Below are 57671 nucleotides of genomic sequence, written 5' to 3'. Positions count from 1 at the left end.
TGCAGTTTGTCGGCTTGCTGCATCATCCACTCGGTGGCGTCGGCACAGACAAAGGCGGCGTTTGTAATATGGTTGCGGCGGGCGTTGGCGGCGGCGTCCCTGGCGGCGGCAGGGTTGCGCTCGACGCCGATGACCTGCGCGGCCTTGGCGGCGGCGCACAGGCCGATGGTGCCGATGCCGCAGTAGGCGTCAATAACGGTCTCCTTGCCGGTCAGGGCGGCCAGTTCCAGCGCGGTGCGGTACAGCACTTCGGTCTGAACGGGGTTGACCTGATAAAAGCTGCGGGAGGAAATCGCAAATTGCAGCCCGCACAGGGTGTCTGCCACAAAATCGCGTCCGAACAACGTTTTTTCGCGGTTGCCCAGCACGGCGCTGGTCTGCGTGGGGTTGATATTCTGCACAATACCCACGACCCAAGGCGCTGCCTTGCGCAGGGCGCTGCAGAAATTGCGGCTGCCCGGCAGCTCGGGGCGGGCGGTCACAATCGTCACCAGCACCTTGCCCTCGCGCGAGGCACGCAGCACCGCATGGCGCACAAGGCCGGTGCCGCGGTCCTCGTCATAGGCAGTCCAGCGGCAAGCGCGGGCGGCGTCCAGTATGGCGGCCAGCGTCTGGTTCAACGCCTTGTTTTGCAAAAGGCAGTTGCAGCCCGGCAGCACGCGGTGGCTGCCCTCGGCATACAGGCCAAGCACCAATTTTCCGCGCTGCATCGCAAAGGTGGCGATGGCCTTGTTGCGGTAATGCCACGGCTCCCGCATGGCGCGCAGCGGCTCGACGGGGACATAATGCCCCAGCAGCGTACTGACGCGCGCCTGCTTTTTGGCAGTCTGTTCGGGGTAAGGCAGGGCAAGCAGGGGGCAGCCGCCGCACTTTTTATCATAGTTTTCGCAGGTGTTGGGCATAAGCGATTCTCCTTGTCATAGAATGGAAAGACGTGGTATAATGCAGATACAAACGGAGGTGTTTGTCATGAATGTTTTGCTGATCAACGGCAGCCCGCACAAGCAGGGCTGCACCTATACCGCACTCAGCGAGGTCGCCGCCGCGCTGAACGAATGCGGCGTAGAGACAACGATTTTTCACATCGGCGCGGCCCCTGTGGGCGGCTGTGTGGGCTGCGGCGGCTGTGCCAAGGCAGGGCAGTGCGTGTTTGGCGGGCCGGTGGCAGAGGTCTTGCCGCTGGTGCAAAAGGCCGATGCAGTCGTTTTCGGCGCACCGGTACACTATGCCACGGCGGCGGGCAGTATGCTGGGCTTTATGCATCGTCTGGCATATAGCGCGGGGCGGTATCTGCACCATAAACCGGCAGCCGTTGTGACCAGTGCGCGCCGCGCGGGCACGACCGATGCGCTGAACGCCATGGAAAAGGTGCCTCAATTTCTGGAAATGCCGCTGGTCAGCTCCACCTACTGGCCGATGGTGCACGGCTCCGACGCCGGGCAGGTTCGCCTGGATGAGGAAGGCTGCCAGACCATGCGCAACCTGGGACGCAACATGGCGTGGCTGCTGCACTGCATCGAGGCAGGCAGGGCGGCGGGTATTGAACCGCCCACAGCTGAAACCGGAAAACGCACCAACTTTATCCGCTGAAACGGCAGGGAGCAAGTGCTCCCTGCCGCTTTTTCGGTTATTCCTCAGGGGAGACAGCCTCCACCACCGTGTCGGCGGCGGGCAGCTCGGCGGAGGCGTGGCCGGTGGGGTAGACGCCCTGCAAAAGCGCCACGATGGGCTGATAATCGCTGGTGCGTGCGGCGGCGGTCACATACACCGTCTCGCCGCAGGCGTAGTCCAGCTGCGCAAAAATCGCCTGGTAACTGCCGCAGTCATAGCGAACGGCCTTGGCGTCGGCGTCGGGCACGGCCAGCTCCATGTCGTATTTTACGGTGCCTGTGGTTTCCTCCAGCTCCTGGCCGGATTGCGCCAGAAAATCCGTGTAATCGTCACATTTTTGCAAAAGAACTACCGTATAGCTCAGCTTGTTGCCCGCCACCATCGACAGTGTGTCCGCTTGGGCCAGCGTGGGGGTGCTCCATGTGTTTTGGTCAAATACGACGCTGACACCGTTGGCACCGTCGCAGCGGGCGTAGTCGGCTTCCTCACTTTGCACAAAATCATCACCGCCGTACAAGTACAGCATGGTGTCCTTAAAAGAGCAGCCCGCCAACCCCAGTGCCAGCACGGCGGCTGAAAGAACAGCAAAAAATTTACGTTTCATAGTCCTATTTCCTTTACAACAGCATGACGGGGTAGAAACCGAGCATGGATACGAACACAACAAACAGTTCGCTGCCCAGCAGGGCAAATATGGCACCGAAGGCAAGCCCTGCCAGCACGTCGCTTATGTAGTGTACCCCGCACAAAACACGGGATACGGCAATGATAACGGCCAGCACCGCCAGCACCACAGCGGCAGGGGGCAGAACATACCACACGGCCACCGCAATGGCTGCCACCGAAAAGCAGTGCCGGCTTGGCATGCTGCAGCCCGGCTGATTTTTGGGAAACAGCGGTTTTTCGCCATATTTTGTGTAGGGGCGCGGGCGGTTGATACCTTTGCGCAGTGCGGTGCCTACCAAAAAAGCGGCGGCGGGCACAAGGGCGGCGGGCAGCAGCTGCGTCCACATGGTGTGGTACGCCATCCAAGCCAGCAACCCCAGGTAGATCCCGTACACCGACCACACGGCAGCCTTGCTGACCCAAAACAGCACATTTTTTGCGGCACTGTGGCTGCGGAACCAACGCAGCATCGCGCGGTAATTCTGCTCAGACATACAAGCTCCTTATGGTTTCCGGATACCTTATAAAAGAATTGATTTTATAGTATCATTTTTGGGCGGGAAAGTCAATTTGCCCGCATCATTCGGTGGGAAAATCCGCTGCGTCAGGCACAGCGGCGGTTTCCTGCACGGGTTCGTCGCGCGCGGCGTCTGCCATTGTCTCGGCGGTGGTCACCAGCCCCGAAACCTCACCGCCCGGCTTTTGCAGCAGGTAGGCACCCACGGGCTTTGCCTTGTACACCAGCAGCACGCAGTAGGTGTCGTGACCCTCAGTCGAAAGCTGCGGGCAGAGCAGCGTCCATTTCTCCACGGTTTTGCCCTTGCAGTCTGCCAGTGTCAGGCCACTTTCCTGCACAACGCCGTCAAAGGCGGCAAAGCTGTCGTCCCATTTGCGGGGAATTTTGACCTTATCCACCGCGGCTGAGGATAGATCCGTGTCAAAGCCGCGGCCTGTAAAATAGTCCGCGATATCCTGTGTGGTCGCTATCTCGGTATGGGTGGCGGCGGCTGTCGGGACACTCTGCCCCGAAAACCGCACCGCCGCTGCCACGGTGCCGCACAGGCACGCCGCACACAGTGCCAGCGCCCCCGTCTGCCGCAAGCCGGGCTTGGTAACGGTAAACAAAAACATACGCGCAGCCCCTTTCCAACGATGTCCTTGTACATCGTATGCAAAAAGTCTGCGCGTATGCGTTATTTATATTGCGGCTTGGGGGCGTACCACTGGAAGATCACGGCGTCGTTGTCGGCCTCCAGCTTTTGGGTGTCGTGCTCAGGCAAAGCTGTCCACATGACAGACATGGCGCCCAGCCTGATGCACAGGGACACCGCCCAGTTACGCGGGGCAGGGCACCAGGCGATAAAATCCGGCCGCGCCATAAAGTTGCCGAACAGGTGCGAAAGCGCATAGGCCGCCAACGGGCGGGCACCGCTTTCGCGGTTGGCCTTGTAGCTGTCGGCCAGCTGACCGCGCAAAACGCCGGGTGCCATGCGGCGTACCAGCGCCACCACGCGGGGGTCAAAACTCTCCAGGCAGTAAGGGCCGGGGTAGTCCTGCAGCGTGTCCAGCGTGGCCCGCACCAGCTCGGTCAGGTACGCCTTGGAATACTCGGTTCGGCTTTTGATCTCCACGATCAACGGGGTGGCGGGGTTGGCATCGGCCACGGTCTTCAGCATATCGGAAAACAGCGGGGGATGCTCCTCACTGCCCGCCAGCGGCAAAGCGGAAAATTCCGCCCACGGCATATCGTGCACAAAGCCCTTGGCGGGGGTCATGCGGTCTAACGTGTCATCGTGGAAAACCACCAGCTTTTTGTCGCTGGTAAACTGTACATCCAGCTCGATGCCGTAGCCGTTTTTGGCGGCAGCGGCAAAGGCGGGCAGGCTGTTTTCGGGCGGGCGCTGGTCCTTGCCGAAGTACCCGCGGTGGGCGTAGTTGCGGCCGTAAAAGGGCTTGCGCAGTGCGGCGCGCCTGGCACCGGGCAAAACGCAGAACAGCACCACGGCGGCAAGCAGGAGCAAAATCAATACAACTGTCATAAAAAATCACCTTCCGCGCCTATTGTACCGCGATGTCTGTCGATTTGCAACCGATTTCCGGGCGAAAAAGTCATTTTGTGGCAAAAGATTTTGTCCTTTTTGTTGCGCACAGGCGCGTGCTTTGCTATAATAAAAGTACCGCGCGGCATTTCCGCCGGGAAGTATAGGGAGGGTTTTGTATGAAAGCTGTAATTACTGTTATCGGACGCGACACGGTGGGTGTTGTTGCCAAGGTCAGCGCCGTATGCGCCGAACTGAACATCAACATCGAGGATGTGTCCCAATCCATCATGCAGGACATGTTCTGCATGATCATGCTGGTCAACCTGAACCGCTGCGCCGTCGACAGCGCCGCCATGCGCGAGCGCTTTGCCGCCTTGGGCAAGGAGATGCAGATGCAGGTCACTGTGACCCGTCAGGAAGTCTTTGACGCCATGCACACGGTATAACAGGGGGGGCAGGGTAATGAGAATCATCAACAGCGGCGATATAATGGAAACCATCGAGATGCTGACCGAGGAAAACCTCGACGTCCGCACCGTTACCATGGGCATCAGCCTGTTGGACTGCATCGACCCCGATGCCGAGAAGGCCTGCGAGAAGATCTACAACAAAATCGTGCGCCTGGCGGGCAACCTGGTGTCCGTTGTGGACGGCATCAGCTCCGAGTACGGTATTCCCATCGTCAACAAGCGCATCAGCGTAACGCCCATTGCCATGCTGCTGGGCGCTGCCCCCGATGCCGATCCCGTGCTGTACGCCAAAACGCTGGACCGCGCTGCCAAGGCCGTGGGCGTCAACTTTATCGGCGGCTTCGGTGCGCTGGTACACAAGGGCTTTTCTGCCGGTGACCGCCGCCTGATCGAGGCGATCCCCCGCGCTTTGGCCGAAACCGACATCGTCTGTTCCAGCGTCAACATCGGCTCGACCAAGTCGGGCATCAACATGGACGCCGTCAAGCTGATGGGCGAGGTCGTGCGCGAGACCGCCGAGCTGACCAAGGACAATATGTGCATGGGCGATGCCAAGCTGGTCGTGTTCTGCAACGCGCCGGAGGATAACCCCTTTATGGCGGGTGCCTTCCACGGCGCGGGCGAGCCGGACTGCGAGATCCACGTCGGTGTTTCCGGCCCCGGTGCCGTGCGCGCCGCGCTGGCCAAGCTGCCCAAGGACGCCCCCATGGACGAGGTGGCCGAGCTTGTCAAGCGCACCGCCTTCAAGATCACCCGTCTGGGTCAGCTGGTCGCCAACCTGGCCAGCGAGCGCCTGGGTGTGCCCGCGGGCATCATTGACCTGTCGCTGGCACCTACCCCCGCCATCGGTGACAGTGTCGCCAACATTCTGGAAGAAATGGGCCTGGAAAGCTGCGGCTGCTGCGGCACCACCGCCTGCCTGGCTCTTTTGAACGATGCCGTCAAGAAGGGCGGCGTCATGGCCTCCAACCATGTGGGCGGCCTGTCCGGCGCATTTATCCCCGTGTCGGAGGATGACGGCATGATCAACGCCGCCAACTGCGGCAGCCTGACGCTGGAAAAGCTGGAAGCCATGACCGCTGTCTGCTCGGTCGGCATCGACATGGTGGTTATCCCCGGCGATACCCCGGCGGAGGTCATCAGCGGCCTGATCGCCGACGAGGCCGCCATCGGCATGGTCAACAGCAAGACCACGGCGGTGCGTGTTATCCCCGCCATCGGCCACAAGGCCGGTGACGTGCTGGACTTCGGCGGTCTTTTGGGTCACGCGCCCATCATGCCCATCAGCCAATACAGCCCGGCGGTCATGATCCACCGCGGCGGCCGTATCCCCGCCCCCATGCAGGCACTGAAAAACTAAGGATGGTTCTTTGCCATGTCGGTTTTGCTTCCGGTTTTGCTTTTGAACCTTGCGGCGCTGCTGCTGCAGGAATTTTTGCATACAAGCTCGATGCACTGCTACTTTACGGCGCTGTGCACGGCGCTGGCCGTTCTGTACGCTGCCGGCGTGTGCGGGGTTATGCCCGCCGCCGCTGCGGGGCTGTGGGTGCTGACGGCTGCGGGTGCTGCGGTCTATCTGGTGCGGCATCTGCGCAAAAAGGATCTGGCGGCCCGCCTGCGGGACTATGCCGACCCCTTTGCCCTGCTGTATAACGGGGCGGCGGCGGTATTTGCCGTGATTTTTACGCTGCAAAAGCCGCTGTGCTATTACTGGGACGAGTATTCGTTCTGGAGCGTATCCGCCAAATATGTCAAGTATTACGGGCAGTATTATAACCGTCAGCCGGATCTGACCTTCTCCACACTGCCGCCTATGAACAGCGTCCTGGGGTACTTTTTTATGTATTTCAGCCGCGATTTTGCGGACTATAAGCTGCTGTTGGCCTATGCGTTCCTGATGCTGGTGGTCTTTGCCATGACGGCCGCCTGGCTGCACAAAAAGACCCAAAACCTGCCGCTGGCGGTGGGTGCCTTTGCGGTGCTGGTGTTCTCCCCGTTTTGGGAGGCATACCATACCGCTGCCGAGGATTACAGTTCGCTGTCCTACGCCTACGGCACGACAATGGTGGATTTTCTTATCGCGGTGGTGTTTTTGGGGTGTGCTGTCTCCTACCTGGAAAGCGGGCGCGCCCTGCTCACCCTGCCGCCGCTTGTCTATCTGACGCTGATGAAAAACACCAGCGTGTTCTTTGCCTTGCAGGCGGCTGCGCTTATCACGTTTTTTGCCGTCTTTGCGTCGAGGCCAAATCGACGGAGAAAGTCCTTGTCGGTCGTGCTGACCCTTGTGCTGACGATGGCCGTTGTGGGGACGTCTTATCTTTCGTGGTTTTGGTGTCTGGCCAAGACAACGCCCGAATCTACCGTGTCCGCCTTCACCCTGACCGAACCGGAAGGGGAGAGAGAAATTATGCGCGCCCCCGCCGCCGAGGCGGCGCCCGACGCACAGCCGGAAACGGAAATAGCGGAAACGCCGCCGCAGGAGCAGGCCGAAGAACCTGCCGAACTGCAGCAGGACGAAGAACAGGCCGACGGAGACTTCCTGTCGATTTTTGTGGCGTCCCGCCGTTCGCAGCGGCATAAGCAGGTGCTGGAAACCATGCGGCAGGAATTTGCCACAGCCAAAATCACCGCTTTTGTACCGGACAGATTTTTGGTAGTGCTGCTGTTGGCGCTGGGGCTTCTGTGCGCAGCCCTGTGCAAAAAGCATCGCCTGCCGTTGGCACTGCTGGCGGTGGCCCTTGCTGCCGGTGCACTTGTGTACAACCTTACCATCAGCTATTTTATCGCGGATTTCAACGATGGCATGGTGGAATATCCCCGCTACATGACCAGCTATTACTGGTTGTGGCTGTATATGGTGTTCCTTGTGGCCGTGCCGATTCTGCATGCCATGCGCCCTGCGGCGGCACAGCTGGCCATGGCGGCACTGGCCTGCTTTGGCCTGTCCACGGTGCTGAACACGGGGCTTTCCCACACGGTGTTTGCGGCCCCGCAAAACGCCTACGCGCAGGAACTGGCAGCGGAAGAAATCATCGAAAAATACCGCGATTTCCTGACAAAGGACACCCGTGTCTATGTGCCGCTTCGCGACCAGGACACCTGGAGCTACTTTTTATATAAGCAGCGGCTGCTGCCGGCGCTGGCCGATGTGGACACCCTGAATTCAGGGTTGGATTTTACCGTTTCTTTCCGTGACCATATCGACCCCGACAGCGAGCGCACCTATTATAATGTGGCAGACCTTACCACCTTTACCGAGGTTATGCGCACCTACTTTGACTATGTTCTGATCGTCGACCCCGACCCTGAATTTGTGCAGACCTACAGCAGTCTGTTTGCAGGGGGCGTCCGCGGCGGTGTGCTGTACAAAATTACGGGGGAAGATATCCCTTTGCAGGAGGTGGATGTCCATGACTGAGCGCCTGCAAGCCTTCCGCCGTTATGCTCACGCCCATTTTGCGCGCTTGCTGGCGGCGGCCTATCTGCTTACGGCGGTGTCCGTCGTGGTACTGCACCTTGTCTACGGAGCCTGCATTGCGCTGAGCGGCCGGTTTTCCGCCAAGGATTTGACCGTGTCGGATTTTGAGGCGGTCGGGGCGATGCCTGCCGGCTACCAAACGGTGCTGACCACGACCGATGACGACCAGCTGATTTATGACGGCCCTGTGCGGGAATTGGATATCATTTTTATCTCCTCACAGGATCCCGGCGAGATGGTGGCATTTTACACCCACAAGCCAAACGGAGAGTTTGGCACCGACCGCATGGTCTACGCCCAAAAATACGGCGATGGCTACCGCTTTGTTTTCCCGGATTCCACCTGCCGTATTCGGCTGGATCTCGGTGTGTATCCGGGCGTGTGGTTTGACTTTTTGGAAATCAGGATCAACCCGGACGGCTGGCAGAATTTGTTCCGCTTTGGCACGAAGGATTTGTTTTACGGCCTTGTCTGCCCGCCTGTCGTGCTGTTTTTGGCGCTGGCCCTGTGCGACGCGGCGGCAGATTGGCCCCGCCGCAGAAAATAACGGCAAAGTCCCCTCCCACGGAGGGGGCATTTTGGCTGCCGAAAAAAGTTGCGCCGCGAAGCAAAAAACTGCTTGACGAAACCCGTCGGGAGTGTTAAAGTAATATCGGTAGGGTATGTCCCTGCCCAATTTTATAAGAAAAGTGTGGTGGTTGTCATGGATACACCCAGTAGTCCCAGTCCTGTGTACCGATGTATCTTGAATAAGGCAGCCGTCATATTTTGGTTGGGAAAAGCAGACTATGCGCTAAGTTAGGCGTATGGGTCCGCTGTGCGTTGCATTTTCCCAAAAGTAAAGTGTTCGGCTGCCGCCTGAAAAGGAGGCGGCTTTTTTATGTCCGATACTGCAATTCTGACCCTGAAAACCATGCTGGCCAACTTGGACGATGCAAAAAAGTACCAGAGCCTGCGGGATGTCATGGAAAACCTGCCCGCGCCCGATTTGGCTGCGGTGTTTGAGGATCTCCCGCCCGAAAAGCTCCCCGTGCTGTTTCGCCTGTGTCCCAAGGACCTGGCAGCGGAAATTTTTGCCGAGCTTACCCCCGAGACCCAGCAGACCCTGATCGACTGCCTGACCGATAAAGAACTGAAGGTCGTGGTCAATGATCTGTTTGTTGATGATGCGACGGATCTGGTGGAGGAAATGCCCGCCAATGTCGTCAAGCGTATTTTGGCGCAGGCTGACCCGGCGACCCGCCGCATGATCAACGAACTGCTCAAATACCCCGAGGATTCCGCCGGCGGTGTCATGACCACCGAGTTTATGGAGCTGCGCGCCGGTATGACGGTGACGCAGGCCATCGAATCCATCCGCAAAAACGGCTTTGACAAGGAAACCATCAACAACTGCTACGTTACCGACCGTGACCGCACGCTGATCGGCGTGGTCTCGCTGCGCGCGCTGATACTCTGCCGCGAGCCGGACGCCGAGCATATCGCTGACCTGATGGACGAAAACGTCATCAGCGTCAGCACCACCACCGACCAGGAGGATGTCTCCCAGCTGTTTGAAAAATACGGCTTTCTGGCAATTCCCGTTGTGGACAACGAAAAGCGCCTGGTCGGCATCGTGACCATCGACGACGCTATCTCCATCCTGCAGGACGAGGCCAGCGAAGACATCGCCAAGATGAACGCTATCGGCCCCACCGACAAGCCCTACTTCAAGCAGTCCATGTGGGATCTGTACAAGAGCCGCGCCCCGTGGCTGCTGTTCCTGATGGTGTCGTCCTCCTTCTCCAGCATGGTCATCCGCGGGTACGAGGATGCGCTGGCCGCCGTCACCGTGCTGACCGCCTATATCCCGCTGCTGACCGACACCGGCGGCAACGCGGGCAGCCAGAGTACCTCCACCATCATCCGTGGTATGGCGCTGGGTGATATTGAGCCGAAGGACCTGCCGCGCATTTTGTGGCGCGAGAGCCGCGCCGCTATTCTGTGCGGCGGCACGCTGGCGATTCTGAACTTCCTCAAGCTGATCGCGCTGGACGGCATTGCGGCCCCCGTGGCGGCCGTCGTCTGCCTGACGCTGATCTGCACGGTGCTGCTGTCCCAGATCATCGGCGGCTTTTTGCCCGTTGTGGCGGAAAAATTCCACCTTGACCCTGCCGTTATGGCGTCGCCCCTGATTACCACCATCGTGGATACCACTACGCTGCTGATCTACTTCAACATCGCAAAGATCCTGCTCAAAATTTGAACACTGTGTATAAAAATGTAAATTGTGCCGCATCGCCCGATGTGGTACAATTTTTTTATAGAATAAACGACAAGGAGCGTTTCAGCCATGGATATGCAGGCATTTTATACCGGCCATGCCTTTGATGCGTATGAGTTTTTCGGTGCCCACACCTATTTTGGCGGCACCCATTTTGCCGTCTGGGCACCCGCCGCACAGCATGTGCGGGTCGTGGGTGAATTTGGTGAGTACGACATGCACCGCACCCATTCCGGCGTGTGGGAGGCCGACGTAAACGGCGCCGATGCGGGCATGGCCTACCAGTACCGCGTCACGGGGGCCAACGGCCGCACGGTCGACCACTGCGACCCCTACGGCTTTGCCATGAAGCTGCGCCCCGACGGCCGCAGCATCATTGCCGAGCGTCCCGACGGCTTTGCCGACGAAAAGTGGTTGGCGCAGCGCAGCAAAAACTACGACAAGCCGCTGAATATCTACGAGGTACACATGGGCAGCTGGCGGCAGAAGGAGGACGGCAGCTGGTACACCTACGCCGAGCTGGCCGACCTTTTGCCCACTTACTGCAAAAAATACGGCTACACCCACCTGGAGCTGATGCCCCTGGCCGAGTATCCCTTTGACGGCAGCTGGGGCTACCAGACCACGGGTTTTTTTGCCCCCACCAGCCGCTACGGCACGCCGGAGGAGCTGGCACAGTTCATCAACGCCTGCCACAAGCAGGGCATCGGCGTGATTCTGGACTTTGTGCCGGTGCACTTTGCCGTGGATGAATACGGTCTGAAAGAGTTTGACGGCACGCCTTTGTATGAGTACCCCGCCGCCAGCGTGGGGCAGAGCGAGTGGGGCAGCTGCAACTTTATGCACTCCCGTGGGGAGATCCGCTGCTTTATCCAGTCCTGCGCGGACTACTGGCTGCGGGTGTTCCACGCCGACGGCCTGCGCATGGACGCCGTCAGCCGCCTGATCTACTGGCAGGGCGACCCCAACCGCGGGGTCAACGGCAGCACGCTGGAGTTTTTGAAAGGGATGAACGCCGGCTTGCAGCAGCGCCACCCCACGGCCATGCTGATTGCCGAGGATTCCACCAACTTCCCCAAGGTCACCGCGCCCGTCGAGTACGGCGGTCTGGGCTTTGACTACAAATGGGACCTCGGCTGGATGAACGACACGCTGGACTACTTCAAAAAAACACCCGCAGAACGCAAGCATAACCTGGGCAAGCTGACCTTCTCGATGATGTATGCGTGGAACGAGCATTACATTTTACCCTTCAGCCACGACGAAAATGTTCACGGCAAGGCGACCATCGTGCAAAAAATGTACGGCGAGTATGAGGGCAAGTTCCCGCAGGCGCGGACGCTGTACCTGTATATGGCGATCCACCCCGGCAAAAAGCTGGACTTTATGGGCAATGAGTTTGCCCAGCTGCGCGAATGGGACGAAAGCCGCGAGCAGGACTGGTCGGTGCTGAAGTACCCCAACCACGACAGCTTCCGTGCGTTCCGCAAGGCGCTGAACGAGGCCTACCTGCAAAACGACGGTTTCTGGTCGCGGGAGTACGACCCCGCCGCCTTCCTGTGGCTGGACTGCGCCCACCCCGAAAAAAACGCCTGCGCCATCTGGCGGCAGGGGAGCGAGGGCGCCGTGCTGGCGGCGTTCAACTTTGGTGACACCGAATTGACCGACTACGAGCTGACGCTGCCCCAAAAGGGCAAGCTGACCCTGCTGCTGCATACCGACTGGACGGATTTCGGCGGCGGCACGGCTAAGCCCGTCAAGGCAAAGGCATTGCCCGCAGCCGATACGCTGACGCTGGATCTGCCGCCCTTCAGCGGTGTGCTGTACGCGCTTATATAATAAGGAAGAAAAGCCCCGCGCCGCCCGAATTTCACGGGCGGCGCGGGGCTTGTTTTTATGGGTTACATGGGGGCAATGTCAAAGCGGTAGATGGTCGTGCTGCTGTACGGGTGGTCGGGCAGGACGGTAGTGTCGGGGAAATCCGGATGGTTCGGTGCATCGGGAAAATCCTCGGTCTCAAAGCAGACGGCGTCCCGCTTATGGTACTCGGTGCCGTCCTTGCCGGGGGTTTTCGGCGCCAGGTAGTTGGCGCTGTACAGGTGCATACCGGGCAGGGTGGTCAGCACCTCCATGCGGATGCCGGTCATCGGGCCTGTGACCCACGCGGCGTGGCGCAGACCGCTGTCGCGGATGATGAAGCACTGGTCATAGCCCAAGCAGTTTTTCAGGGCAATGTGGTCGGCCTCGATATCGCGGCCGATGGTTTTCTCCTCGTTGAAGTCCAGCGGCGTACCTGCCACGGGCAGCTTGCGCCCGGTGGGGATATTGTGGGCGTCACATTCCAGATACTGGTCTGCGTCGATGGTCAGCCGATGCCCCAGCGCGGTTCCGGTGCCCTGGCCGTTCAGGTTAAAATAGCTGTGGTTCGTCATGTTGCAGACGGTCGGCGCGTCGGTGGTGGCGGCATAGCGGATGACCAGCCCGCTCTTGGCCAGGCTGTACTGAATTTCCAGCTCCAGATTGCCGGGGAACCCGTCGGTGCCGTCGGCACTCAGGGCGGTCAGCGTCACGCTGTCGGCGGTATCGGGGGTGGGCTCCATCGTAAACAGGCTGCTGCGGAACCCGTGCAGGCCGCTGTGCAGGCAGTTGCCGTTCTCGTTGGGGGTGACATGCACGATTTTTTCGTACAGGGGGAACTGCGCCCCGCCGATGCGGTTGGCAAAGCGGCCGACGGCAGCGCCCATGCTGTCGCCGTTCAGCTCGTAATCGGTGGCGGAGTCATAGCCCAGCGCCACGTCCACGGGGTTGCCGCTGCGGTCGGGCACGACAATGCGGTGGATGATGGCACCGTAGTTCAGGATATGTACCTCGATAAAATCGTTTTTCAGAACGGCAACCTTGACGGGCTTGCCGTCAGCGGTGCTGCCGAAATCACGGATCAGAACAGACATTGGACATACCTCCCGGCCTTACGGCTCTTTTTGTTCTTGCGCTGCCAGATCTTCCTTTACGCAGTCGGCCAGCTTGCCGGTGCCGTAGTTCAGCATACGGTTGACGCGGCTGACCGTGGCGCTGGACGCGCCGGTCTCGCGGCGAATCTCACTGTATACCTTGCCTTGCAAAAGGCAGCCGGCCACGGCGTAGCGCTGTTCCATGGTGTGCAGCTCGGTCACGGCGCAAAGATCATCAAAAAATCGCAGGCAATCCTCCAGATTGTCTAAGCGCAGAATGGCTTCGTACATGGCAAGATTGCGGTCATTGGGGTCCAGGGGTGCAGGGCGCATAGAGGGGCGCCTCCTTATCTTGTGAATTTTGTTTGCAGCGGGGGCATAGATTATCTGTATTTTAGCAAATTTGCCCAACATAGTCAATAGTTTAAACCGTAAAAGTGCGATAAAACGGGTTGCGCAATATCCCGAAAAAGTGTAAAATGAATCTATTCTACAAAGGCGGACAGAAAATTATGGAAATTACGGTAATTTTATTAATCGTCCTGCTGGTGCTGGCACTGGCGGGGGATATACTTTTGGCGGTGCTGCTGCGGCGCAGCGGCAAAAAAACGGCGGCGGCCCCCACGGCGCAGGAGTATGTGGACGCCATGACCCCCGTTTTGCAGGGGGAAACCGACCTTTTGTCGGAGCAGCTGCGCGCGATGCAGGGCGAGAGTGTGCGCACGACGTCGGCCTCTCTGCGGGATTTTTCCGCCGTGCTCAGTGAGAACCAGCGCCAGACGGCGGCGGCCAACACCGCCCGGCTGGAATCTATCGACCGCGCGGGGGCGGCGCGGCAGAAGGCTGCCAACGATGCTATGCTGGCGCAGCTGACGATGATGGAAACCCGCTTAAAAAATCTGGAGGATTCCAACGCCGTCCGCTTGGAGGGAGTGCGCGGGGCGGTGGTGCAGGGGCTGAACACCATCCGCGCCGACAACAACCAAAAATTGGAGGAGATCCGCGGTACGGTGGAGGAAAAATTGCAGGACGCCCTGCAAAAGCGCATCACCGATTCCTTCCGCACCGTCAGCACCCAGCTGGAGCAGGTGTACAAGGGTCTTGGCGAGATGCAGAGCCTGGCCGCCGATGTCGGCAGCCTGAAACAGGTGCTTTCGGGCGTGAAAACGCGCGGTATCCTGGGCGAGGTACAGCTGGGCGCGATTTTAGAGCAGATCCTTGCGCCCGGTCAGTACGAAGAAAACGTTGCCACGGTACCCGGCAGCGCCAACCGTGTGGAGTATGCCATCAAGCTGCCGGGGCAGGAGGGGCCGGTCTGGCTGCCCATTGACGCCAAGTTCCCCGGCGATACCTACCAGCATTTGCAGGCAGCTTTGCAGCAGGGCGATGCCGCAGCGGCTGCCGCCATGCGCAAGGCGCTGTACAACGTGCTGCGGCAGGAGGCCAAGGACATCCACGACAAGTACATTGAGGTACCCTACACAACGAATTTCGGCATCCTGTTTTTGCCGTTTGAGGGGCTGTATGCCGAGGTGGTTTCCGGCGGCGTGACCGAGACCCTGCAGCGCGATTACCAAATCACCGTGGCGGGTCCCTCCACCATGGCGGCGCTGCTGAATGCGCTGCAGATGGGCTTCCGCACGCTGGCGATCCAAAAGCGCAGCGGCGAGGTCTGGACGGTGCTGGGCGCGGTAAAGACCGAGTTTGAAAAGTTCGGCACAGGGCTGGCGCAGATGCAGCGGCACCTGAACCAGACAGGCTCCGATCTGGAAGAGCTGATCGGCACGCGCAGCCGCGCCATCACCCGCAAGCTGGAATCGGTGCAGCAGCTGGAGGATGACACGGCAAGGGAGATTCTGGGCATAGGGGACGAGGGAAAACAGATAATAGATAAAAGATAAAAAATAAGGTGGTGTTGGCACACCCCTTGGCGGGGTGTGCCAACAAATGGCGGGGCGTGCCAACAAACGGGCAACAGGGGTAAATAAGAAATCAATTTGTCAAAAAGCCCATTTCCGGGCAGTAATGTAGGGAGGGGTCTATCTCCGCGCTAAGAGCCGCCGCTGTGCGGCGGTTGCGCTCCGAAACGCGCCTGCGGGCGCAGTGACCCCTCCTTGCTGCCTTGCGGTTGCGACGGGCTTTATAAACAGATAACGCAGGGGCGGGGTATGCCCCGCCCGCGACCTGACGGCAATAACAACATTACGGGTCATTTGTAGGCACGGCTACTATGCCGCCCGCAGCAGCCATCCCGGCAATGCAACCCAACGGGCAAACGGCACGGGTCGCCCCTACACATTCCATAGACTAAGAACGTGATTCCTTGACACGCTGTCGCGTCGAATGATGCGGGGTTGAAATTTATTGAAAAAACCTCCGCTTTGCCCCTTGACAACGGCTTCCACCTGTGGTAAACTATTGCTTGTAAAAAAAGCAGCAACCGGCAGTAGGCCGTCGGCTCACCTTGAGAGTTCGCAAAACTCCGGGTCATACCCAGTACGCACACAAAGTGCGCTATTTCGTATGTACGGCGGCTGCTTTTATGGCAGCCGCTTTTATCATTTATCAGACACTTGTGGGAGGTGTATTCCAATCGCCAGCAACAGCAATTCCAAGGAACTGGAAATCAATGAACAGATCCGCGACAAGGAAGTCCGCGTGATCGGCGCAGACGGCGCACAGCTCGGCATTATGAGCCCGCGCGATGCCCTGCGTATGGCTATCGATAAGGACCTTGACCTGGTCAAGATTGCCCCGACGGCAAAACCGCCGGTATGCAAGATCCTGGACTACGGCAAGTACCGTTTCGAGCAGCAGAAGAAGGAAAAGGAAGCCAAGAAAAACCAGAAAGTGGTTGAAATCAAGGAGATCCGCCTGTCTTTGAACATTGATACCAACGACTTTAACACCAAAGTGAACCAGGCTGCCAAGTTCTTGCAGCAGGGCCACAAACTCAAGGTAAGCATCCGGTTCCGCGGCCGCGAGATGGCACACACCAGCCTGGGTCTGGATGTGCACAATCGTTTTGCCGAGGCGTTGGCAGGCAAGGCTGTCATCGACAAGCAGCCCAAGCTTGAGGGCCGCAGCATGATGATGTTCATGTCTCCCGCACCCAACAAGTAAAAAGCAACTCTTTAGGAGGAAACAACAATGGCTAAAATGAAGCTCAAGACCCTTTCCGGCGCCAAAAAGCGTTTCAAGATGACTGCTTCCGGCAAGATCAAGCGCAATGCATCCAAGCGCCGTCACATCCTGACCAAGAAGACCACCAAGTTGACCCGTGGTCTGCGTATGCCCAAGTACGTCGACAAGACCAACGAGGCAGCCGTTAAAAAGATGATGCCCTACGGCGGCTAATCTGTAAACACTTAGGTCAGAACAATTACCAGAGTAATAAAAGGAGATATAAACCATGGCTCGTATTAAAGGCGCTACCATGACGCACAAGCGTCGTGCTAAGACTCTCAAACTCGCAAAGGGCTACTACGGTGCTAAGTCCAAGCACTTCCGCATGGCCAAGCAGGCCGTCATGAAGAGCGGTAACTACGCTTTCGTCGGCCGTAAGCAGAAGAAGCGTGAGTTCCGCAACCTGTGGATCACCCGCATCAACAACGCTGTTCGTGCTCAGGGCATGAACTACTCCACCTTCATGAACGGCCTGAAGAAGTCCGGCATCGAGCTGAACCGCAAGATGCTGAGCGAGATGGCTATCCACGATCCCGCCAGCTTCACCGCTTTGGTCGAGACCGCCAAGAAGGCCCTGTAATAACCGCAAAAAAGACTCACGCGCACGCGTGAGTCCTTTTGTGTTTAAGGGGCAAATGAATTTCCCGCACAAAAATATTGATTTTACCGGAAAGGGGCGCTACAATGGAAGCAGCCATCACCAGCCGCGACAACGCCAAAATCAAATTTGCCTGTGCCGTGCGCGACAGCGAAAAACGCCGCGCGCAGGAGGGGCTTTTCTTTGCCGAGGGGCCCAAGCTCTGCCTGGAGCTTGCCAAAAGCTGCAGCCCCCGCATGGCCTTTGCCACGGCGGCGGCGTTGGCCAAAACCCCCGCGTTAAGCGCCCTGGACCCCGCCGAAATTGCGCCCCATGTGGCCGAAAAGCTGGCGGGTACCAAGTCCAGCCAGGACGTTTTTGTGCTGTTTGAAACCCCTGCCCCCGATGCATCGGCCTTGCAGACGGCGCGGCGTATCCTGGCGCTGGAGGGCGTGCAGGACCCCGGCAATGTGGGCACCCTTTTGCGCAGTGCGGCGGCCTTCGGCTTTGATGCCGTGCTGCTGGGCGCAGGGTGCGCGGCACCGTTTTCGCCCAAGACGCTGCGTTCCTCCATGGGGGCGGCGGGGCGTCTGCCCGTGGTGCAGACCGAAAATCTGCCCGCTGCCCTGCAAACGCTGCGCAGCCGCGGGGTGACCTGCTTGGCCGCGGCACTGTATCATTCTGTTGCGCTGGACGAGGCCGGCAGCGATTTCCCGCAGGGGCTTTGTGTGGTCATCGGCAGCGAAGGGCAGGGACTTACGCAGGAAACGATCGATGCCTGCGATCTGGCGGTGCGCATCCCCATGACCGACAGGGTCGAAAGCCTGAACGCCGGTGTGGCGGGCAGCGTGCTGCTGTGGCAGTTTCGCGGGGTGTAAGCTATGGACAAGACACTGGCGTGGCTTTGGCTGGCCGAGGCCGTGGGCACGGCGTTTCCGGCCGCCAAGGAGCTGCTGGAACTGTACCCCGACCCCGAACAGCTTTACGAGGGGCTGCGTCTGGGCAGCGAGGCACCGCCCCTTTGCCTGAGCGATGCGGCCGCTGCCAAGCTGTGCGACACCACCCCCTTTGACTACGAGGAACGCTACGACCACTGCCTGCTTTCGGGCGTGGAGATTTTGACCCCCGACGACCCGATGTACCCCGCGCGTCTGCTCGATTTGCCCGATCTGCCGCTGGTGCTGTACGCCACCGGTGACATCACCTGCCTGAACGGACGGCGCTATGTGGGCATGGTCGGCACCCGCCGCCCCGGTGCTTACGGGCGGCAGGCGGCCTATGACCTGTCACTGGAAATGACAAAGCAGGGCGTGGTCATCGTAAGCGGCCTGGCCGACGGGCTGGACAGCGAGGGACACCGCGCCGCCGTGCAGGCGGGCGTACCCACGGTGGCGTTTTTGGGTACCGCCATCGACAAAACCTACCCCGCCGCCAACGGCGCCCTGCGGCAAAAGCTGCAGGATTGCGGCGGTGCGGTATGCAGCGAATACCCGCCCGGTTACCCTGCCAAGATGAAGGGTACCTTTTTGGAGCGCAACCGCCTGATTGCCGGCATGAGCGAGGCACTCTGCGTGGCGGAAGCGCGCACCCGCAGCGGAACGCTGAACACCGTGGGACACGCCCACCGCTACGGCCGCCCCGTGTTTGCCGTGCCCGGCAGCATTTACAGCCCCCTGAGCGAGGGCACCAACGAGCTGCTGCGCACCCACCGCGCCGAGCCGCTTTGCAGCGCCGCCAACGTGCTGGAAACACTGGGCTTGCAGACCAAGCCGCAAAAGACAAAGCACAAGAGCAGCTTTGATGCGTCGGCGGTCAGCGCCGATGCCAAGCGCATCTATGCTTGCCTGAGCCAGACCCCGCAAAGCGTTGAGGAATTGTGCACCGCTGCCGGGCTGAACGTGCCGCAGGCGGCCGCCGCGCTGGTGGAACTGGAAATTTTCGGCGGTGCCGAAAAGCAGCAGGGCGAGCGCTATATAGCCAAGTAAATCCCCGTGGGCGGCTCGGCTGCCCGACGGTACAATATAAAGAGGTTTTTCAATATGCCTAAAAAGCCAAAACTTGTCATTGTGGAATCCCCCGCCAAGGCCAAGACCATCGGCAAATATCTGGGCCGCGGCTACAAGGTGACCGCCAGTATGGGACACGTCCGTGACCTGCCCGCCAGCAAGCTGGGCATCGACGTGGAAAATAACTACGAACCCAAATACATTACCATCAAGGGCAAGCAAAAGCTCGTCAAGGAATTAAAAGCAGAAGCCAAGCAGTGCGACGGCGTTCTGCTGGCAACCGACCCGGACCGTGAGGGCGAGGCCATCAGCTGGCATCTGGCCAACATTCTGGGGCTGGACCCCGCCGCGCCCAACCGCGTGACCTTTGATGAGATCACCAAAAAGGGTGTGCAGGAGGGCATGGCGCATCCCCGCGCCATCAATATGGACCTGTTCAATGCCCAGCAGGCGCGGCGCGAGCTGGATCGCCTGGTGGGCTACAAGCTCAGCCCGTTCCTGTGGCGCAAGGTGCGCCGCGGCTTGTCTGCCGGGCGCGTGCAGAGCGTCGCCGTGCGTCTGATCCGCGACCGTGAACTGGAAATCGAGCGCTTTGTGCCCGATGAATACTGGAACATCGACGCCGTGGTCTACCCCAAGGGGGCGGCCAAGAGCGCCTTTACTGCGCGTCTGGCCGCTGCAGCGGACGGCACCAAGCTGACCGTGACTGACAAGCAGCAGGCGGATGCCATCACCGCCGCGCTGGACGGCAAGGAATATGTCATCACCAAGCTGGAAAAAGGCAAGCGCCGCCGCCAGCCCGCGCCGCCGTTCATCACCTCGACGCTGCAGCAGGACGCCAGCCGTGCCTACGGCTTTTCCGCCACCCGCACGATGCGCGCCGCCCAGACCCTGTACGAAGGCGTGGACATCGCCGGGCACGGCACCGTGGGTTTGATCACCTATATGCGTACCGACAGCCTGCGCATTGCCGACGAGGCTGCCGCCGCCGCCAAGGGCTTTATCGCCAACCGCTGGGGCGAGGACTACGTCTGCAAGACCCAACGCAAGTGGAAGTCCCGCTCTGCCACGGCAGCGCAGGACGCCCACGAAGCCATCCGCCCCTCTATGCCCGAACTGACCCCCGACGAGGTCGAGCAGAGCATCAGCGGCGACATCGCCAAGCTGTACCGCCTGATCTGGAGCCGCTTTATGGCCAGCCAGATGGCGGACTGCGTGCAGGACACCGTGTCGGCGTCCATCACGGCGGGGGACTACCTGTTCCGTGCTTCGGGTTTCCGCGTGGCATTTGACGGTTTTACCGCCCTGTACGAGGAATCCACCGACGAAAAGCAGAAGAAGGAAACTGCCCTGCCCCCGCTGGAGGAGGGTCAGGTCCTGCAGCTGCGCTCACTGACGGCTGACCAGAAATTCACCCAGCCGCCGCCGCTGTACACCGAGGCCACCCTCATCCACGCGCTGGAGGAAAACGGCATCGGACGTCCCTCGACCTATGCGCCCATCATTACCACCATTGTGGATCGCGGCTATGTCGAGAAGGATCAGAAAAAGCTGAAAACCACCCCCTTGGGGCAGGCGGTCAACACCGTCATGCTGGAACAGTTCCCCAACATTGTGGACGTAAAATTCAGCGCCGATATGGAGAAAAAGCTTGACGTTGTCGAAGCCGGCAAGGAGGACTGGGTCAAGGCTGTGGACGAGTTCTATCAGGGCTTTGCCAAGAGCCTGGACGAGGCTGAAAAAAACATGGAGGGCAAGCGCGTCAAGGTCGAGGATATCCCCACCGATGAAATTTGCGACAAATGCGGCAAGCCGATGGTCATCAAGTCCGGACGGTACGGCAAGTTCGTTGCCTGCTCCGGCTTCCCTGAATGCCGCAACGCCCACCCCATCGTCAAGGATACCGGCGGTATCTGCCCGCTGTGCGGCGGCCATATGCTGCTGCGCAAAAGCGCGAAGGGACGCATTTATTACGGTTGCAGCAAGTACCCGACCTGCAACTTTATGACCTGGGACGAGCCTGTGCCCGAAAAATGCCCGCAGTGCGGCAACACCCTGTACAAGAAAAAAGGGCAGCTTTACTGTGCCAAAGAGGGCTGCGGATTTGAAAAGCCCGTTGAAAAGAAATAAACCCCATGGGAGTCTATATGCAAGTAACTGTAATTGGTGCCGGGCTTGCCGGTTCCGAGGCCGCCCTGTGGCTGGCCGACCGCGGTGTGCAGGTCACACTGTATGACCAAAAGCCGCAGAAATTTTCCCCCGCGCACAAAAGTGCCGGCTTTGCCGAACTGATCTGCTCCAATTCCTTGAAGGCCGAGCGCCCGGATTCCGCCTCCGGTCTGTTAAAATTGGAGATGAAGGCGATGGGCAGCCACCTGCTCACCGCCGCCGAGACCGCCCGCGTGGCGGCAGGTGGGGCTCTGGCGGTGGATCGCGATGTGTTCAGTGCCGCCGTTACCGAGATGGTGGAGCGCCACCCGAATATCACCGTCCGGCGCGAGGAAGTTACCGAACTGGACGAGTCTGCGCCCGTGCTGGTTGCCAGCGGCCCCTTGACCGAGGGGGCACTGGCTGCCGCCATTGCCGGGTTGACGGGCGACCATCGTCTGAGCTTTTTTGACGCTGTGGCGCCCATTGTCACCGCCGAAAGCCTGGATTACAACAAGGTGTTTGCCGCCTCCCGCTACGGCAGGGGAGAGGCCGACTACCTGAACTGCCCCTTTAACAAGGAAGAATACGAGAACTTCCACGCCGCCCTGACCGCCGCCGAGCGCGCCCCGCTGCACGATTTTGACGGCGACCTGACGGTGTATGAGGGCTGTATGCCCATTGAGGTCATGGCGGCGCGCGGGGCGGATACCATCCGCTTCGGCCCCTTGCGCCCCGTGGGTCTGCGCGACCCCAACACCGGGCACCGCCCCTGGGCGGCTGTGCAGCTGCGCGCCGAAAACACCGCCCGCACACTGTATAATCTGGTCGGTTTCCAGACCAACCTCAAATGGGGCGAACAAAAGCGGGTATTCCGCATGATCCCGGGTCTCGAAAATGCCGAATTTGTGCGCTACGGCGTTATGCACCGCAACACCTTTTTGGAAAGCCCGCGTGTGCTGAACGCCAAGCAATACTTAAATGAACACCCCAACGTATTTTTTGCGGGGCAGATCACCGGCTTTGAGGGCTATATGGAAAGCGCCGCCAGCGGCCTTTTGGCAGCACGGCAGATTTTTGCCCGCCTGAACGGGCGCGAGCTGCCCCCGCCCCCGCCCGCCACCATGTGCGGTGCGCTGCTGGAATACATCACCACCCCCAACAAAGACTTTCAGCCGATGGGTGCGAACATGGGCATTTTGCCCCGCACCGCCGAAATTGATGCCATCCGCGACAAGCGCGAGCGCTATGCCGCGCTTTCGCAGGCGGCGCAGGATGCCATGAACGAATGGGTAAAGGAGTATGACGTATGAAAATTCTCGTAGATGCCATGGGCGGTGACAACGCCCCTTTGTGTGTTTTGCAGGGCGCAGCACAGGCAATGGCCGAGTTTGGTGACGGCATGGAGCTGGTCCTGCTGGGCGAGCAGGCTGCCATCGAAAGCTGTGCCGTACAAAATAACATCGATTTGACGCGGTTTACCGTCATTTCCTGCACCGAGAACATCACCATGGAGGACGACCCCGTCAAGGCCGTTCGCCACAAGACCGATTCCGGCATGGTCAAGGCATTGACGATGCTCAAAAACGGCGAGGCCGACGCCTTTGTGTCCGCCGGTTCCACGGGTGCGCTGCACGTCGGCACCAGTTTGATCGTGCGCACCGTCAAGGGCGTCAAGCGCCCTGCGCTGGCCACCCCGATGCCCGGCGCCAAGCAGAACTTCCTGCTGCTGGACTGCGGCGCCAACGTCGAGTGCCGCCCCGAGATGCTGAACGCCTTCGGCACGATGGGCAGCGTCTACGCCGAAAAGGTCATGGGCCGCACCCAGCCCAAGGTGGCGCTGGTCAACAACGGTGCCGAGGAAACCAAGGGTACGCCCACCTACCGCGAGGCACATCAGCTGCTGAAGGCCAACCCCTGCATCAGCTTTGCGGGCAATATCGAGCCGCGCTACATTATGGACGGCGACGTGGACGTTGTGGTCTGCGACGGTTTTGTGGGCAATGTGGTGCTTAAATTGAGCGAGGGCGTCGCCAAGACCCTGCTGGGTATGCTCAAGAAAATTTTCCTCAAAAACCTGCTGACCAAGCTCAGCTATCTGGGCATCAAGGGCGGTCTGGGTGAGCTGAAGCGCATGATGGACTCCGAGGAGGTGGGCGGCGCACCGCTGCTGGGTGCCGCCAAGCCGGTCATCAAGGCGCATGGCTCCAGCCATGCCAAGGGCATTAAGAACGCCATCCGTCAGGCCAGGCTCTGTGTAGAAAACGATTTGTGCGGCACCATGCAGGCCGCACTGGCCGAGACCGCAAAAGCCACGCAAGAATAACAGAAAGTGTGAAGATAGATGTCCCACAAACCCGAAGAACTGCAGCAGGTGCTGCACTATACCTTTAAGAATCCCGCGCTGCTGCGCATTGCGCTGACCCACACCAGCTTTGCCAACGAGAGCAAGGTCCCCACCACCCACAACGAGCGGTTGGAGTTTTTGGGCGACAGCGTGCTGAGCGTGGTGGTCGCGGACCATCTGTTCCACCAGTCCAAACGCCCCGAGGGCGAGCTGAGCCGTATGCGCGCCAGCCTTGTCAGCGAGGAGGCACTGTTCCAGTTTGCCGAGGAAATCCACCTGGGCGAGTACCTGCGCCTGGGTCACGGCGAGGAACTGGGCGGCGGCCGCACCCGCCCCAGCGTGGTGTCCGATGCGTTTGAGGCGGTCATCGCCGCCTTGTATCTGGACGGCGGCTTTGAGGTGGCGCGCAATTTCATTATGCCCTTTATCACCGAGGGCAAGACCGCCGAGGATGACTACAAGACCCGTCTGCAGGAGGTCGTGCAGCAGGACCCCGACGCGGCGCTGCGCTATGAGGTCGTGGGCGAGACCGGCCCCGACCATGACAAAAAATTTACCGTCAGCGTGTGGCGCAACGGCGCCCATCTGGCGGACGGCATCGGCCGCAGCAAAAAGGCAGCCGAGCAGAACGCCGCCAAAAAAGCCCTGGAAAAACTCAAGCAGGGCTGAGACAACACCGCTTCTGTTTTTCAATGAGAAAGGTTTACTGAATGCGCCTTAAAGAACTGGAAATACAAGGCTTCAAATCTTTCCCGGACCGCACCAAAATTACCATCGGCACCGGCATCACCGGCGTGGTAGGCCCCAACGGTTCGGGCAAGTCCAATATATCCGACTCCATCCGCTGGGTGCTGGGCGAGACCAGCTCCAAGCAGCTGCGCGGCAGCGGCAAGATGGAGGACGTCATCTTCGGCGGCACCCAGACCCGCGGCGCTATGGGCTATGCCAGCGTGGCACTGACCATCGACAACAGCGACCACGGGCTGGATATGGACGCCGACGAGGTCACCATAGGCCGCCGCTATTACCGCAGCGGCGAGAGCGAATATTCCATCAACGGGCAGAGTGTCCGTTTGAAGGATGTCTATGAACTGCTGCTGGATACGGGTCTGGGCCGCGATGGCTACGCCATCGTCAGCCAGGGCCGCATTGCCGAAATCGTCGGCGCGAAATCCTCGGAACGGCGTGAAATTTTTGAGGAAGCCTCCGGCATTGCCAAGTACCGCTACCGCAAAAACGAGGCCGAGCGCCGTCTGGCGGCTGCCGAGGGCAATCTGGAACGTCTGCGCGACATTCTGGGCGAGCTGGAAAAGCGCGTCGGACCCCTGAAGCGTGACAGCGAAAAAGCCCAGCAGTTTTTGCAGCTTTCCGAAAAGCGCAAAACGCTGGAGATCACCCTGTGGGTCGATGCCATCCGCCGCGCCAACGAAACGCTGCGCGACCAGCAGCGCAAGTACGAGGCCGCCCAGGCAGACTATGACCGCCTGAGCCGCCAGCTGGACGCCTTTGACGAAAAAAGCGCGTACCTGCGCGAGGAAACGCAGCGCCTGATGCTGGATATCGAGCAGGCGAACGCCGATATCCGCACCGTGACCGAGCAAAACGCCGGCAGCGAAAGTGAAATCGCCGTCTTGAAAAACGAGAGCGAACACAGCCGTTTCCGCATTGACGAGGCAACGTCGGAATTGCAGCGCGCCGGGCAGGGCAGGGAAGCCATCGAGCAGGAAACCGCCGCCCACCGCGCCGCCATCGATACCCTGCGCACCGCCCTGTCGGAGCTGGACAAGGGTGTGGCCGCCCTGCGGGACGAGCTGCACGCGCTGGAAGAAAAAGCACTGCAAAGCGGGCAGCGGCGCGACGTTGTGGACGCCGCCATGGCGCGCCTGCAGGACGCCGCCACCGCCGCCAAGGTCAAGGCTGCCGCCGCGCAGTCCGCCGGGGCTGCCGCCGCCGAGCGTTTGGCCAACGCCCAAACCCGGCGGCAGGAGCTGGACGCCGAAACGGCGCAGACCGAGGAGCTAAAAGCCCGCGCCGCCCGCCGCGTCAAGGACGCCGAGGAAGCAGTGACCCGCAACGACAACATCAAGGCGGGCTTAAAGCTCAAGCTGGAAAGCCGCCGCCGTCAACAGGCGGAGGCCGCCGACGCGCTGCAAAAGGCTGACAGAGAGCGCTCCAACGCCGCCCAGCGCATCCACATTCTGGAAGATCTGGAGCGCAATATGGACGGCTATCAGCAAAGCGTCAAGGCGGTCATGCGTGCCGCCGCCGGCCGCCGTCTGCGCGGCGTAATCGGCCCTGTGGCGGGCATTTTGACCGTGCAAAAGGGCTATGAGATCGCCATTGAGACCGCCCTCGGCTTTGCCTTGCAGAACATCGTGGTCGAGGATCAGGGCTGCGCCCGCGCTGCCATCGCCTTTTTGAAGGACGAGCGCGCCGGACGCGCTACCTTCCTGCCGCTGGACACCGTGCAAGGCTCCCGCTTTACGGGGCGCCTTTCCGGAACGGCGGAGGTTGCCGCCGACCTGGTCAAAACGGACGCAAAATATCAGCATATCATCGACAATTTGCTGGGGCGCATCATCGTGGTCGAGGACTTGACCGAGGCATCCGCCGTGGCGCGCGACCTCGGCTACCGCAACCGCATCGTCACGCTGGACGGGCAGGTAATCAACGCGGGCGGCTCCTTCACCGGCGGTTCGACTGCCCGCAGCGTCGGCGTTTTCAGCCGCAAGCAGGAGCTGGACGAGCTGCGCAAGCGGCTGACCAAGCTGGACGAAGCCCACGCCGCCGCCGAAAAGGAACTGGCCGCCCGCAAGGCAGAAGCTGACAATCTGGCTGCCCAGCTGAACGGCGCCGAAGCGGAGGGTATGACCGCTGCGTCCGAGCGTCTGCGCGCCGGGCTGGATTTAGACCGCCTGAACGCGGCCTCCGCCCAACTGGCCGAGACGGCCCGCGCACTGGAAGCGGAGATCGCCGCCCAGACCGCAGCCCAAGCGGCAAGCGCCGCCACCGAGGCCGAGGCCGAGAAAGCCCGGCTGCAGGCGGAAACCGAGCTGGCTGCCTACGCCGCCGAGCTGGCAGAATTGGGCGAGAGCGCCGGCAGCCTGACCGCCGAGCGCCAGCGCATCAGCGATGAGCTGGCAGAAAAGCAGATGCAGCGCCTTGCCGACGAAAAGGACATCAGCCTGCATGAGACCGCGCTGGAAGGGCTGCAAAGCCGCACCGGCGAAGCCGAGGCCCGCGCCCGCGAACTGAACGCCGCTATTGATGCGGCCAAGGCAAAGATTGAGGCTAACGAGCTGAAAATCACCGAAATTGAACGTGTGCGCGGCGAAAACCTGCAAAAAATCGCAGCGGCGGAGCAGCTTATCCGCACCGCCAACGCCGCCCGTATGGAAAAAGAGGCCGAGTCCGCCCGCCTGGCCCAGGAAAACCGCAGCCTGACCGACGAGCGCGAGCGCATGAGCGGCGAAATGGCCCGCCTGGCCGAGCGCCGCACCGCCGCCGAGACCGAACTGAACGACACCAACGCCAAGCTGTGGGACGAATACCAGCTGACCGAGTCCGAGGCGCGCGCCCTTTGCGTGGAGTTTGACACGCTGACCGAACTGCGCCGCCAAGTGACGGAGGTACGCGGAAAAATCCGCGCCTTGGGCAATGTCAACGTCGGTGCTATCGATGAATATAAGGAGGTCAAGGAACGCTACGACTTCCTGAAAGCGCAGGTTACCGACGTCGAAAAGGCCAAGAGCGAGCTGACCAAGATGATCGCCGAGCTTTGCAGCGAAATGCAGGAACTGTTCACCACCAGCTTTAAGGAGATCAACCGCCATTTCGGCCAGATCTTCCGCGAACTGTTCGGCGGCGGCCATGCAAAGCTGTATCTTTCGGACGAGGAAAATGTGCTGGAATCCGGCATTGAGATCGAGGTTTCGCCCCCCGGCAAGGTCATTAAAAACCTGAGCGCCCTCTCCGGCGGTGAGCAGGCTTTGGTCGCCATATCGATTTATTTTGCCATTCTCAACGTCAATCCCGCACCGTTCTGCATTCTGGACGAGATCGAGGCCGCGCTGGACGACGTAAACGTCAACCGCTATGCCCAGTATCTGCGCCGTATGACCGAGAACACCCAGTTCATCGTCATCACCCACCGCCGCGGCACCATGGAGGCCGCTGACGTGCTGTACGGCGTCACCATGCAGGAGGACGGCGTTTCCAAGATTCTGCGCCTTGACCTCGAAAACGTCAGTGCAGATTTGATTTCGTAAAAAAAGGAGACTTTTTTGTGGGCTTTTTTGATTTTTTGAAGCATGATATCTCCGAGGAGGAATTTCAAAGACAGCAAAAAATGCAGCGCGGTCTGGAAAAAACCCGCACGGGCTTTTTTCAGAACATCGTCAACACGCTGACCAATGCGGAAATTGACGATGATCTGTACAATGATTTGGAAGAACAGCTCATTTTGGCCGATGTCGGCCCCGCCTGCGCCGTGCGTCTGGTGGACGAGCTGCGCGACGAAGTGCAGGAAAAGCACCTGAAAACGGGGCAGGAGGCGCTGGACGCCCTGCGCGCGCTGATTTGCCGCGAAATTACCCCCCGCTACCCGCTGGAACTGGACGGCAAGCCTGCCGTGATGCTGGTCATCGGCGTAAACGGCGTGGGCAAAACCACCACCATCGCCAAGCTGGCAGCCCTGTACAAAAATCAGGGGCGTAGGGTCATGCTGGCGGCGGGCGATACCTTCCGCGCAGCCGCCAGTGAGCAGCTGGAGCTGTGGGCGAACCGCGCCGAGGTGCCGCTGGTGCAGGCAGGGCAGGGGGCAGACCCCGCTGCGGTCATCTTTGACGCCGTCAAAAGCGCCACCGCCAAGGGCTATGACATGGTCATTGCCGACACGGCGGGTCGTTTGCACAACAAAAAGGGTCTCATGGACGAGCTTGCCAAAATTTCCCGCAGCGTCAAAAAGGCAAGCCCCGAAGCCAGTCTGGAGGTGCTGCTGGTGCTGGATGCCATCACCGGACAGAACGCCATCAGCCAGGCCGAGGAATTTGTCAAGGCCGCCGGTGCCACCGGCGTAGTGCTGACTAAGCTGGACGGTACTCCCAAAGGCGGCTGCGTCATCAGCGTGTGGGAAAACCTGGGTCTGCCCATCCGGTTTATCGGTGTGGGTGAACAGATCGACGACCTGATGGAATTTGATGCCGAGAGCTTTGTGCAGTCGCTGCTGCCGGGCCTGCCCGAACACGAACCCCAAACCAAGGAGGACGGACAATGATTATCTGTGCAGCCAGCAACAACCAAGGAAAACTCAAGGAACTGCGCCGCATTCTGGAGCGCATGGGTCATACCGTCAAGAGCCTGCGCGAGCTGGGCATTGACATTGACCCTGAGGAAACCGGCACCACCTTTGCCGAAAACGCCCGCATCAAGGCCGAGGCCTTCTGCAAGGCAAGCGGTCTGCCCACGGTGGCCGACGACTCCGGCCTGTGCGTCGACGCACTGCAGGGTGCCCCCGGCGTGTACAGCGCCCGCTATGCCGGCCACCACGGCGATGATGACGCCAACAACCAGAAGCTGCTGGGCGAAATGCGGGATATCCCCGCCGAAAAGCGCACGGGGCAGTTTGTGTCCGCCGTCTGCTTTATGCTGCCGAACGGGCAGGAGCTGACCTGCCTGGGCAGCTGCCCCGGCCACATTGCCGCCGGGCTGCAAAACGGCGATTACGGCTTCGGCTACGACCCGCTGTTTATCCCCGATGCCTGCGGCCTTGCCGACGGCAAGACCCGCCCCAACACCGAGAACCGCAGCTACGCCCAGCTGACCCCCGACGAGAAGGACGCCATCAGCCACCGCGGCCGCGCCCTGGAGGAAATGGAGCGCCGTCTGCCTGAATTTTTGCGTCAGAACGAGATATAACTAACAGAGAACAACAAGGAGAGTATCTATGGCACTTACCAGCAAACAGCGCGCTGCCCTGCGCGGCGCCGCCAACACGATGGACCCCGTATACCAGATCGGCAAGGGCGAAATTGACGAGACCCTCATCCAAGGCGTTGCCGACTGCCTGGCCGCCCGCGAATTGATCAAAGTCAAGGTTCTGGACAACAGCGAGTATTCCGCCCGCGAGGCTGCCGACATCCTGTGCGAGAAGATCGGCTGCGAGAGCGTGCAGGTCATCGGCCGCAAGTTTGTGCTGTTCCAGCAGAAAAAGAAAGAGAGCGCCTACGCCGCGCTGCTGGGCAAATGAAGATTTTGCTGTTCGGCGGCACCTTTGACCCGCCGCACAACGGGCACATGAACAACCTGCGGGCGGCCATGGACTGTGTGCAGCCCGACAAGGTCATCGTAATGCCCGCAGGTATCCCGCCCCACAAAAAGGCCAGCGGCACCGATGCCGCCCTGCGTCTGGCCATGTGCGAGTGTTTTACGGCGCTTTCGCCCAAGGTCGAAGTGTCGGACTGGGAGGTTCGGCAGGGGGGACGCAATTACTCGGTCAATACTGTGGAGATGCTGCACAGCCGCTACCCCCACGACAGGCTGTATATGTGTCTGGGCAGCGATATGCTGCTGAGCTTTACGCGCTGGTATCGCTGGCAGGATATCCTGCACCTGACTACCCTTGTGGTGGAAAGCCGCGAAACCGGAGACAATGCCGTGTTGCTGGCCGCTGCCGATGAACTGCGCCGCCAAGGCGGTACCGTTCTGCTGGCCAGGGCGCAGGCATTCCCTTGCGCGTCCAGTGATATCCGCAGCGGGCGCGTACCCCGCAGCGCGTGGCAGGACTTTTTGCCGCAAAACGTACTACAAATTGTAGAAGATAACAATTTGTATAGCAACAATACATGCCGTTAGGGGTAAAACCGCCCCCAAGCAGGATGTTTCCCTTGAAAGAAGGTCAATAAAACACCATGACTGTTGAGCAAGCCAAAAGCATTGTAAAGCCGCTGCTGAGCGAAAAACGCTGGACGCACACCAAAAATGTAAAAAAAATGGCGGTAAAATTGGCGCGCCGCTGGGGTTGCGATGGAGAAAAGGCCGCTGTATCGGCAATTTTGCACGACAGCGCCAAGGAACTGCCCAAAGAGCAGTTGTTGCAGATTTTTGCCGATAATGCTATAATAGCGCTAGATGCACCCAAACGCCCCACGCCGGTGTGGCACGGCATAGCCGCCGCCATTCTGGCGCAGACCCGCTGGGGCGTGCAGGACGAGGAAATTTTATCGGCCATTCGCTGCCATACTACCGGCAAGCCTGACATGAGCCTGTTGGATAAGATCCTCTATCTGGCCGATATGACCAGCGCCGAGCGGGATTGGCCCGGTGTGGAGGAGCTGCGCAGCCTGCAAATGCAGGATCTGGACGCGGCGCTTTGCCTGGCCCTGAAACGTAGCATCGATTTTGTGAACGACAAGGGCGGCACACTGGATCCCGAAAGTGTGGCCGCATACGAATACGCCGAACAACACAAACGACCCCCAACGTCAAAACAGGGAGGATAACGTCATGAGCGAACCGCGCAAGCTTCATACCGAGAGCGCATACGGTGCCTCACAGGATCAATACGAAAAAGCTCGCCGCCTTGCGCAGCAGCAGGCAGCCCAAAATGCACGCCGCCGCATTCAGCGCCCCGTGCAGCCGGTGCAGGGGCGGCAGATCGACCCGCACCATGCTGTCCGCCCCGAACCGCCGGAAACGGAGCAGCCGCAGGCCCCCGTTGAACAGCCTGCCGCACCGCAGCCCGTGCAGGAGCCTGTTGTGCAGGAGCCTGTTGCCGAGGAATTCGACCCACAACAGCCGCAGGAGCCTAAGCCCCTGACCCGTGCCCAGCAGCAGGCCATGGCGCTGCGCGCCCAGTATGAACGCAAATACGGCACCGACACCGCCTACCGCACCCAGCGCATTGAGCCGCAGCCTGCGCCGCGTCCCGTACGTCCCGCCGCGCCGCAGCCAGAAGCACGGCCGGTGCAGCAGGAACACCGCCGTGTTGTCCGCCCGGACGCCCCCGCCGAGGCACCCGCCCGCGCCGCACGGCCGCAGCAGTCGGTTTCCCGCACCATCAACCGCACCCCGCGCCCGACCACGCAGCCCGAACAGAAGGCTGCACCTGCGCCGCGTCCGGCTGCCAAAAATGCCGTGTTTGACTACGACGCCGCCACGGCGGACACCGCCCCCAAAACCGGCAAGGGCATCGCCTTAGAGGGTGAGCCTGCCAAACGCACAGCCTCCGGCGGGAAACCGCCGCGCAAGCCCGGCAGCAGCCCTAAGGAGGGCGGCAAGGGCAAAAAGCCCAAGAAAAAGCGCGCATGGTGGAAAACCCTGCTGGCCGTGGTGCTGGTGCTGGTCATCATTTTCGGTGCGGCCTTCGCCATTATCATGAACGCCCTCAAGCCCAACGGCGGCATCAACGGCACGACCATCAGTTCCATCGTCAACACCCCCAAGGCCTACCAGGGCAAGGAATTCAACCTGCTGGTCGTGGGTATTGACCGTTCGACCGAGGACGGAACCGCTTCGTCCGACGGCGTCAACGACGGCATGACCGATATGATCATGTGGCTGCACTTCGACAACGAAAACCAGAGTGTCAGCATGCTGCAGATTCCCCGCAACATTATGGTCACGACTGACCGCAGCGTTTCCGGCAACTACCAGATCAACGCCGTTGCCAAGACCCAAGGCAGCAGCGGTTACAACAATATTGACGCTCTGGCGCAGCTTTTGTACGACCAGTTCAAGCTGGAATGCGACGGCTATGTCAGCGTCCGTCTGGAGGCCCTCAGCGAGCTGATCGACATCTTAGGCGGCATTGACGTCAACGTGCCCGAAGAAATCGACTACCGCAAGGTGGAGGGCGGCGGCAACAGCTACCTGCCCGCCGGTTATCAGCGCCTGACAGGTGCGCAGGCCGAGTTCTTCCTGCGCGCGCGCAAGACCTACGGCACCAGCGACCTCAAGCGATTGGAGGTGCAGCGGTATTTCTACTCGGCGCTGTTCGCCCGCCTGCGCAGCATGACGGTGGTAGACATCGCCCGTATGCTGCCCTTTATGCTCAGCTATGTCGAAACCGACCTCAGCGTTTCCGAGCTGGTCAGCGTGGCGGTCAGCATGCTGAAGATCCACAGCGACAAGATCTGTCTGGCGCGTGTGCCTGTGTATATGGGCGGCAACCTTGCATGGCCGCAGAACGTGGAAAAACCCAACAGCGTCGTTGTGGTCGCCAAGCAGGAGACCGCCGACGTGCTGAACCAGTATTTCCGCTCGGCAGACCGTCAGGTCGATGCGTCGGAGCTGAACGTTTGCCAGGCGCTGGACACCAGCGGCATGACGCCGCAGGATGCCGCCGTCAAGGTCATGAACGACCTGAACAAAGAGGTCGTTGACGCGCAGCAGAACAACAACCATATTTCCAACGACGATGCCGGCGATGATGTCTATGAGGTCGTGCCCGACAGCGCCGCCGAATCCGAAAGCACCGACGGCGACAGTACTTCTGAACCCGCCGCATAAGGAGAACGTATATGCAAAGCAAAGAAATCGCCATCCGTCTGGCCCGCGCGCTGGACTCTAAAAAAGCGCTGAACGTGCACATTCTGGCAGTCGAGGCGCTGACCACCGTGACCGAGTATTTCGTCATCGCCACCGGCAACTCCACCACCCATGTGGGTGCCTTGGCCGATGAGGCCGAGTTCCAGCTGGGACAGCAGGGTGTACCCGCCCTGCGCACCGAAGGCCATGACGGCAAGCGCTGGGTGCTGCTGGATTACGGCTGCGTCATTGTCCATGTCTTTACGCAGGAGGCTCACGATTACTACGACCTGGAGCACCTGTGGGCGGACGCCAAGGCTATCCCTGCATCCGAGTGGCTGCCGGAGGAGGACGCCGCACAGCAGGGCTGATGCTAAATTTCAAAGGCAATACCGCACAATTCTAAGTGCCGATACGGCGAGCGAGGTGCGGCAGATGCTAAGCCAAAAGCGCAGGCAATACTTTGTGTATTGGCGAGCATTTTGGCAACGCAGATGCCGTGCCGCAGCCGCCGGAGCGGTGCTTAAGCCGTCAGGCGGGAATTGTGCGGTGTTGCCCACACATTCGGGGAGAGAAGAGAAGTTATGAAGTACGATTTCCAACAAGTTGAAGCCAAATGGCAAAAGGTCTGGAAGGACGAGAACACCTTCCATGCCGAAATCGACCACACCAAGCCCAAGTTCTATGCGCTGGTCGAGTTTCCGTATCCTTCCGCCGCCGGTCTGCACGTCGGCCACCCCCGCAGCTACACGGCGCTGGACATCGTGGCCCGCAAAAAGCGCCAGTGCGGCTACAACGTCCTGTACCCCATGGGCTGGGACGCCTTCGGCCTGCCGACCGAGAACTTTGCCCTGAAAAACCATATCAACCCTGAGATCGTGACCGCCAACAACGTCGCCCGCTTTAAGAGCCAGCTGCAGGCGCTGGGCCTGAGCTTTGACTGGGACCGTGAGGTCAACACCACCGACCCCGAATACTACAAGTGGACGCAGTGGATCTTTGTGCAGCTGTTCAAAAAGGGTCTTGCCTACAAGAAAGAGACCACCGTCAACTACTGCACCGGCTGCAAGGTTGTTCTGGCCAACGAGGAAGTCGTCAACGGCGTGTGCGAGCGCTGCGGCAGCCCCGTTGTGCAGAAAAACAAGAGCCAGTGGATGCTGAAAATTACCGCCTACGCCGACCGTCTCATCGACGATCTGGACGAGGTGGACTACATTGACCGCGTCAAGACCCAGCAGCGCAACTGGATCGGCCGCAGCCACGGCGCCGAGATCAACTTTGACACCACCTGCGGCGATGTGCTGACCGTCTACACCACCCGCGCCGACACGCTGTTCGGCTGCACCTACATGGTCATCAGCCCCGAACACGCTTTTATCAAAAAGTGGACCGAGGCAGGTCTTATCGAAAACGCCGCCAAGGTTGCCGCCTATCAGGAGGAGGCTGCCCGCAAGTCTGACTTCGAGCGCACCGAGCTGAACAAGGAAAAGACCGGTGTCGTCATCCAGGGCGTACAGGCCATCAACCCCGCCAACGGCAAGCAGGTGCCCATCTTTGTTTCCGACTATGTTCTGGCCACCTACGGCACTGGCGCCATCATGGCCGTGCCCGCCCACGACACCCGCGACTGGGAGTTTGCCAAAAAGTTCGGTATGCCCATTGTCGAGGTCGTCAAGGGCACTGTGCCCAGCGATCTGGATAAAGAGGCCTTTACCGACGTTGCCACCGGCACGCTGGTCAACTCCGATTTCCTGAACGGTCTGTCTGTTGAGGACGCCAAGACCAAGATGTACGCCTGGCTGGAAGAAAACGGCAAGGGTCACAAGCAGGTCAACTTCAAGCTGCGCGACTGGGTGTTCAGCCGTCAGCGCTACTGGGGCGAGCCGATCCCCATGGTCAACTGCCCCAAGTGCGGCTGGGTACCCCTGCCCGAAAGCGAGCTGCCCCTGCGCCTGCCCGAGATCAAGGACTTTGAGCCGGGCGAAAACGGCGAAAGCCCGCTGGCCCGCCACACCGAGTGGGTCAACACCACCTGCCCGTGCTGCGGCGGCGAGGCAAAGCGCGAAACCGACACCATGCCCCAGTGGGCCGGTTCCAGCTGGTACTTCTTGCGCTACTGCGACCCCCACAACAAGGAGGCTCTGGCCGGCAAGGAAGCGCTGGAATACTGGAGCCCCGTGGACTGGTATAACGGCGGTATGGAGCATACCACCCTGCATCTGCTGTACAGCCGTTTCTGGCATAAATTCCTGTACGATCTCGGCGTAGTGCCCACCAAGGAGCCGTACCAGAAGCGTACCTCCCATGGCATGATTTTGGGTCTGAACCCCCACGCCTACGAAAACCAGCCCGATGCCGAGCGCAAGCGCCTGCTGGCCGAGTATGGCGACGAAAAGGCAGCCCGTCAGGCACTCGTCAACAAATACGGCGAGATGGCCGAGCACCCCATCGTCAAGATGTCCAAGTCCTTGGGCAACGTGGTCAACCCCGACGACGTTGTGGCAGAGTACGGCGCCGACACCCTGCGCATGTACGAGATGTTCATCGGTGACTTTGAGAAGGCCGCCCCGTGGAACACCTCCTCCATCAAGGGCTGCAAGCGTTTCCTGGACAAGATCTGGTCCATGAGTGAGAAGCTCGTTGAGGGTGACGGCATCCGCCCCGAATTGGAGGCTGTTGTCAACCGCAGCATCAAGAAGGTCGGCGAGGACATCGACGCGCTGAAGGCCAACACCGCCATTGCGCAGCTGATGATCTACGTCAACGCCCTCAGCGACAAGGGCGGCGCCACCAAGGCCGAGTACGAGGTTTTGCTGCAGCTGCTGAACCCCTTTGCCCCCCACATGACCGAGGAACTGTGGCAGCAGCTGGGTCACACCGAGCAGCTGGCATACTATCCGTGGCCGGTCTACGACGAAGCCAAGTGCGTGGAGCAGACCATTGAGATCGCCGTGCAGGTCAACGGCAAGGTCAAGGCCCGCATCATGGTGCCCGCCGCCATCGAGAGCGCCGATGCCATTGCCCGCGCTAAAGAGGAACCCGCCGTGGCCGAGGCCATGGCAGGCAAGACCGTTGCCAAGGAAATTTACGTCAAGGGCAAGCTGGTCAACATCGCCGTCAAGGGCTAATAAAAATCAACAGCCACGGAAATTTCCGTGGCTGTTTTTGCGGAGAAAACTATGCGTGATATGACAAAAGGCGCACCGCTGCAGCACCTGCTTTTCTACGCCGTGCCGTTGCTTTTTGGCAACTGGCTGCAGCTTGCCTACAATGCGGCGGATTCCGTTATAGCGGGGCGGTTTATCGGGCAGGACGCCCTTGCCGCCGAGGGGATCGCCTCCCCGGTAATGAATCTTGTGATTTTGGCGATATCGGGGCTTTGCATCGGTGCCGGCGTTCTGATGAGCGAGGCCTACGGTGCCAAACAGCCTGACCGTCTGCGCAGTATTTTGGGCACCACCCTGACGTTCGGCTCGCTGCTTTGTGTCGCCGTGGCGCTGCTGGGTGTGGCGGTGACGCCGTGGCTGCTGCGGTTGTTGGCCGCGCCGCCGGAAATTGCAGACATCACAGGCATCTATCTGCGCATTACCTTTCTGGGCGCACCGTTCACCTTTTTCTACAATGCGCTGGCAGCAGGGCTGAAAAGCGCGGGGGATTCCAAAACGCCGCTGAAATTTTTGGCGTTTTCCGCTGTCCTCAACGCCGTGCTGGACCTGATTTTTATCGGCGGGCTGGGATTCGGCATTGTCTGCAGCGCCGTCACCACCGTGGTGGCAGAGGGGGTCAGTGCGCTGCTGGCGCTGGTGTACATGCTGCGCCGCGTACCCGAACTTTGCCCGCAAGGGAAGCAGTGGCGAATCGCCCCCGCCTTGCTTGGCCCGATTATGCAATACGGTGCCGTCACGGCGCTGCAGCAGGCCGTGCAGCCGGTCTGCAAGCTGCTGATCCAAGGGCAGGTCAACGCCTTGGGCGTACAGGCCATTGCGGCCTTTAACGCCGCTACCCGCGTGGACGATTTTGCCTTTACGCCGGAGCAGAGCATTGCCGCCGCCATCACGACCTATATCGCACAAAACCGCGGGGCAGGGCAGGGACAGCGTATCCGCAGCGGCTTTGCGGCGGGGCTGCGGCTGGAGCTGGGCTACTGGGTGCTGGTGGGCAGTGTGACATGGTTCCTGCGCCGGCCGATGATTGCGCTGTTTGTGGCAGGGCAGGGAGCCGACGATGTGGTGCGGCAGGGAGCCGGCTATCTCGGCTATATGGCGGTGTTGTACGCTCTGCCCGCGCTGACCAACGGCTTCCAGGGCTTTTACCGCGGCATGGGCAAGATGACCACGACGCTGCTGGGAACCTGCACCCAGGCGGGGCTGCGGGCGCTGTTTGCCGCATTGCTGGCCCCGCGAGTGGGGCTGTCGGGCATTGCGGCGGCCTGTGCCGTCGGCTGGACAGCCATGCTGCTGTTTGAGGTGCCCTATTATTTCTACACCTGCCGCAAACAGGGAATCGGATAAGAAAAAGCCGCCCGGTCGGGCGGCTTTTCGTTACATCTTGTGGTCGGCAAACAGGGGGTCGTCCTGCCACAGCACCACATGCCCTGCCGCGCGGGTGGCGTTCATGTCAATGATGCGCTGGTTGCCGCTGCCGCGAAAACGCAGGCTGATATCATGCTGCGCCTCAATAAAATCACCGTCCACCAATACGTCGATGTACTGCAAAAATTCGTCGGTCACCTCACAGCGGCCGGGTCCGGGCTGCATAACATCGCGTTCAAAGGTGTTGCCCGTGTAACACCAGATGGTCTTGTTGGGATACAGCACCTTTACATTTTTAATAAAGGGCAGCAGTTCGCGCTGGTTTTCCGGCTCCAGCGGCTCGCCCCCCAGCAGCGACAGGCCGTTGATGTAGCTCGGCTCCAGGCTTTGCAAGATCTCGTTGCGAACCTCCTTGGTGAAGGGCGCGCCATAGTTGAAATCCCACGCCACGGCATTAAAGCAGTTGGGGCAGCGGCGGCGGCAGCCCGATACAAACAGGCTGGTGCGCACACCCTCGCCGTTGGCAATGTCGCAGTATTTTATCGTTGCGTAATTCATGGCAGATGTATACTCCTTTGTGGTCGACCACTATATCTTGTATAAAAAGCGGCCAACCCCCTAAAATCTATACATAGTATAGCAGGGTTGCCGCCGATGCGCAAGCCCTTGCCATAGCCATAGCGCACAAAATACAACGGCACATCGTTATCTATGGGAAAACTGCTCAAAATACACAAAAAACCGGCCTGTTTTTCGGCATGGGCCTTTTTGCACGATGGTGCGATGAAAATGCAATATTTTGCGTGATTTTGCTTTTGAACCACAATATATAGTGGTTTCTGCTATTGACTTTCCCTTTGCGGTGCGGTATGATAAATGTGCTCGCAAATGCGGAATTATACATTGCGAATTGTTATACGATATGTATTAAGCAACTTGTTATCATCATTTTTAAGGGGATTCGGTATGAAAATCATCAAGCGCAACGGCAGCGAAGCCGTATTCGACATTACCAAAATTATCGCGGCGATCACCAAGGCCAACAACGTCGTGGCAGAAAACCAGCGCTTGACCAAGGAGCAGGTCATCGATATCTCCGACAAGGTTCAAAAAATCTGTCTGGAGCGCGGCCATGCCATGAATGTTGAGGAAATTCAGGACCTGGTCGAGAATGCCATCATGGAGACCGGCGCCCACGAGGTGGCCCGCAAATACATCACCTACCGCTATGTGCAAAGCCTCAAGCGCACCCACAACACCACCGACGACAAGATCCTCTCGCTGATCGAGTGCAACAATGAGGAAGTCAAGCAGGAAAACTCCAACAAAAACCCCACCGTCAACAGCGTCCAGCGCGACTATATGGCCGGTGAGGTCAGCAAGGATCTGACCATGCGTATGCTGCTGCCGCAGGAGATCGTCAAGGCGCACGAGGAGGGCATCATCCACTTCCACGACGCCGACTACTACGCCCAGCACATGCACAACTGCGACCTCGTCAACTTGGAGGATATGCTGCAGAACGGCACGGTCATTTCCGGCACCCTAATCGAAAAGCCCCATTCCTTCTCCACCGCCTGCAACATCGCCACGCAGATCATCGCGCAGGTTGCCTCCAGCCAGTACGGCGGTCAGAGCATCAGCCTGACCCATCTGGCACCCTTTGTGGACGTCAGCCGCAAGAAGATCCGCCGCGATGTCGAGGCCGAGCTGGCCGATTTGGGCATCAACCCCGGGGAAGAAAAAATCTCTGAAATCGTGGAAAAGCGCCTGCGCGAGGAAATCAAGCGCGGTGTGCAGACCATTCAGTATCAGGTCGTCACGCTGATGACCACCAACGGTCAGGCTCCCTTTATCACCGTGTTCATGTACCTGAACGAGGCAGGGGACAACCAGCGCCTCAAATCCGACCTTGCCATCATCATTGAGGAAATGCTGCGCCAGCGCTATCAGGGCGTCAAGAACGAGGCCGGTGTCTGGATCACCCCCGCGTTCCCCAAGCTGATCTATGTGTTGGAGGACGACAACGTCTACGAGGGGCAGCCCTACTACTACCTGACCAAGCTGGCAGCCAAGTGCACCGCTAAGCGCATGGTGCCCGACTACATCAGCGAAAAGAAGATGAAGGAGTACAAGGTCGACAAAAACGGCGAAGGCCACTGCTACACCTGCATGGGCTGCCGCAGCTTCCTGACCCCTTACGTTGACGAAAACGGCAAGCCCAAGTATTACGGCCGTTTCAACCAGGGCGTTGTGACCATCAACCTGGTGGACGTGGCGCTGTCCAGCGGCGGCGACTTTGATAAGTTCTGGAAAATCTTTGACGAACGCCTGGAGCTGTGCCACAAGGCGCTGATGTGCCGCCACAACCGCCTGAAGGGTACCCTGAGCGATGCCGCACCCATCCTGTGGCAGTACGGTGCGCTGGCGCGCCTGGGCAAGGGCGAGACCATCGACAAGCTGCTGTACGGCGGTTATTCCACCATCAGCCTGGGCTATGCGGGTCTGTATGAGTGCTGCAAGTATATGACCGGCAAGAGCCACACCGACCCCGCCGCCAAGCCCTTTGCGCTGAATGTCATGCAGCATATGAACGACGCCTGCGCGGGCTGGAAGCAGCAGCACAACATCGATTTCAGCCTGTACGGCACCCCGCTGGAATCCACCACCTACAAGTTTGCCAAGTGCCTGCAAAAGCGCTTCGGCGTGGTGCCCGGCATCACCGACCGCAACTATATCACCAACTCCTACCACGTCCATGTTTCCGAGCAGATCGACGCCTTCACCAAGCTGAAGTTTGAGAGCGACTTCCAAAAGCTGTCTCCGGGCGGCGCTATCAGCTACGTCGAGGTGCCCAACATGCAGGATAACCTCGAAGCCGTCATCAAGGTCATGCAGTTCATCTACGAAAACATTATGTATGCCGAGCTGAACACCAAGAGCGACTACTGCCAGGTCTGCGGCTATGACGGAGAGATCAGCATCGTGCAGGAGGACGGCAAGCTGGTGTGGGAGTGCCCCAAGTGCCATAACCGTGACCAGAACAAGCTGAACGTCGCCCGCCGCACCTGCGGCTACATCGGCACCCAGTTCTGGAACCAGGGGCGCACCGCCGAGATCAAGGATCGCGTGCTGCACCTGTAAGCATTGACAAAACCCGCGTTTTGTGCTTAAATTACACTATACGCGAATGAAGAAAAACACCCACCGCCCGGCGCGAATTTTCCCCTCGCGCCGGGCGGTTCGTATAAATACGGAGGTCTATTATGGCAGACGAAAAACGCAAACGTATTCTCTCGGGCATTCAGCCCACCGGCACGCCTACCCTGGGCAACTATATCGGCGCGGTGCGCAACTGGGCGCTGCTGCAATCGGACTACGACTGCCTGTATATGGTGGCCGACCTGCACTCTCTGACCGTGCGCCAGAACCCCGCCGAGCTGCGCCGCCGCACCCGTGAGCTGTCCGCCCTGCTGCTGGCGGTGGGCATCGACCCCAAGGAACACGTCCTGTTCGTGCAAAGCCATGTGCCTGCCCACACCCAGCTGTCCTGGGTGCTGGCCTGCAATACCCAGTTCGGTGAGCTGTCCCGTATGACCCAGTTCAAGGACAAGAGCGCCAAGCATCCCGACAACGTCAACGGCGGTCTGTTTACCTACCCCGTCCTGATGGCTGCCGATATTCTGATCTACAACGCCGACCTCGTGCCCGTAGGGCAGGATCAGACCCAGCATCTGGAGATCGCCCGCGATATCGCCGGACGCTTTAACAACATCTACGGCGACACCTTCACCCTGCCGGAGGGCTATGTCCCCGCCAGCGGTGCCAAGATCATGTCGCTGGCCGAGCCTGCCAAGAAGATGAGCAAGTCCGACACCAACGTCAACTCTTTCATTTTGATGACCGACGACAAGGACACCATCATCCGCAAGTGCAAGCGCGCCGTCACCGACTCGGACGGCTGCGTGCGCTTTGACCGCGAGCAGAAGCCCGGCGTGTCCAACCTGATGACGATCTACGGTACTTTTACCGGCAAATCCATGGACAAGATCGCTGCCGAGTTTGAGGGCAAGGGCTACGGCGACTTCAAGCTGGCTGTGGCCGAGGTCACTGCCGACGCGCTGACCCCCGTGCAGGCCGAGTATAGCCGTATTTTGGCGGACAAGGCTTATGTCGATGAGGTGCTGAAATCCGGTGCCGAGCGCGCCGCCCGCCTTGCCAACCGCACGGTCAGCAAGGTGTACCGCAAGGTGGGGCTCCTGCAGCTGGACAAGTAAGCAGAACTGCCAAAATTTTACTTGACAAAACGGCGCTGAACCGTTATAATAATTCAGTTAGTGCGGCTCCATACGGGCCGCACATCTTTTACTATTACTTTGTTAGGAGAATCTGCTATGGCGAAAGAAGTCGTTGTTACCCGTGCGGGTTATGATAAACTGGTCAAGGAACTCGAAGATCTGCGCACCGTCAAACGTAAAGAGGTTGCCGATAAAATCAAGGTAGCCCGCGGCTACGGCGACTTGAGCGAAAACGCCGAGTACGACGCCGCCAAGGAGGAGCAGGCCTCCGTCGAGGCCCGCATTGCCGACCTGGAAGCCACCCTCAAGGTTGCCCGCATCATGGACGAGAGCGAGCTGAGCGCCGACACCATTTCCATCGGTATGCACGTCACCATCCAGGAGGAGGGCGAGGAGCCTGAAGAATACGACATCACCGGCTCTACCGAGGCCGACATGGACCTGAACCGCATCAGCGACGAAAGCCCCGTGGGCGGCGCGCTGGTCGGCCATAAGGCCGGCGACGAGGTCGATGTCACCCTGCCCAACGGCAGCATCATCACCTACAAGGTGCTGAGCGTTTCCCGTTCCAACTAATAAAACACGAAAGGACGATCAAAATGGAGCAGAATAAGCCCCAGACCGAGCAGGATATCAGCCAGCAGGCCGCCGTGCGCCGCCAGAAGCTCGCTGATTTGTGCGAAGCCGGTCAGAACCCCTTTGTCATCACCAAGTATCAGCAGGACGCCTACTCTGCCGACCTGAAACAGGAATTTGCCGACCTGCCCGCCGAGGCCGAAACCGGCAAGATCGTTTCTTTGGCGGGCCGTATGATGTCCAAGCGCATCATGGGCAAGGCCAGCTTTGCCCACCTGCGCGACCAGAAGGGCGATATCCAGATCTTCGTCAAGCGCGATCTGCTGGGCGAGGAAGCCTATGCCGCCTTCAAAAAGCTGGACATCGGTGATATCATCGGTGTCAAGGGCGAAGTGTTCCGCACCAAGATGGGCGAGATTTCGGTGCGCATCTGCGAGCTGACCCTGCTGTCCAAGAGCCTGCTGCCCCTGCCCGAAAAGTTCCACGGTCTGACCGACCGCGAGGCCCGCTACCGTCAGCGCTATGTTGACCTGATCGTCAACCCCGATGTGCGCCGCGCCTTTGAGGTGCGCAGCAAGTTCATCAAGCATCTGCGCAACTATCTGGACGAACGCGGCTATATGGAAGTCGAAACCCCCGTGCTGAACACCATCGCCGGCGGTGCCGCCGCCCGCCCGTTCATCACCCACCACAACACGCTGGACATTGATATGTACCTGCGCATCGCCACCGAGCTGCCGCTGAAGCGTCTGATCGTCGGCGGCATCGACCGCGTGTACGAGGTGGGGCGTATCTTCCGCAACGAGGGTATGGACCCCAAGCACAACCCCGAGTTCACCACCGTGGAGCTGTATCAGGCTTACGCCGACTTCCACGATATGATGGACATTGCCGAGGGCGTGCTGTCCAGCGCCGCCAAGGAGATTCTGGGCACTTATGAGATCGAGTGGCTGGGCAACAAGATCGACCTGACCCCCGGCTGGCGCCGTATGACGATGATCGAGGCTGTGCGCGAGTATGTGGGCATCGATTTTGACGTCATCACCGATGACGCCGAGGCCGTGGCAGCCGCCAACGCCAAGGGTGTTGAGCTGAACCCCGCCGCCGAGCCGACCTGGGGCAACGCCCTGTATGCCTGCTTTGACCAGAAGGTCGAGGAGCATCTGATCCAGCCCACCTTTATTACGATGTACCCCGTCGAGGTCAGCCCGCTGACCAAGCGCAGCCCCGAGGACCCGCGCCTGACCGAGCGCTTTGAGTTCTTTATCAACCACAGCGAGATGGGCAACGCCTACAGCGAGCTGAACGACCCGCTGGATCAGCGTGACCGCTTTGTCAAGCAGGCCGAGCAGCGCGACCGCGGCGACGACGAGGCCGAGATGATCGATGAGGATTTCCTCACCGCCATGGAGTACGGTATGCCCCCAACGGGCGGTATGGGCATCGGCATCGACCGCTGCGTTATGATGCTGACCAACTCCGATTCCATCCGTGACGTTATCCTGTTCCCCACAATGAAGACCGTGGGCGACACCAAGAAGTCCGAGCCGAAGCCCGCCGCCGAGCCTGCCGCCGTGGCAGCACCCGAAAAAATCGACTTTTCCAACGTGAAGATTGAGCCGATTTTTGAGGAAATGGTGGACTTTGAAACCTTCGCCAAGTCCGATTTCCGCGCCGTCAAGATTCTGGCGTGCGAGGCTGTGCCCAAGTCCAAGAAGCTGCTGAAGTTCACCTTGGACGACGGCGTGTGCAAGGACCGCGTGATTTTAAGCGGTATCCACGAGTATTACGAGCCGGAGCAGCTGGTCGGCAAGACCGCCATCGCCATCGTCAACCTGCCCCCGCGCAAGATGATGGGCATCGCCTCCGAGGGTATGCTGATTTCCGCTGTGCATGAGGAGGACGGTCACGAGGGCTTGAACCTGCTTATGGTGGACGACCGCATCCCCGCCGGTGCCAAGCTGTACTAAGGCAACACCGCATCGACAGTTTTCGCAAAGGACTTGACGCGTCCCCTCGTTTTGTACTATAATAAATCAGTCGGGCAACTGCCCGGCTGTAACGAGGTGTTGCGCAGTTGGTAGCGCGCGTGGTTTGGGACCACGAGGCCGCAGGTTCGAGTCCTGTCACCTCGATATAAGACCGCAGATACTCAGGTATCTGCGGCTTTTGTTTTTTGGCACAAAATTATGCCCGTCACCCTTTTGGGGGTGGCGGGCATAGTATGTTGCAGCAGTTCAATTATTCCAGGTTGCCGGTCAGCAGCATGACGGCGGTCAAGGCGGTCAGGGGTGCTGTCTCGCAGCGCAGGATACGCGGGCCAAGGCCCACGGTCACAGCACCCGCAGCCTTGGCGGCGGCAGCTTCTTCTGCGGAAAAGCCGCCCTCGCTGCCCGTGATGATGGCAATTTTTTTGGCGCAGCCGGGCTTCAGCACCTCGCGCAGCGGCACACCGCCGCCCTCATAGAAAAACAACACCAGATCGTAGTCTTTCATATGATCACAGACGGCATTGAAATCCGGCAGCGGCATACGCACGGCGGGCAGCATGGCGCGTCCCGCCTGCTTGGAGGCTTCGGCCGCGATGCGGTTGTAGCGCTCGCACTTGGCGTCCTCTTTTTTCGGCGCGGCAATGCAATAGCGGCTGAAAAACGGAACGACCTCGCTGATGCCCAGCTCGACGCAGTGGCGGATGACCTCCTCCAGCTTGCCCTGCTTGGGGTAGGCGGCAAACAGCGTGACCTGCACGTCCGGCTCTGCCTTGCTGGGGGCACCGTCGGTGACGGTGAACTCCACACGGTCGGAGGCGAGGCTTGTCACGGTGCCGATATATTCCAGACCGTCGGGGCCGCACAGCACGACTTCCTCGCCCAATTTGGCGCGCATAACGTCCGCCAGGTGGTGGGCGTCGCTGCCGGTCAGGACGGCGCGTCCGTCCGCTAATTCCTTGGTAAAATAGCGATGCGGCATAGCTTACGCCTCTTTCTTTTCGCAGATAATGCACACCCAGCCGCGCTTTTCCTTGACCTGCACAGGCTCCAGCCCGGCGGCGCGCAGCCCGGCCAGCACTTCTTCCTTGCGCTCGTCAATGATGCCGCTGGCGATAAAGCGGGCGCCGGGTGCCATCAGTACAGGCACATGCGGGGCCAGGGACAGGATGGCGGCAGCGACGATGTTGGCGGTGATGATGTTGTACTCGCCGCTTGCCTTGTCGGACAAATCGCCCACCAGCACGGTAAAGCGGTCGTTCACGCCGTTGCGCTCGGCGTTTTCGCCGGCGGTGCGCACGCACATCGGGTCAATGTCCACGCCTTCGGCAACCTTGGCACCCAGCTTCAGCGCAGCGATAGCCAAAATGCCGGAGCCTGTGCCGATATCCAGCACACGCTCACCGCCCTGCACCAGCTCGTCCAGCGTTTCCAGACACAGGCTGGTGGTTTCGTGGGTGCCGGTGCCGAACGCCATACCGGGGTCCATCACGATCTTGATGCGGTCGGTGTCGTGCTGCTCCCAGCCGGGCACAATGGCAAGGCGGCTGCCGATATCCATCGCGTGGTAGTACTTTTTCCAGGCGTTCTGCCAATCCTCCTGCTCGACACCGGCGGTATTCAGTTGGTAGTCGATGCCGCTGGCTTTCAGGCGCTCCTCAAACAGGGGCAGCACCTCGGCGGGGTTTTCATCGGGGGCCAGGTACATGTGTACAATGACCACGTCGCGCGGTTTGTCCAGCAGCTCCTGCTCGATCAGATCCACATGGGCGATCTCCCACGCCTGCTGCTCCAGGTCGCTGTAATCCTCAATATAAATGCCGCCGTTGGCGACCATGGTGGCAATGGCTTCCGCCGTGTCGGCGTCGCGCTTCGCCACGGTAATGCTGATATCTGTCCATTCCATAAGAAAGAACCTCCCCAAAATAGTACCTTTATTATACAGGAAACTTTTCGATTTTTCAATCAGAAAGGAGATTCTCTATGCAGATTGCGACGCTTACCTTGCCCGAACTTGGAAATTTGTACGATACGGCGCTGGTTCGTGATTTTCCGCCCGCCGAGCGCAAGCCCTTTGCGGCCATGGAAGCCCTGCTGCGCCGCGGCCTGTACGAGCCGCTTGTGTTTACCGATCCGGCAGGGGAACGGGTGGCCTATGCCTTGCAGGTCGCGGCCCCTGATGTGCCCTGCGGGCTGATCGACTATTTCGCCGTGCGGCCCGACTTGCGGGGCGGCGGCGTGGGAACCTGTGCGCTGCATGCACTGCGGCGGCATTATGCGGGCAGGCTGTCCGCTCTGCTGACCGAGTGCGAGCACCCTGCGGAAGCGCCCGACCCCGAAACGGCAAGGCGGCGCATCGGGTTTTATCTGCGCGCAGGGGCACAATGTGCCGCGATGGAAAGCCGCGTGGCGGGGGTGCGTTATATGGTGCTGGCGCTGCCCTGCCGAGGAGCACTGTCGGAGGCGGCTGCTGCCGATGCCCTGCGCCGCCTGTACACCGAGATGAGCCCGCAAAGTTATGGGCGCGGCAACGTAATATTTTACGGGAACTGAGGGCATACTACCCCCAAAAAGGGGGAATCATGCGTGAAACTGAACCCAAGGCAATATGCAGAAATGGTCAAGCGAACCTCGCCGCCGTCCGCAGTTTGGCAAGACTGTGCGTGGGCGTTCGGGGTAGGGGGCGGTATCTGTGCGCTGGGCGAAGCGCTGCGCCAACTGTTTTTGCTGTGGTATGATGCAACGCTGGCCGGAACGCTGACAAGCATCGGTTTGATTTTTCTCTCGGCGCTGGCAACCCTGCCCGGCTGGTACCAAAAGCTGGCGACGCACGCGGGCGCGGGCACGCTGGTGCCCATCACAGGGTTTGCCAACTCGGTGGTCAGCCCGGCCATCGAGTTTAAGGCCGAGGGCTGGGTCACCGGTGTGGGAGCCAGGATCTTCATCATTGCAGGGCCGGTCATTGCCTACGGGACGCTGTCATCCTTTGTGTGGGGCGTGCTGTACTGGCTGATCGGAAAGGTGGGGTGAACGATGCCTGCCAGAAAGAAAGATACGCTGTTTTTTGACCGCCCGCCGATCGTGGCCTCCTGGGCGGCTGCAGGGGGCAAAAAGGAAAGCGAAGGCCCGCTGGCCGCGCAGTTTGATTTTTTGACGCAGGATGCCGCCTTTGCCGCGCAGGGCTGTGCCGACTGGGAGCAGGCCGAAAGTCTGCTGCAGCAGCAAGCAGTCGGGCTTTGTCTGCGCAAAGCGGACGTTGCCCGCAAGGACGTGCAGCTGACCTTTGCCGGAGATTTGCAGGCGCAGTGTACCGCCAGCAACTACACGATGCGCACCCTCGGCACGCCGTTTGCAGGCGTGTACGGGGCGTGCTCCACCATGGCGGAAACCCTGGGGCTTGCCGCCTGCTTTGCCGCCTGCGGGCTGGCGCAGCAGGCACTGGCGTTTACAAGCAGCCATTTTTGTGCGGCGGAGCGTCAATTCCGGACGCCGCTGCCCTATGGCGCCAAGCGCACGCCCACGGCCCAGTGGACCGCGACCGCCGCAGGGGCCTGTCTGGTGCGCGGCGCGGGTGCGGCAGGAGTGCCGATTTTTTCCGTCACCTTCGGCCGCGTACAGGACTACGAGGTACGCGACATCAACAACATGGGCGCGGCCATGATGCCCGCCGCCGCAAGCACGTTGTTGCGGTATTTTGACGCCACGGGGGCGGCACCGCAGGACTTCGACGCGATTTTTACGGGCGACCTGGGGCAGGTAGGCAGCGACCTGCTGCATGAGCAGATGGATAAAGAGGGGCTGCCCCTGCCCAACCATCGCGACTGCGGCTGCCTACTATATAAGGTAGAGGAACAAAACGTACAGGCGGGCGGCAGCGGGGCCGGGTGCAGTGCCGCCGTGCTCTGCAGCCACATTCTGCCGGGGCTTAAAACGGGGCGGTACCGCCGTGTGCTGTTTGTGGCAACGGGGGCGCTGATGAGCCAGACCACCTTTTTGCAGGGGGAAAGCATCCCCGGCATTGCGCACTGCATTGAACTGGGAGGTGCGGTATGAACTACGTCTGGGCGTTTGTTGTGGGCGGTGCCATCTGTGTGGTGGGGCAGCTGCTTATGGACTACACCAAGTTGACCCCTGCGCGCATCCTGACAGGGTATGTGGTGGCGGGTGTGGTGCTGAGCGCGGTGGGCTGGTACGCGCCGCTTGTCGAACTGGCAGGGGCGGGGGCGAGCGTGCCCCTGCTGGGGTTTGGACATCTGCTGGCACAGGGCGTACAGACCGCTGTGGACGAGCTGGGGCTGCCGGGCGCGTTTACCGGCGGACTTACTGCGGCCTCCGGCGGCATAGCGGCCAGCCTGATCTTTGCCCTGGCGGCCGCAGCCGTGGGCAAAAGCAAGGATCAAAGCTGAAACAGGACTCGTATAGGTGCGCCCGCGCAGCGGGCGCTTTTTTACGGCATAAATTTGCAAAAATCTGCCGATATCCTTGCAAAATCTATTGACACGACCCCTTGGATGTGTTATTATGATAGCACCTCTTTTGCGGGTTTATTTTTTATGCCCTTTTTCCAGGGCGGCCCGCAAGCGCGAGGGAGGCTTATTAACCGATAATGGAGGTGCCGAAACATGACTGTCAAGATCACCCTGGCTTGCACCGAGTGCAAGCAGCGCAACTACAACAAGGAGAAGAACAAGAAGAATTCTCCCGATCGTCTTGAGATGAAGAAGTATTGCCGTTTCTGCAAGAAGCATACCCTTCACCGCGAAACCAAGTGAGGATAGGAGCTTAGAGATGGCAGACAAAAAAGCAGCTCCCGCTGCAGCCCAGACTCAAAGCAACAAAACCAAAAAAACTTCGTTCTTTGGTAAGGTCAAAAACTTTTTCAAGGGCATTGGCAAGTATTTCAAGGATACCAAAAGTGAACTGAAAAAAGTTGTATGGCCCAGCAAAAAGGATGTTAAGACCAACACCATCACCGTCATTCTCGTGGTGGCGGCCGCAGCCGTTGTGCTGATCGTGCTGGATCTTATCTTTGGCGGCGCCATTCACCTGATGATCGGCGCCTGAGCGCTTTGAGCGGAGGCAATGACCCTTATGGCAGAACAAGCAAACTGGTATGTCGTGCATACCTATTCCGGCTATGAGAACAAGGTCGCCCAGGACCTGATGACGATGGTGGAAAACCGCCGTATTCAGGACCTTATCTGCGACGTCAAGGTTCCCACGGAAACTGTTGTCGAAGAAGTCTTTGACAAGCGCGGCAACAAAACCGGCGAAAAAGAGGTGCAGCACAAGCTGTACCCCGGCTATGTGTTCGTTAAGATGGTGATGAACGACAACACCTGGTACATCGTGCGCAACACGCGCGGCTGCACCGGTTTTGTCGGCCCGGCCTCCAAGCCGGAGCCTCTGACCGAGGAGGAAGTCGCCAAGATGGGTGTCGAAAATGTCGTCACCGATCTGAGTGTCGAATACAAGGTCGGCGACACGGTCGAGATCACCGCAGGCCCGATGGAAGGTTCCGTCGGTACGGTCGAGGAGATCGACATCCCCGCGCGCAAGGTGCGCGTAAAGATCACGATGTTTGGCCGAGAGCTGCCCGCAGAACTCGAACTGCATCAGGTCAAGCTGTTCTAACACAGCAACGAATTTCCGGTAGAAACCGCGAACGGATATCCTTCCGGGGTACGGTTTTTATAGGGCGTGCGGAGGTCGCGCGCCCGTGGGAGGTCTGCACCGCAGGCCGCAACTCACCACAAAATTTGGAGGTGCAAATATTATGGCACAGAAAATCACTGGCTACATTAAGCTGCAAATCCCCGCCGGCAAGGCAACTCCGGCTCCCCCTGTTGGTCCCGCTCTGGGCCAGAAGGGCGTCAACATCATGGCTTTCACCAAGGAGTTCAACGAGCGTACTAAGGGCCAGATGGGCATGATCATCCCCGTCGTCATCACCGTTTACGCTGACCGTTCCTTCTCCTTCATCACCAAGACTCCTCCGGCGCCCGTTCTGATCAAGAAGGCTGCCGGCATCGACACTGCTTCCGGCGTGCCCAACAAGAACAAGGTTGGCTCCATCACGCTGGCTCAGGCCGAGGAGATCGCCAAGACCAAGATGCCCGACCTGAACGCTGCTTCTCTGGAAGCCGCTGTCAGCATGATCAAGGGCACCGCCCGCAGCATGGGCGTTACCGTTGAGGGCTGAATAGGAGGGGAATAAGCAATGAAACACGGCAAGAAATATATTGACGCTGTCAAGCTGATCGAGGCCAGCAAGACCTATGATCCGACCGAGGCCTTGGAGCTGTGCTGCAAGACCGCTACCGCTAAGTTCGACGAGACCGTTGAGCTGCACGTCCGCCTGGGCGTTGACAGCCGCCACGCTGACCAGCAGGTTCGCGGCGCTGTTGTTCTGCCCAACGGCACCGGCAAGAACGTCCGCGTTATCGCCATCGCTAAGGGCGACGCCGCCAAGGCCGCCGAGGCTGCCGGTGCGCAGGAGGTCGGTGATGACGATCTGATCGCCAAGATCGCCGGCGGTTACCTGGACTTCGACGTCCTGGTCACCACCCCTGACATGATGGGCAAGGTTGGCCGTCTGGGTAAGGTTCTGGGCCCCCGTGGCTTGATGCCCAACCCCAAGGCCGGCACTGTTACCCCTGATGTCGGCAAGGCTGTTACCGATGCCAAGGCCGGTAAGATCGAGTACCGTCTGGACAAGCAGAACATCATCCATGTGCCCATCGGCAAGGCCTCTTTCGGCGCCGAGAAGCTGATGGTCAACCTGGACACCGTTCTGGATGCCATCGCCAAGGCTAAGCCCGCCGCTGCCAAGGGCCAGTACTTCAAGAGCGCTACCATCGCCACCACCATGGGCCCCGGCGTTCGCGTTGCTACCAACAAGTACGGCGTATAATTTCAGGATTTTTCCTGAAAGTGCTTGACAAACGCACATTCTTGTGCTATACTAATTAAGCTGTTTTTAAGACAGCAGGTGCCGTAAGGCATAACGGGGAAAACCCACCTGCCGAGAAACGTGCGTTTGATTGCTATGCTTTCAAGCCCTTTTCCCGGCGACGGGAAAGGGGCTTTTTTCTGTAATATCACAAAAAAGCCGCTTACCGAAACCAATCTGTAAGTGGAACGAGGTGAAATTCAAATGCCCAGTGCAAAGATTCTGGAATCCAAGAAGGCTCTTGTTGCCGACCTGAACGCTAAGATCGAGGCCTCTCTGGCCGGTGTTGTCGTTGCTTACAACGGCATCAGCGTTTCTGATGACACCAAGCTGCGTAAGGAGCTGCGCGAGGCCGGCGTCCATTACATGGTAGTCAAGAACTCCATGCTGCGTCTGGCTGTTAAGGGCACCCAGTACGAGGGTCTGACCGAGTACTTCAAGGGTGACACCGCCATTGCTCTGTCCGCCGAGGATCCGGCTGCTGCTGCTCGCATCCTGTGCAAGTTTGCTGACGCCGACAAGTCCAAGCGCTTTGTTGTCAAGGGCGGCTTCTGCGACGGCGTCGTCATGGATGCTGCAGGTGTCAAGAGCCTGTCTACCATGCCCAACCGCGAAGGCCTGCTCTCCATGCTGGCCGGCAGCCTCAACGGTATCGTTGGTGGTCTGGCCGTTGCCCTGCAGGGTATCGTCGACAAGCAGGACGAAACCGCTGCCTAAGTTTTTTAGGTCACGCGGCATAAGCGCACAGGCGCAGCGCTTTTCAACAAACCGCGCCGCATAACAACATTAAAATTTATGGAGGTAACTACCATGGCTTCTGAGAAGATCACTGCCATTGTCGAGTCTGTCAAGACTATGACTGTTCTGGAGCTCAAAGAGCTCGTTGATACCATCTGCGAGGAATTCGGCGTTTCCGCCGTTGCCGCCGCTGCTCCCGCTGCTGCCGGTGCTGCTGCTCCCGCTGAGGAAGAGAAGACCGAGTTCGACGTCATCCTGGCTGACGTTGGCGCCAACAAGATGCAGGTCATCAAGACCGTTAAGGAGCTGACCGGCGCTTCCCTGATGGAGGCCAAGAAGCTCGTTGAGACCCCCAACGCCAAGCTGAAGGAGCAGGCTTCCAAGGCTGACGCTGAGGACATCAAGAAGAAGCTGGAAGAGCTGGGCGCCAAGATCGAGCTGAAGTAATTTTAGCTTATCAACGCTTTTTAACACCGTGTGGTTTAACACCGCACGGTGTTTTTTATTGCGCGATATGCACAAGTTTAACGGGTAAAATTTGTACAGAAAATCCTTTTTGTATCTGGTATAACCGGCGCAAGGCTTGTATAATAAAATTATCATAGTAGGGGACTGAACCCAAAAGGGAGGCATCTTTCTTTGGAAAACCAAAAGCCGAAAGGCAATGCCATGGAAAAGCTGGCGGCGCTTATCGTCGATAAACGCAATCTGTTTTTCTTATTGTACATATTTGCCTTGATTTTCAGCGCTGTTGCGACTGGCTGGGTCAAGGTGGAAAACGATATCACCACCTACCTGCCCGACTCCACCGAGACCCGTCAGGGCCTGACCGTGATGAACGACAACTTTATCACCTACGGCTCGGCGCGCGTCATGGTGTCCAACATCAGCTACGACACCGCGCTGGACCTGCAGGAGGTCATTGAGGACATTGACGGCGTGGATACCGTGGAATTTGATGCCACCAAGGATCACTACGCCGATGCATCGGCGCTCTACTCGGTCAGCTTTGACGCCGAGGAGGACGACGAGCGCGCCAAGACCGCCATGCAGGATATTCGCGACGCGCTGGCAGATTACGACACCTACGTTGACACGCAGGTGGGCGTGGATACCTCCGCCGACCTGCAGGCGGAGATGAGCGTCATCGTCGTCATTGCCGCCATCATCATTGTGGTCGTGCTGACGCTGACTTCCCGCTCCTACGCCGAGGTGCCGGTTCTGATTATGACCTTCGGCGCGGCTGCCCTTTTGAACATGGGCACAAACTTTTTGTGCGGCACCATCAGCTTTATCTCCAACTCGGTCACGGTGATTTTGCAGCTGGCACTGGCCATCGACTACGCCATTATTCTGTGCCACCGCTTCAGCGACGAGCACGAAACAATGGACACCCGCGAGGCTTGCATTGCCGCCTTGTCCAAGGCTATCCCGGAGATTTCCTCCTCCTCGCTGACGACCATCAGCGGTCTGGCCGCGCTGGGCTTTATGCACTTCGGCATCGGTCGTGACCTTGCCGTGGTGCTGATCAAGGCCATCTTGTTCAGTATGCTGGCCGTGTTCACCCTGATGCCGGGTCTGCTGGTGCTGTTCAGCCGTTTGATCGACAAGACCCGCCACAAAAACCTGATTCCCAAAATCACAGCCGTCGGCAAATTTGACGTAAAAACGCGGTATGTCGTGCCGCCTATCTTTGCGGTCATCGTCATTGCCGCCGCCGTCTTTGCCAACAAGTGCCCCTACTGCTACACCTATACCGATCTGGTCACCGCCAAGCAGAGCGAGAGCCAGATCGCCTACCAGAAAATCAAGGGCGAGTTCGGCACCTCCAACATGGTGGCCGTCATCGTGCCCTCCGGCAGCTATGAGAACGAGGGCAAAATTTTGCAGGAGCTGGAAAACTGCTCCGAGGTCAAGTCCACCATGGGCCTGGCCAACATTGAGGCCATGGACGGCTATATGCTGACCGACGCCGTGACCCCCCGCCAGCTGGCGGAGATGGCAGGTCTGGACTACGAGGTCGCCAAGACCCTGTATGGGGCTTACGCCATCAACCACGACCAGTACGGCGAGTTCATCAACGGTCTGGGTAACTACAAGGTGCCCATCTACGATATGTTCAAGTTTCTGGAGCAGGAAATGCACGACGGCAACGTAACCCTTAGCGGCGATGTGCAGGACACGCTGGACGACCTGTTTGCCCAGTTGGACAAGGCGCAGGTCCAGCTGCAGGCCGAAAAGTACAGCCGCTTGGTCGCTTACCTGAGCGTCCCCGAGGAAAGCGACGAAACCTTTGCCTTCCTGGACAAAATGCACGATATCGTGGCTAAATATTACCCTGAGGACGCCTATATTGTGGGCAACTCCACCAGCGCTATGGACCTGTCCAGCTCCTTTGGCGAGGACAACCTGCTCATCAGTGTGCTGAGCGCCCTGTTCGTCATTCTGGTTCTGCTGTTCACCTTTAAGTCCGCCGGTCTGCCCGTGCTGCTGATCTTTGTCATTCAGGGCAGTATCTGGATCAACTTCTCGGTGCCGTATCTGCAGGACTCTCCGCTGTACTTCCTGGGCTATCTGATCGTCAACTCCATTCAGATGGGCGCCAACATCGACTACGCCATCGTGATTTCCAGCCACTACACCGACCTGAAAAAGGTCATGCACCATAAGGACGCCATCGTCACCGCGCTGAACGAGTCCTTCCCGACGATTTTCACCTCCGGCTCCATTCTGGCGTCGGCGGGTGTGCTGATCAGCAAATTGACCACCAACCCCGTCATTGCCGCCATCGGTCAATGTCTGGGCCGTGGCACCATTGTTTCCATCATTCTGGTCCTGTTCGTGCTGCCGCAGATTTTGGTGCTGGGCGATGTCATCATCGAGCGCACCAGCTTTGAGATGAAGGGCATTGCCGGGGCGACCCGCAATGTCAGCGGTACGATGCACATCAACGGACGCGTGCGCGGCTACATCAACGGCGTGGTGGACGCCGACATCAAGGGTGTGCTGCACGGTCAGTTCAATGCGGCCATTTCCACGGGCACCGAGGTCGATGTGACGCAGCCCGACATGTACCTGACCGAGGGCAGCGTGACCGAGGCAGAATCCAACGAAACCAACGGCACCACCGAAGGAGGCGGCAAACAATGAAAAACGATCTGATGCGCCGCCTTGCGGCGGGCTTTACCGCACTGGCACTGTCGGTCGGCCTTGCACTGCCGGTTTTTGCCGATGATGCCGAGCCGTTGCCGGAGGAAAAGCCCACCGTGCATATCACGACGGTGGACGAGCTTTTGCAGCTTGCCAAGGATTGCAGCCTGGACACCTACAGCACCAACCGCACCGTCCTGCTGGAGACCGATCTGGATCTGGTAGGGCAGGGGTTTGCGGGTATCCCCATTTTCAACGGCACCTTTGACGGTCAGGGGCATACCATCAGCAACCTGAACCTGGTGCAGGACGGCTCGGTCGTGGGCTTCTTCCGCTATCTGGATTCCGATGCCGTTGTGCAGAACCTCAAGCTGGAGGGCCGCGCCATGCCCGAAGGCAGCCGCCGCAGCGTCGGCAGCGTCGTCGGCAGCAATGCCGGCACAGTGAAAAATTGCAGCTTTGTGGGTGTGTCCAGCGGTGTGTCCAAGGTGGGCGGCATCGCAGGCGAAAACCTGGCCGGCGGCACGGTCGAAAGCTGCTCGGTCACAGGCAGTGTGTACGGCGCGCACTTTGTGGGCGGCATTGTGGGCGACAACCACGGCGTTATCGCCAGCTGCGTCAACAAGGCCGGTGTCAACACCCAGGTCGAACAGAACGAGATCGACATTTCCTCCCTGACCATGAAGGATCTTATCGGCACAGAAAATGTCGCTGACATCACCGATATCGGCGGTGTGGCAGGCAGCAGTGCCGGTGTGGTCAAAAACTGCCAGAACCTGGGCACGGTGGGCTACCAGCACATGGGCTACAATGTGGGCGGCATCGTGGGCAGCCAGACCGGCTATGTCACGGCCTGCACCAACTACGGTACCGTATACGCCCGCAAGGAGGCCGGCGGCATTGTCGGCCAGATGGAGCCGAACAGTATTCTGGAATACGAAAAGGATACGCTGCAAATTCTGGGCGAGCAGCTGGACGAGCTGCAGACACTGGTGGATCACGCCTGTGACGATGCCAACGCAGCCGCCAGCGATGCCAGCGCCCAGCTGAACGTGCTGCAAAGCAACGTCACCAATGCCCGCACCGCACTGGAACGCCTGCTGCAGACCACGGCGGACAATGTGACCCTCGGCCAGACAGACACAACGGTGGATTTGAGCGAGCTGAAAAACAGCCTGAAGGGTGACTCTGACGCAGAACCGACCCCCACACCGACGCCAGAGCCTACGCCGCAGGCAACCGAGACCCCTGACGAGAACGTCCCGACGCCTACTCCGACACCTACCCCGACGCCGGAATCTGCCCCCGAATCTGCGGCAGCGTCAGCGCCGGAATCGACCTCTGAATCTGCGGCGGCGTCTGCGCCGCAATCTGCCTCGGAATCTGTGGTGGAACCCGCTTCGGAACCCACGCCGGAACCGACCCCCGAATCCGATACGGAAGCGCCCGCCGTCGAGTCTGCCGCCGAGAGCGGGGAGGATCGCGTCGTTCACGGTCAGCCCGACCCGCAGTCGGACGAGGCCACGCCGAGTGTCGGCATCGTAGACCCGGATTTTTCCACGTTGGGAGAATTGGGCGGCGACACCTCCGACTCGGACAGTGAGAACGCCACACCGAGCTTGGGCATCGTGGACCCCGATTTCTCCACGCTGGGCGACCAGAGCATCTGGAACGATTTGGGCAACGCCCTGCCGGACTCGATGCAGGTCACGGTGCCCACCGTTGAGGTGACCGACCGCGACGCCATCACTGCCAGCAAAAATGATTTAAGCGGCACCCTCAACTCGGTGGCCAACACCATCGCCGCGCTCAACAGCAGCGGCAGCAGCAACTCGCAGACGCTCATCAACGATGTGCGCGCCATCACCAAGCAGATGAACAAGATCGGCAACACACTGGCCGGGGCAGGGGACAACACCGCTGACCCCGATGACCTGTTCAGCGATGTGTCCGATACCGACACCGAGCAGGACACCACCGGCAAGGTCTCCTACTGCGTCAACCACGGCACGGTGGACGCCGACATCAACGCGGGCGGCATTACAGGTGCCATGGCACGCGAGAACGACCTGGACCCCGAGGACGATTTCCATACGGCGGGCAGCGATTCGATGAACTTTAAGCTGAAATCCCGTGTGGTCATTCGCGGCTGCGCCAACTACGGCGA

General features: G+C 59.6%; 54 protein-coding genes, 1 tRNA gene and 1 other annotated feature (2 of these 56 cut by a window edge). Of the genes, 45 read left to right on the top strand and 10 right to left on the bottom strand.

Translation table 11 applies throughout. The features are described 5' to 3' along the window. Positions 1-902, bottom strand: part of the annotated coding region (rlmD, locus tag Q0I19_RS01380; RefSeq protein ID WP_296023175.1) for a 23S rRNA (uracil(1939)-C(5))-methyltransferase RlmD (this coding region is incomplete at its 3' end). The annotated region extends 318 nt beyond the left edge of the window; 902 of its 1220 annotated nt are in view. Between the two features lie 67 nt (positions 903-969). Between rlmD and Q0I19_RS01375 the strand changes: the two genes are divergently transcribed. After that, entirely contained in the window at positions 970-1590 is a 621-nt protein-coding gene (locus Q0I19_RS01375) for a flavodoxin family protein (RefSeq protein ID WP_294759615.1), read from the top strand. A gap of 37 nt (positions 1591-1627) precedes the next feature. Here the strand turns inward: Q0I19_RS01375 and Q0I19_RS01370 are convergent, their stop codons facing one another. The 4 genes from Q0I19_RS01370 to Q0I19_RS01355 all read right to left on the bottom strand — a co-directional run bounded on the left by Q0I19_RS01370 (position 1628) and on the right by Q0I19_RS01355 (position 4316). Then, positions 1628-2215, bottom strand: a complete 588-nt coding sequence (locus Q0I19_RS01370; protein ID WP_294759614.1) for a hypothetical protein — start codon at positions 2213-2215, stop codon at positions 1628-1630. Between the two features lie 13 nt (positions 2216-2228). Continuing rightward, positions 2229-2771, bottom strand: coding sequence for a phosphatase PAP2 family protein (locus tag Q0I19_RS01365; RefSeq protein WP_294759612.1), 543 nt, complete (start codon positions 2769-2771; stop codon positions 2229-2231). Positions 2772-2856: 85 nt separating this feature from the next. Further along, positions 2857-3408, bottom strand: coding sequence for a DUF4830 domain-containing protein (locus Q0I19_RS01360; protein WP_294759611.1), 552 nt, complete (start codon positions 3406-3408; stop codon positions 2857-2859). A gap of 62 nt (positions 3409-3470) precedes the next feature. After that, positions 3471-4316: a glycerophosphodiester phosphodiesterase family protein gene (locus Q0I19_RS01355; protein WP_294759610.1), complete on the bottom strand. Its 846-nt coding sequence runs from the start codon at positions 4314-4316 to the stop codon at positions 3471-3473. 179 nt (positions 4317-4495) lie between these two features. Between Q0I19_RS01355 and Q0I19_RS01350 the strand changes: the two genes are divergently transcribed. The 6 genes from Q0I19_RS01350 (at position 4496) to glgB (ending at position 12369) form a co-directional block, all read left to right on the top strand. After that, on the top strand, positions 4496-4765 hold the full coding sequence (locus tag Q0I19_RS01350; RefSeq protein WP_294759609.1) for an ACT domain-containing protein: 270 nt from the start codon (positions 4496-4498) through the stop codon (positions 4763-4765). 16 nt (positions 4766-4781) lie between these two features. Then, positions 4782-6149, top strand: a complete 1368-nt coding sequence (locus Q0I19_RS01345; RefSeq protein WP_294759607.1) for a PFL family protein — start codon at positions 4782-4784, stop codon at positions 6147-6149. Between the two features lie 15 nt (positions 6150-6164). Continuing rightward, complete coding sequence (locus tag Q0I19_RS01340) at positions 6165-8207, top strand: hypothetical protein (protein ID WP_294759605.1); 2043 nt, start codon at positions 6165-6167, stop codon at positions 8205-8207. Further along, positions 8200-8814, top strand: a complete 615-nt coding sequence (locus tag Q0I19_RS01335; RefSeq protein ID WP_294759604.1) for a hypothetical protein — start codon at positions 8200-8202, stop codon at positions 8812-8814. The genes Q0I19_RS01340 and Q0I19_RS01335 overlap by 8 nt, the downstream gene beginning before the upstream one ends. Positions 8815-9147: 333 nt before the next feature. Beyond that, positions 9148-10512, top strand: a complete 1365-nt coding sequence (mgtE, locus tag Q0I19_RS01330) for a magnesium transporter (RefSeq protein ID WP_294759603.1) — start codon at positions 9148-9150, stop codon at positions 10510-10512. Positions 10513-10599: 87 nt separating this feature from the next. Beyond that, positions 10600-12369 carry a 1,4-alpha-glucan branching protein GlgB gene (gene glgB / locus Q0I19_RS01325; RefSeq protein ID WP_294759601.1) on the top strand — a complete coding sequence of 590 codons (1770 nt, stop codon included), beginning with the start codon at positions 10600-10602 and terminating at the stop codon, positions 12367-12369. Between the two features lie 62 nt (positions 12370-12431). Here the strand turns inward: glgB and Q0I19_RS01320 are convergent, their stop codons facing one another. After that, the gene (locus Q0I19_RS01320; RefSeq protein ID WP_294759600.1) at positions 12432-13481 is read right to left on the bottom strand and encodes an aldose epimerase family protein; all 1050 of its coding nucleotides are present in this window, start codon (positions 13479-13481) and stop codon (positions 12432-12434) included. Between the two features lie 18 nt (positions 13482-13499). Continuing rightward, positions 13500-13814 (bottom strand): YerC/YecD family TrpR-related protein, encoded by a 315-nt coding sequence (locus Q0I19_RS01315; RefSeq protein WP_294759598.1) that lies wholly within the window; start codon positions 13812-13814, stop codon positions 13500-13502. Between the two features lie 179 nt (positions 13815-13993). Between Q0I19_RS01315 and rmuC the strand changes: the two genes are divergently transcribed. The 20 genes from rmuC to Q0I19_RS01215 all read left to right on the top strand — a co-directional run bounded on the left by rmuC (position 13994) and on the right by Q0I19_RS01215 (position 37781). Next, entirely contained in the window at positions 13994-15382 is a 1389-nt protein-coding gene (gene rmuC, locus Q0I19_RS01310; RefSeq protein ID WP_294759596.1) for a DNA recombination protein RmuC, read from the top strand. Between the two features lie 622 nt (positions 15383-16004). Then, on the top strand, positions 16005-16604 hold the full coding sequence (gene infC, locus Q0I19_RS01305) for a translation initiation factor IF-3 (RefSeq protein ID WP_294759594.1): 600 nt from the start codon (positions 16005-16007) through the stop codon (positions 16602-16604). 27 nt (positions 16605-16631) lie between these two features. Continuing rightward, positions 16632-16838 (top strand): 50S ribosomal protein L35, encoded by a 207-nt coding sequence (gene rpmI, locus Q0I19_RS01300; protein ID WP_078783375.1) that lies wholly within the window; start codon positions 16632-16634, stop codon positions 16836-16838. A 55-nt stretch (positions 16839-16893) separates the two neighbouring features. Then, positions 16894-17247 (top strand): 50S ribosomal protein L20, encoded by a 354-nt coding sequence (gene rplT, locus Q0I19_RS01295; RefSeq protein ID WP_294759592.1) that lies wholly within the window; start codon positions 16894-16896, stop codon positions 17245-17247. A 104-nt stretch (positions 17248-17351) separates the two neighbouring features. Continuing rightward, positions 17352-18122 carry an RNA methyltransferase gene (locus Q0I19_RS01290; protein WP_294759591.1) on the top strand — a complete coding sequence of 257 codons (771 nt, stop codon included), beginning with the start codon at positions 17352-17354 and terminating at the stop codon, positions 18120-18122. Between the two features lie 3 nt (positions 18123-18125). Then, positions 18126-19229 (top strand): DNA-processing protein DprA, encoded by a 1104-nt coding sequence (dprA, locus tag Q0I19_RS01285; RefSeq protein WP_294759589.1) that lies wholly within the window; start codon positions 18126-18128, stop codon positions 19227-19229. 54 nt (positions 19230-19283) lie between these two features. After that, positions 19284-21380, top strand: coding sequence for a type I DNA topoisomerase (gene topA / locus Q0I19_RS01280; protein WP_294759587.1), 2097 nt, complete (start codon positions 19284-19286; stop codon positions 21378-21380). A 17-nt stretch (positions 21381-21397) separates the two neighbouring features. Beyond that, positions 21398-22711, top strand: a complete 1314-nt coding sequence (gene trmFO / locus Q0I19_RS01275) for a methylenetetrahydrofolate--tRNA-(uracil(54)-C(5))-methyltransferase (FADH(2)-oxidizing) TrmFO (RefSeq protein ID WP_294759584.1) — start codon at positions 21398-21400, stop codon at positions 22709-22711. Beyond that, a complete protein-coding gene (plsX, locus tag Q0I19_RS01270) occupies positions 22708-23724 on the top strand; it encodes a phosphate acyltransferase PlsX (RefSeq protein WP_294759582.1) in 1017 nt (338 codons plus the stop codon). The genes trmFO and plsX overlap by 4 nt, the downstream gene beginning before the upstream one ends. Positions 23725-23742: 18 nt before the next feature. Continuing rightward, a complete protein-coding gene (rnc, locus tag Q0I19_RS01265) occupies positions 23743-24414 on the top strand; it encodes a ribonuclease III (protein WP_294759581.1) in 672 nt (223 codons plus the stop codon). Positions 24415-24455: 41 nt separating this feature from the next. Further along, positions 24456-28013, top strand: coding sequence for a chromosome segregation protein SMC (smc, locus tag Q0I19_RS01260; protein ID WP_294759580.1), 3558 nt, complete (start codon positions 24456-24458; stop codon positions 28011-28013). Positions 28014-28093: 80 nt separating this feature from the next. After that, positions 28094-29020 (top strand): signal recognition particle-docking protein FtsY, encoded by a 927-nt coding sequence (gene ftsY / locus Q0I19_RS01255; protein ID WP_294759624.1) that lies wholly within the window; start codon positions 28094-28096, stop codon positions 29018-29020. After that, on the top strand, positions 29017-29661 hold the full coding sequence (gene rdgB / locus Q0I19_RS01250; protein ID WP_294759578.1) for an RdgB/HAM1 family non-canonical purine NTP pyrophosphatase: 645 nt from the start codon (positions 29017-29019) through the stop codon (positions 29659-29661). Before ftsY ends, rdgB begins: the two co-directional genes overlap by 4 nt. Positions 29662-29689: 28 nt before the next feature. Further along, on the top strand, positions 29690-29992 hold the full coding sequence (locus Q0I19_RS01245; protein ID WP_294759576.1) for a YhbY family RNA-binding protein: 303 nt from the start codon (positions 29690-29692) through the stop codon (positions 29990-29992). After that, positions 29989-30597, top strand: a complete 609-nt coding sequence (gene nadD, locus Q0I19_RS01240; RefSeq protein WP_294759574.1) for a nicotinate (nicotinamide) nucleotide adenylyltransferase — start codon at positions 29989-29991, stop codon at positions 30595-30597. Before Q0I19_RS01245 ends, nadD begins: the two co-directional genes overlap by 4 nt. Positions 30598-30653: 56 nt before the next feature. Continuing rightward, a complete protein-coding gene (yqeK, locus tag Q0I19_RS01235; protein ID WP_294759572.1) occupies positions 30654-31244 on the top strand; it encodes a bis(5'-nucleosyl)-tetraphosphatase (symmetrical) YqeK in 591 nt (196 codons plus the stop codon). A gap of 4 nt (positions 31245-31248) precedes the next feature. Then, positions 31249-33252 carry an LCP family protein gene (locus tag Q0I19_RS01230; RefSeq protein WP_294759571.1) on the top strand — a complete coding sequence of 668 codons (2004 nt, stop codon included), beginning with the start codon at positions 31249-31251 and terminating at the stop codon, positions 33250-33252. A gap of 11 nt (positions 33253-33263) precedes the next feature. Beyond that, a complete protein-coding gene (gene rsfS / locus Q0I19_RS01225) occupies positions 33264-33641 on the top strand; it encodes a ribosome silencing factor (RefSeq protein ID WP_294759570.1) in 378 nt (125 codons plus the stop codon). A 213-nt stretch (positions 33642-33854) separates the two neighbouring features. After that, positions 33855-36398 carry a leucine--tRNA ligase gene (gene leuS / locus Q0I19_RS01220; RefSeq protein WP_294759568.1) on the top strand — a complete coding sequence of 848 codons (2544 nt, stop codon included), beginning with the start codon at positions 33855-33857 and terminating at the stop codon, positions 36396-36398. A gap of 51 nt (positions 36399-36449) precedes the next feature. Next, positions 36450-37781, top strand: a complete 1332-nt coding sequence (locus tag Q0I19_RS01215) for an MATE family efflux transporter (RefSeq protein WP_294759567.1) — start codon at positions 36450-36452, stop codon at positions 37779-37781. 30 nt (positions 37782-37811) lie between these two features. Here Q0I19_RS01215 and nrdG read toward each other — a convergent pair whose 3' ends face one another. Next, positions 37812-38360 carry an anaerobic ribonucleoside-triphosphate reductase activating protein gene (nrdG, locus tag Q0I19_RS01210; protein WP_294759566.1) on the bottom strand — a complete coding sequence of 183 codons (549 nt, stop codon included), beginning with the start codon at positions 38358-38360 and terminating at the stop codon, positions 37812-37814. A gap of 408 nt (positions 38361-38768) precedes the next feature. On the opposite strand from nrdG, the gene nrdD reads away from it, so the two are divergent. The 5 genes from nrdD to Q0I19_RS01185 all read left to right on the top strand — a co-directional run bounded on the left by nrdD (position 38769) and on the right by Q0I19_RS01185 (position 44811). Then, entirely contained in the window at positions 38769-40946 is a 2178-nt protein-coding gene (nrdD, locus tag Q0I19_RS01205; protein WP_294759565.1) for an anaerobic ribonucleoside-triphosphate reductase, read from the top strand. Between the two features lie 122 nt (positions 40947-41068). Continuing rightward, positions 41069-42079, top strand: coding sequence for a tryptophan--tRNA ligase (gene trpS / locus Q0I19_RS01200; RefSeq protein ID WP_294759564.1), 1011 nt, complete (start codon positions 41069-41071; stop codon positions 42077-42079). A gap of 117 nt (positions 42080-42196) precedes the next feature. Next, the gene (gene greA, locus Q0I19_RS01195; protein WP_294759562.1) at positions 42197-42676 is read left to right on the top strand and encodes a transcription elongation factor GreA; all 480 of its coding nucleotides are present in this window, start codon (positions 42197-42199) and stop codon (positions 42674-42676) included. A 23-nt stretch (positions 42677-42699) separates the two neighbouring features. Then, on the top strand, positions 42700-44646 hold the full coding sequence (gene lysS / locus Q0I19_RS01190) for a lysine--tRNA ligase (protein WP_294759560.1): 1947 nt from the start codon (positions 42700-42702) through the stop codon (positions 44644-44646). A 92-nt stretch (positions 44647-44738) separates the two neighbouring features. Further along, a tRNA-Pro gene (locus Q0I19_RS01185) sits at positions 44739-44811 on the top strand. Positions 44812-44917: 106 nt separating this feature from the next. Here the strand turns inward: Q0I19_RS01185 and Q0I19_RS01180 are convergent. After that, the gene (locus Q0I19_RS01180) at positions 44918-45646 is read right to left on the bottom strand and encodes an RsmE family RNA methyltransferase (protein ID WP_294759559.1); all 729 of its coding nucleotides are present in this window, start codon (positions 45644-45646) and stop codon (positions 44918-44920) included. 3 nt (positions 45647-45649) lie between these two features. Continuing rightward, a complete protein-coding gene (gene prmA / locus Q0I19_RS01175; RefSeq protein ID WP_294759558.1) occupies positions 45650-46570 on the bottom strand; it encodes a 50S ribosomal protein L11 methyltransferase in 921 nt (306 codons plus the stop codon). Positions 46571-46647: 77 nt separating this feature from the next. Between prmA and Q0I19_RS01170 the strand changes: the two genes are divergently transcribed. The 13 genes from Q0I19_RS01170 to Q0I19_RS01110 all read left to right on the top strand — a co-directional run. Beyond that, on the top strand, positions 46648-47217 hold the full coding sequence (locus Q0I19_RS01170) for a GNAT family N-acetyltransferase (protein ID WP_294759556.1): 570 nt from the start codon (positions 46648-46650) through the stop codon (positions 47215-47217). Between the two features lie 33 nt (positions 47218-47250). Next, complete coding sequence (locus tag Q0I19_RS01165) at positions 47251-47694, top strand: SpoVA/SpoVAEb family sporulation membrane protein (protein ID WP_294759555.1); 444 nt, start codon at positions 47251-47253, stop codon at positions 47692-47694. Between the two features lie 3 nt (positions 47695-47697). After that, complete coding sequence (locus Q0I19_RS01160; protein ID WP_294759554.1) at positions 47698-48717, top strand: stage V sporulation protein AD; 1020 nt, start codon at positions 47698-47700, stop codon at positions 48715-48717. After that, positions 48714-49070 (top strand): SpoVA/SpoVAEb family sporulation membrane protein, encoded by a 357-nt coding sequence (locus Q0I19_RS01155; RefSeq protein WP_294759552.1) that lies wholly within the window; start codon positions 48714-48716, stop codon positions 49068-49070. The genes Q0I19_RS01160 and Q0I19_RS01155 overlap by 4 nt, the downstream gene beginning before the upstream one ends. A gap of 216 nt (positions 49071-49286) precedes the next feature. Then, the gene (gene rpmG, locus Q0I19_RS01150) at positions 49287-49436 is read left to right on the top strand and encodes a 50S ribosomal protein L33 (protein ID WP_007046681.1); all 150 of its coding nucleotides are present in this window, start codon (positions 49287-49289) and stop codon (positions 49434-49436) included. Positions 49437-49452: 16 nt separating this feature from the next. Continuing rightward, positions 49453-49728, top strand: a complete 276-nt coding sequence (gene secE, locus Q0I19_RS01145; protein WP_294759551.1) for a preprotein translocase subunit SecE — start codon at positions 49453-49455, stop codon at positions 49726-49728. Positions 49729-49755: 27 nt separating this feature from the next. After that, entirely contained in the window at positions 49756-50298 is a 543-nt protein-coding gene (gene nusG / locus Q0I19_RS01140; protein ID WP_294759549.1) for a transcription termination/antitermination protein NusG, read from the top strand. A gap of 142 nt (positions 50299-50440) precedes the next feature. Continuing rightward, positions 50441-50866 carry a 50S ribosomal protein L11 gene (gene rplK / locus Q0I19_RS01135; protein WP_294759547.1) on the top strand — a complete coding sequence of 142 codons (426 nt, stop codon included), beginning with the start codon at positions 50441-50443 and terminating at the stop codon, positions 50864-50866. An 18-nt stretch (positions 50867-50884) separates the two neighbouring features. Beyond that, the gene (gene rplA / locus Q0I19_RS01130; protein WP_294759545.1) at positions 50885-51577 is read left to right on the top strand and encodes a 50S ribosomal protein L1; all 693 of its coding nucleotides are present in this window, start codon (positions 50885-50887) and stop codon (positions 51575-51577) included. Positions 51578-51624: 47 nt separating this feature from the next. Further along, positions 51625-51764: a sequence feature (ribosomal protein L10 leader region), on the top strand. Between the two features lie 56 nt (positions 51765-51820). Continuing rightward, positions 51821-52333: a 50S ribosomal protein L10 gene (rplJ, locus tag Q0I19_RS01125; RefSeq protein ID WP_294759543.1), complete on the top strand. Its 513-nt coding sequence runs from the start codon at positions 51821-51823 to the stop codon at positions 52331-52333. Between the two features lie 93 nt (positions 52334-52426). After that, complete coding sequence (rplL, locus tag Q0I19_RS01120; protein ID WP_294759541.1) at positions 52427-52801, top strand: 50S ribosomal protein L7/L12; 375 nt, start codon at positions 52427-52429, stop codon at positions 52799-52801. Between the two features lie 192 nt (positions 52802-52993). Beyond that, complete coding sequence (locus Q0I19_RS01115; protein ID WP_294759539.1) at positions 52994-55504, top strand: MMPL family transporter; 2511 nt, start codon at positions 52994-52996, stop codon at positions 55502-55504. After that, positions 55501-57671, top strand: partial view of a hypothetical protein gene (locus tag Q0I19_RS01110; protein WP_294759537.1) — the 5' portion only. Its footprint extends 1054 nt past the window's final position; the window shows 2171 of its 3225 coding nt (coding positions 1-2171); it begins with the start codon at positions 55501-55503; its stop codon lies off the right edge, out of view. The genes Q0I19_RS01115 and Q0I19_RS01110 overlap by 4 nt, the downstream gene beginning before the upstream one ends.

This window comes from uncultured Gemmiger sp. (genome assembly GCF_934561205.1).
Classification (GTDB): domain Bacteria; phylum Bacillota; class Clostridia; order Oscillospirales; family Ruminococcaceae; genus Gemmiger.
Note: the sequence above shows the minus strand (reverse complement) of the source record. Positions and strands in the feature narration are given on the sequence as shown.

Excerpts from the sequence above, each read along its gene's own strand:
- Q0I19_RS01375 (WP_294759615.1), top strand. The coding sequence starts at position 970 with ATGAATGTTTTGCTGATCAACGGCAGCCCGCACAAGCAGGGCTGCACC.
- Q0I19_RS01370 (WP_294759614.1), bottom strand. The coding sequence starts at position 2,215 with ATGAAACGTAAATTTTTTGCTGTTCTTTCAGCCGCCGTGCTGGCACTG.
- Q0I19_RS01365 (WP_294759612.1), bottom strand. The coding sequence starts at position 2,771 with ATGTCTGAGCAGAATTACCGCGCGATGCTGCGTTGGTTCCGCAGCCAC.
- Q0I19_RS01360 (WP_294759611.1), bottom strand. The coding sequence starts at position 3,408 with ATGTTTTTGTTTACCGTTACCAAGCCCGGCTTGCGGCAGACGGGGGCG.
- Q0I19_RS01355 (WP_294759610.1), bottom strand. The coding sequence starts at position 4,316 with ATGACAGTTGTATTGATTTTGCTCCTGCTTGCCGCCGTGGTGCTGTTC.
- Q0I19_RS01350 (WP_294759609.1), top strand. The coding sequence starts at position 4,496 with ATGAAAGCTGTAATTACTGTTATCGGACGCGACACGGTGGGTGTTGTT.
- Q0I19_RS01345 (WP_294759607.1), top strand. The coding sequence starts at position 4,782 with ATGAGAATCATCAACAGCGGCGATATAATGGAAACCATCGAGATGCTG.
- Q0I19_RS01340 (WP_294759605.1), top strand. The coding sequence starts at position 6,165 with ATGTCGGTTTTGCTTCCGGTTTTGCTTTTGAACCTTGCGGCGCTGCTG.
- Q0I19_RS01335 (WP_294759604.1), top strand. The coding sequence starts at position 8,200 with ATGACTGAGCGCCTGCAAGCCTTCCGCCGTTATGCTCACGCCCATTTT.
- mgtE (WP_294759603.1), top strand. The coding sequence starts at position 9,148 with ATGTCCGATACTGCAATTCTGACCCTGAAAACCATGCTGGCCAACTTG.
- glgB (WP_294759601.1), top strand. The coding sequence starts at position 10,600 with ATGGATATGCAGGCATTTTATACCGGCCATGCCTTTGATGCGTATGAG.
- Q0I19_RS01320 (WP_294759600.1), bottom strand. The coding sequence starts at position 13,481 with ATGTCTGTTCTGATCCGTGATTTCGGCAGCACCGCTGACGGCAAGCCC.
- Q0I19_RS01315 (WP_294759598.1), bottom strand. The coding sequence starts at position 13,814 with ATGCGCCCTGCACCCCTGGACCCCAATGACCGCAATCTTGCCATGTAC.
- rmuC (WP_294759596.1), top strand. The coding sequence starts at position 13,994 with ATGGAAATTACGGTAATTTTATTAATCGTCCTGCTGGTGCTGGCACTG.
- infC (WP_294759594.1), top strand. The coding sequence starts at position 16,005 with ATGTACGGCGGCTGCTTTTATGGCAGCCGCTTTTATCATTTATCAGAC.
- rpmI (WP_078783375.1), top strand. The coding sequence starts at position 16,632 with ATGGCTAAAATGAAGCTCAAGACCCTTTCCGGCGCCAAAAAGCGTTTC.
- rplT (WP_294759592.1), top strand. The coding sequence starts at position 16,894 with ATGGCTCGTATTAAAGGCGCTACCATGACGCACAAGCGTCGTGCTAAG.
- Q0I19_RS01290 (WP_294759591.1), top strand. The coding sequence starts at position 17,352 with ATGGAAGCAGCCATCACCAGCCGCGACAACGCCAAAATCAAATTTGCC.
- dprA (WP_294759589.1), top strand. The coding sequence starts at position 18,126 with ATGGACAAGACACTGGCGTGGCTTTGGCTGGCCGAGGCCGTGGGCACG.
- topA (WP_294759587.1), top strand. The coding sequence starts at position 19,284 with ATGCCTAAAAAGCCAAAACTTGTCATTGTGGAATCCCCCGCCAAGGCC.
- trmFO (WP_294759584.1), top strand. The coding sequence starts at position 21,398 with ATGCAAGTAACTGTAATTGGTGCCGGGCTTGCCGGTTCCGAGGCCGCC.
- plsX (WP_294759582.1), top strand. The coding sequence starts at position 22,708 with ATGAAAATTCTCGTAGATGCCATGGGCGGTGACAACGCCCCTTTGTGT.
- rnc (WP_294759581.1), top strand. The coding sequence starts at position 23,743 with ATGTCCCACAAACCCGAAGAACTGCAGCAGGTGCTGCACTATACCTTT.
- smc (WP_294759580.1), top strand. The coding sequence starts at position 24,456 with ATGCGCCTTAAAGAACTGGAAATACAAGGCTTCAAATCTTTCCCGGAC.
- ftsY (WP_294759624.1), top strand. The coding sequence starts at position 28,094 with ATGCAGCGCGGTCTGGAAAAAACCCGCACGGGCTTTTTTCAGAACATC.
- rdgB (WP_294759578.1), top strand. The coding sequence starts at position 29,017 with ATGATTATCTGTGCAGCCAGCAACAACCAAGGAAAACTCAAGGAACTG.
- Q0I19_RS01245 (WP_294759576.1), top strand. The coding sequence starts at position 29,690 with ATGGCACTTACCAGCAAACAGCGCGCTGCCCTGCGCGGCGCCGCCAAC.
- nadD (WP_294759574.1), top strand. The coding sequence starts at position 29,989 with ATGAAGATTTTGCTGTTCGGCGGCACCTTTGACCCGCCGCACAACGGG.
- yqeK (WP_294759572.1), top strand. The coding sequence starts at position 30,654 with ATGACTGTTGAGCAAGCCAAAAGCATTGTAAAGCCGCTGCTGAGCGAA.
- Q0I19_RS01230 (WP_294759571.1), top strand. The coding sequence starts at position 31,249 with ATGAGCGAACCGCGCAAGCTTCATACCGAGAGCGCATACGGTGCCTCA.
- rsfS (WP_294759570.1), top strand. The coding sequence starts at position 33,264 with ATGCAAAGCAAAGAAATCGCCATCCGTCTGGCCCGCGCGCTGGACTCT.
- leuS (WP_294759568.1), top strand. The coding sequence starts at position 33,855 with ATGAAGTACGATTTCCAACAAGTTGAAGCCAAATGGCAAAAGGTCTGG.
- Q0I19_RS01215 (WP_294759567.1), top strand. The coding sequence starts at position 36,450 with ATGCGTGATATGACAAAAGGCGCACCGCTGCAGCACCTGCTTTTCTAC.
- nrdG (WP_294759566.1), bottom strand. The coding sequence starts at position 38,360 with ATGAATTACGCAACGATAAAATACTGCGACATTGCCAACGGCGAGGGT.
- nrdD (WP_294759565.1), top strand. The coding sequence starts at position 38,769 with ATGAAAATCATCAAGCGCAACGGCAGCGAAGCCGTATTCGACATTACC.
- trpS (WP_294759564.1), top strand. The coding sequence starts at position 41,069 with ATGGCAGACGAAAAACGCAAACGTATTCTCTCGGGCATTCAGCCCACC.
- greA (WP_294759562.1), top strand. The coding sequence starts at position 42,197 with ATGGCGAAAGAAGTCGTTGTTACCCGTGCGGGTTATGATAAACTGGTC.
- lysS (WP_294759560.1), top strand. The coding sequence starts at position 42,700 with ATGGAGCAGAATAAGCCCCAGACCGAGCAGGATATCAGCCAGCAGGCC.
- Q0I19_RS01180 (WP_294759559.1), bottom strand. The coding sequence starts at position 45,646 with ATGCCGCATCGCTATTTTACCAAGGAATTAGCGGACGGACGCGCCGTC.
- prmA (WP_294759558.1), bottom strand. The coding sequence starts at position 46,570 with ATGGAATGGACAGATATCAGCATTACCGTGGCGAAGCGCGACGCCGAC.
- Q0I19_RS01170 (WP_294759556.1), top strand. The coding sequence starts at position 46,648 with ATGCAGATTGCGACGCTTACCTTGCCCGAACTTGGAAATTTGTACGAT.
- Q0I19_RS01160 (WP_294759554.1), top strand. The coding sequence starts at position 47,698 with ATGCCTGCCAGAAAGAAAGATACGCTGTTTTTTGACCGCCCGCCGATC.
- Q0I19_RS01155 (WP_294759552.1), top strand. The coding sequence starts at position 48,714 with ATGAACTACGTCTGGGCGTTTGTTGTGGGCGGTGCCATCTGTGTGGTG.
- rpmG (WP_007046681.1), top strand. The coding sequence starts at position 49,287 with ATGACTGTCAAGATCACCCTGGCTTGCACCGAGTGCAAGCAGCGCAAC.
- secE (WP_294759551.1), top strand. The coding sequence starts at position 49,453 with ATGGCAGACAAAAAAGCAGCTCCCGCTGCAGCCCAGACTCAAAGCAAC.
- nusG (WP_294759549.1), top strand. The coding sequence starts at position 49,756 with ATGGCAGAACAAGCAAACTGGTATGTCGTGCATACCTATTCCGGCTAT.
- rplK (WP_294759547.1), top strand. The coding sequence starts at position 50,441 with ATGGCACAGAAAATCACTGGCTACATTAAGCTGCAAATCCCCGCCGGC.
- rplA (WP_294759545.1), top strand. The coding sequence starts at position 50,885 with ATGAAACACGGCAAGAAATATATTGACGCTGTCAAGCTGATCGAGGCC.
- rplJ (WP_294759543.1), top strand. The coding sequence starts at position 51,821 with ATGCCCAGTGCAAAGATTCTGGAATCCAAGAAGGCTCTTGTTGCCGAC.
- rplL (WP_294759541.1), top strand. The coding sequence starts at position 52,427 with ATGGCTTCTGAGAAGATCACTGCCATTGTCGAGTCTGTCAAGACTATG.